Genomic DNA, 57,671 nt, shown 5'->3' with positions numbered 1-57,671 from the left:
ACCCGGTGGGTGGGGCGGTCGGGGTCGGCGAGCCGGTCGGCGACGAGACGCACGGCAGCGCGTCCGATCGAGCGTCGCGGCGGTCGGATCGCGGTCAGCGGCGGGCTGAAGAGACCGGCGACCTCGTCGTCGTACGCCACGATGGAGAGGTCGCCGGGAACGGACAGTTGCCGCTCCTCGCAGTGCTGCACCAGAGCGATCGCCTCGGCGTCGGCGTGCACCAGCAGCGCCGTCGTTCCGGTCGCCCGGCACCGGTCGAGCACGTCGTCGAGGACCGTGTCCCGCTCCGGTGACCGGGTATCGGGTGCCACGGCCACCACTGTCGCATTCGGATCGAGGCCGCACTCGGTCGTGGCGTCGAGCCAGCCACGCCGCACGTGCTGGCTGGTGGGACTGTTGGCGTCGAGCACCAGGCCGACCTTGCGGTGCCCGAGCGAGGTGAGGTGGCGTACGGCCATGGCCGCACCGAGCGCGTGGTCGGTGACCACCGACTCCATGACAGCGTGATGGCTGCCCACCGTGGCGGTGCGTTCCAGCAGGACGACCGGGACGCCGACCTGGTCGAGCCACTCGATGGTGCGTTCGGCGGTCGGCGCGTCCATGCTCGGCGCGATGATCAGCGCGTCCACGTCCATCCGCCCCACCAGGCGGGCCAGTTGTGGCTGGTCGTCCTCGGTGTCGTACGAGGAGCCGCGCAGCACCACGCGCATGTCCAGCTCGCGGGCGGCGCCCTCGACACCGCGCGCCACGTCCGGCCAGTAGTAGTCCAACGAGGGCACGAGCATGCCGACCGCGCGCCCGACGAGCGGGTTCAGGCCCGCGTCGGGCGGCTCCTCGGTTGCCGGGACGTCGTCCGGCAGGATCAGGGCGACTCCACCGTGGACCCGGCGAACCAACCCTTCGGCGGCGAGCTCCGCGATGTCGCGCCGGATGGTGACCGGCGCGGCGCCCAGCACGTGCGACAGGTCGGAGATGCGCATCGAGCCGTCGCGCTGCAGCGCTGCCAACAGTTGCTGGCGGCGGGCGACCTGAAGCGGCGCGCGGGAAGTCTCCGCCGTGGCGACGACAGGACTGTCCTTGGTCATTGGGGACCTCCGAGGAACGCTTCGTGCGGCGAAAGGTATCGCGCCGTGACGACGAGCTTGCCAACCGGGCTGAACGCGGCGGCGCGCGACGGCCATGGCCCTCGGCTGCCCGAGCGGCTGTGAGCGGTTCTGATCGTATCAGATCAGTTATGGCGTTGAAGACGCCGTTGAGTCGCTGTACGGCGGCGACCGCAAGCCGGCGGAACGATCGAAGACTGCAGGATTGAGGCATATGTGCGCGCTGGGGGCAGGGCATCGACAGCTCCGGCCGCAGTCGATCCGGGTGACAGCGTGTGTCCTTTTGATCGTATGTGTTCGTCTGGTTTGAGAACAGCATTGACTTGATCTGATGTGAGCGTTTTACTTCGGAAACCCTGCGGAAGCCGGAGCGTCACATTCCCGGCAACGCCCCGCTCGCCACCCTCCATGGAGACGGACCGATGCGACAGGATCTGCGATGACGTCCGGGACGGCCGGCCGGTCAACGCCGGGGACGGCCTCGGATGCCGCGACCTGGAGCCGGGACGACTGGCTGGCCCTCGCCGACCGGATGCTCGCCGCGGTCCGGCCGTTCGCGTCGCCCGGCCACGCTCTCGTCAACCTTCCCGGTGCCGAGGGCGGTTACGGGCGGGCCGTCGACGGCCTTGAGGGTTTCGCCCGCACCTTCCTGCTGGCCGGCTTCCGCCTCGCGGGGGCCAGGGGAGTGGGCCTGGACGAGCTGGCCGACCGGTACGCGGCCGGTATCGCCGCCGGCACCGACCCGACCTCCCCGGACCGCTGGGTGCGCTTGGACGAGCACCCCCAGGCGAAGGTGGAAGCCGCTTCCATCGCGCTGGTCCTGGACATGACCCGCCCGTGGATCTGGGACCGGATGCCGTCCGCGGTGCACGAGCGGGTAGTCGACTACCTGCGCCCGGCGGTCGGCGACGACACGTATCCACAGATCAACTGGGTCTGGTTCCGGCTGGTCGTACAGACGTTCCTGCGTTCGGTGGGTGGGCCGCACTCGCTCGACGAGATGGCCGCGGACCTGCGCACGCACGACAGCTTCGCCCGCGCGGACGGCTGGATGTCCGACGGGCCGCACCGGGCGTACGACCACTACGTGGGCTGGGCCCTGCACCTGTATCCGACGCTGTGGGCCCGAATGGCCGGCGCCGCGGACCTGGCCGAGCAGCGCCGCGATCGGGACCTGGCCAGCCTCGACCGCTTCCTGAGCGACGCGGTGGCGCTCGTGGGCACCGACGGGTCACCGCTGATCCAGGGACGAAGCCTGATCTACCGCTTCGCCGCGGCGGCGCCGTTCTGGGTCGGCGCGATCGCCGGCGTGCCCTCGGTCGGCCTCGGCCAGCTGCGCGGCGCGGCCACCCGCATCGTGCGCCACTTCGTCGCTAACGGGGCTCTGGACGAACGAGGTCTGCTCACCCTCGGCTGGCACCGGCCGTGGCCGCGACTGGCCCAGTCGTACTCCGGGCCGGGCTCGCCGTACTGGGCCAGCAAGGGCCTGCTCGGCATCGCGCTACCCACCGACCATCCGGTGTGGACCGCTTCTGAGGAGCCGCTGCCGGTCGAGGAGCGGAATACGGTGCGGGCGATACACGCGCCGGGCTGGCTCGTCTCCGGCACCCGCGCCGACGGCATCGTCCGCGTCGTCAACCACGGCACCGACCACGCCGTCGAGGGCGCCACCGTCGGAGATTCCCCGCTCTACGCGCGACTGGGCTACTCCACCGCCACCAGCCCCGTCCTCGACGACAGCGGCTGGGCCAGTCCGCTCGACCAGTCGGTCACTCTCGTCGACGACGCCGGCCGGGTCACCCACCGCGCCGGCATGCGTCAGCTGACCGTGCACGTCGACAGCGACGGCGTGGGGGTGGCCGGATCACGTGCCCTCGCCCACTGGGTCGACCCGGATCCAGGTCAGCGCGATCACGGCGGCGGCCATCTCGGCTCGTCCCGACCGGCCGGGCACCTCACGGTGTACTCCCTGGTCCGTGGCCCCTGGGAGCTACGTCTGACCCGCGTCGACGACCTCGCCGACGGTGTCGAGGCGGCCGCGCTGCGGCTGCGGATCGGCGGCTGGGCCATTGCCGGGGACGCGACGGCGACCGTCGGCGAGCGGGCGGTGACCGTGACCGGGGCCGGCCTGACCAGCCGGCTCGACAGCGTTCGCGGGGACGGAACGGCCGGCGCCAGCGCCGTTCCGCACGGCGGACCGCTGGCCGGCGGGCTGGTGGTGCCCTGGCTGGACCACCCCGTCCGGCCCGGCTGCTGGGTCGCCGCCTTCATCGAGCTGTCCGGGGTGTCGGCAGCCACTGTCGGGCAGGCGGGCCGGGTCGTGGCCGACGAGAACGCCGACGGCCTCCACCTGGCGGTCGACTGGCCCGACGGGATCAGCACGTCGACCCGTCTGGACACGGAGCATGCCGGGCCCGCCCGGGTGCCTGGTAGCAGTGCGGGCCCGTCCGGGCCCCTTAACCTAAGGAGAAAGGGATGAAGCGTGCGATACCGGCCGTCATCAGCGCCGCGGCGGCCCTGACGCTTGTTCTCGCCGGTTGCGGCGGCGGAGACGAGCCAGTCGACCCCAACGCCCCGGTGACGATCACCCTGGCCGGCTGGACCCTGTCGTCCACGCCCGAGTTCAAGACGCTCGCCGACGGCTTCAAGGCGACCCACCCGAACGTGACGGTGGAGCTCAAGGAGTACGCCCCGGGCAACGACTACGACACCCAGATGATCACGGATCTGGCCGCCGGCACCGCCCCGGACGTCTACGTCATGAAGAGCCTCAAGAACTTCTACACATACCAGAGCGGTGGTCAGCTGCTCGACGTCTCCGACGCCACCTCCGGTCTCGGCTCGAGCCCGGCGCTCGCGTCGTACCAGGTGGACGGCAAGGCGTACGCGATGCCGTACCGGCAGGACGCGTGGGTGCTGTTCTACAACAAGGACCTGTTCGCGAAGGCGAAGGTGGCGCCGCCGGACGGCAGTTGGACCTGGGACGACTACACCGACGCGGCGAAGCGGCTGCACACCGGGCTGAAGGGGGCCGGCTCGAACGCGACCGGCGCGTACCAGCACACCTTCCAGTCGACGGTGCAGGGATTCGCGCTCGCCCAGACCCCCAACGCGGACCTGCTCTCCGGGAACTTCGGCTACCTGAAGCCGTACTACGAGCGGTCACTGGACCTGCAGGCGGCCGGCGCGCAGCCGACCTTCGGCACCGCGAAGACCAACAAGCTCACCTACCAGGCGCAGTTCGGCAAGCAGCAGTCGGCGATGCTGCTGATGGGCACCTGGTACGTGGCCACGCTGCTCAACCAGCGCAAGAGCGGTGACGCCGACACGTTCCAGTGGGGGATCGCCCCGGCGCCGCAGTTCGACAAGTCCACCACCGGCACCTCCGCCACGCCGGTCACCTTCGGTGACCCGACCGGCCTGGGGATCAACCCGAAGATCAGCAAGTCCAAGACCGCCGCGGCCAAGGCCTTCCTCCAGTACGCGGCCGGTCCGGATGCCGCCAAGGCGCTGGCCGGGATCGGCATCACCCCGGCCCAGGTCACCGACGCGGTCACCGCGACGCTGTTCGGGCTGGACGGTGTACCGCAGGACGACCTGTCGAAGTTCGCCTACGCGAAGCACACGGTCAAGCCGGAGAACCCGGTGTCGAAGCACACCGCCGGCCTGCAGAACCTCCTCAACGAGACGCACTCGGCGATCCTCTCCGACGGCAAGGGCGTCGACGCGGAGCTGAGCAAGGCGCAGACCCGTGCCAAGAACGAGGTCCTCAACCAGTGAGCTGATGGCGGGCCCGGCGCGCCTGCGTCGTACGCCGGTCCCGCCACCATGCCGAACGCTTCCGGAGACTCCCTATGGCAACATTGCCGCGCACGAGACCCAGGAACCGGCGGCTGGTGTCGCGCAACACGGTCGCCGGCTGGTCGTTCATCCTGCCCAACTTCGTCGGCTTCGCCGTGCTCACCCTGCTACCCGTCGTCGTGCTGTTCTACGTGGCCTTCACCAGCTGGAACGTCTTCGGGGCGGCCGAGTGGACCGGCACCGCCAACTTCCGGCGAATGTGGGGCGACGCGAGCTTCTGGACCGCGCTGCGCAACACCGTCTACTACACCGTCTTCCACATCCCGCTGACCCTCGCGGCGGCACTCGGGCTGGCGCTGCTGCTCAACCGCAAACTGCGCGGCGTACGGTTCTTCCGCACCGTCGCCTTCTTCCCCTACATCACCTCGATCGTGGCGATCGCGATCGTCTGGAACCAGCTGTTCAGCCCGGAGTACGGCCCGATCAACGCGCTGCTCGGCGCCCTCGGGGTGGACAGTGCGCCGGGCTGGACCACGTCGTCGACCTGGTCGATGCCGGCGGTCATCATCGTCGGCACCTGGCGGTACATGGGTTACTACATGCTGCTGTTCCTGGCCGGCCTGCAGACCATCCCGGCCCAGCTCTACGAGGCGGCCGAGACCGACGGCGCCACACCGTGGCAGCGGTTCGTGCACGTGACCCTCCCCGGGTTACGACACACCACCTTCTTCGTCACCGTGCTGCTCACCATCGAAAGTTTCAAGGTCTTCGACCTCATCCTCGTGATGACCGGCGGCGGACCGGGCCAGTCGACACTGGTGCTCTCGCAGTACATCTACCAGAAGGGCTTCGAGGAGAACCAGTTCGGCTACGCCTCGGCGGTCTCCATCGTCCTGTTCGCCATCTGCTTCGGCATCACGGTCATCCAGTTCATGGTCAACAAGCGGAGGAACAGCTGATGACCGCGACCGACCTCTCCCTGCCCACCCCGGCCGTCGCCGCGCCCGGCAACCGCAGCGCGCCCGGCCGGCCGGTCCGGTCCCGGGGCTGGCGGCTCGTCGGGTACGCCGCCCTTGTGCTCGCGGCGGCCGCGCTGCTGCTTCCGTTCTACTGGATGGTGGTGGCGTCGTTGAAGACCAACAGCGACGTCTTCACCATCCCGATCACCTGGCTCCCCGATCCCGTGGTGTGGCGAAACTACCTGGACATCTGGCAGCGCTCGGACATGACGACCTGGTTGGGAAACACGCTGCTGCTGTCGGTGGTCGTCAGCCTCCTGCAGGTGGTGACCGGCAGCTTCGCCGCCTACGGCTTCGCCCGGGTCCGCTTTCCCGGCCGCAATGCGCTCTTTCTGGCGTACGTCGGGACGATCGCGGTGCCCTGGCAGTCGTACATGATTCCGCAGTTCATCCTCATGTCGAAGTTGCAGTTGTCGAACACGCTGTGGTCGATCGTCGCGTTACAGGCGTTCGGCGCGTTCGGCGTGTTCCTGATGAAGCAGTTCTACGAGACGATCCCCGAGGAGCTGAGCGAGTCGGCGCGGGTGGACGGGCTCGGCGAGTTCGGCATCTACCGACGGATCATGCTGCCGCTGTCCCGACCGGCGCTGGCCAGCCTGGCCCTGCTGACGTTCGTGACCACCTGGAACGACTACCTCGGCCCGCTGATCTACCTGCGCAGTCCGGAGCTGCGCACCATCCAGTTGGGTCTGAACACCTTCATCTCCCAGTACAACGCCGAGTACGCGCTGATCATGACGGGCTCGGTGCTGTCCGTGTTGCCCGTCGCGGTCATCTTCCTGCTCGGCCAGCGCTACTTCATCGAGGGCATCGCCACGACCGGACTGAAGGGTTGAGGCCCATGCGTTCGCGCCACCACACCCTCACCGCCGTCTTCGACGGGGTCTACGTCGCGCTCGTCAGCAACCTGCTGCTGGTGCTCGGTTGCCTGCCCCTGGTGACGCTCGCGTTCACCACCGAGGCGGCGCGCTCCTGGCCGCTGTACGCGCTGACCGCCCCGCTCTGCGCGCCCGGGCTTTGTGCGGTCTTCGCGGTCATGTCCGCCTATTCGGCTGGCGACACCGGCGGCGTGCTGCGCACCTACGGCCGCGCCTGGCGGGCCACCGCCCGGCCGGCGATGCTCTGGACGGCGGCAGCCATGGCGGCCCTGGTCGTGCTCGTCGTCGACGCCCGCGCCGCCTGGGGCCACCGGGTCGGGGCACTCGCCCTGCCGGTGCTGGCGACCCTGATCGTCCTCACCGTCGCCACCACGCTGCTGGGGTTGGTGACCGTCGCCGAGCGACCCACCGCGCGGTTGCGTGAGGTGGCCCGCGCCTGCGGGTATCTGGCGGTGCGCCGGTGGTACCTCACCGCCGTGTCTCTGCTCGTCCTCGTGCTGCTCGCACGGATCCTGGCCGCCCGCCCCGCGATCGCGCTCGGCCTCGCCGCCGCGCCACTGCTCTACGTCGTGTGGGCCAACAGCCGCTTCACCCTGCGCGCCGCCCTCGACCCGCCGGCGACCGCACCGCAGAGCACCTGAGCACCGCGTTCCGGCCACCGCGCCGGGACGCCGACAACCGCACCTGCCCGGCACCGGACCGTACCCACGAGGGAGAACAGCATCCATGACGGCGACCGACGTCCGTCCCAACTCCGACGCAGAAGCCACGGCGGCCGCGGTGGCCGCCGCGATCCGCACGGTCGACGCGAACATCGCCGCCTTCGGCGACCGGTACCCCGCCGACACCACCGCCGCCAACCGCTACCCGCTGCGGCCAGCGAGCGGAGGCCAGCCCGAGGGCGCCAACGTCGGCTGGACCACCAGCTTCTGGCCCGGGATGCTCTGGCTGGCACATGACCTGACCGGAGCGGAGCGCCACCAGCGGGCCGCGCTCTCCCACGTGGACAGTTTCGCGGCCCGGATCACCCGCGGCATCGACCTGGACACCCACGACCTCGGGTTCCTCTACACCCTCGCCTGCGTCACCCCGGCCCGCCGTACCGGTGACCCGCGGGCCCGAGGCGCGGCCCTCGCCGCCGCCGACCACCTGATGACGCGCGTCCTCGAACCCGCCGGAATCATCCAGGCCTGGGGCGACCTGAACGACCCCCGCCAACGTGGCCGCACGATCATCGACAGCCTCATGAACACGCCGCTGCTCTTCTGGGCCAGCCAGACCACCGGCGACGACCGCTACGCCGCAGCGGCCCGCCGGCACACCGCCCAGCTGCGCCAGCACATCCTGCGTCCGGACGGCACCACCTTCCACACCTTCTACTGGGACCCGGACAGCGGTGTGCCGCTCCGCGGGGAAACCGAACAGGGCCACTCCGACCACTCCTGCTGGGCGCGTGGGCAGGCATGGGGCATCTACGGGTTCAGCCTCAACCACCGGCACATCGGCGACCCGGCGCTGCTTGCCGCCGCGAGGACCTGCGCCGACCGCTTCCTCGCCCACCTGCCCGACGACCACGTCGCGTACTGGGATCTGGAGTTCGGCGACGGCAGCGGCCAGGAGCGGGACAGCTCGGCCGCGGCCATCGCCGCCTGCGGCCTGGTCGAACTCGCCGACGGCGTCACCGACACGGCCAGCGCCGACCGGTACCGGACCGCCGCCGCGGAGATCCTGCGCTCGCTCATCGCCCGCTACTCCACCGGCGGCCACCCGGTCTCGAACGCGCTGATCCTGCACGGCGTGTACGACAAACCCAAGGGCATCGGCGTCGACGAGGGAACCCTGTGGGGCGACTACTTCTACCTGGAAGCCCTCACCCGCGCCACGATCCCTGGCTGGACCAGCCCCTGGTGACCACCGCGATCGACCCGCACCGTCCGCATCCTTCGAAAGGTGACCATGGACTACCGCTACCACTGCGCCATCCCCGCCGTCGACGGCCGGAACACGCTGCCCTTCAATCCCTGCCGGCTGCTGGACTTCACCCTGCTGCGGCTGTCGGCCGGCGAGTCCTGGACCGGCGAGTCCGGTGACCGGGAGATCCTGGCCGTCATCCTCGGTGGCACGGCCAGCTTCACCGTCGCCGGCCGCCACTTCCCACAGGTCGGTGGGCGTCCGGACGTCTTCTCCGGCAAGCCGCACTCGGTCTACCTCCCGGCCGGCTCCTCGGTGACAGTCGAGGCGGTCACCGACGTGGAGATCGCCCTCCCCAGCGCCCCCAGCGAGCTGAGCACCGACCCCTATGTCATCGCGCCGGAACAGGTCGTCAGCGGACGCTGGGGAGCGGCCAACTTCGGCCGTACCTACCACCAGATCCTCACCGAGATCTCGCAGCCGGACCTGCCCGCCCGCCGGCTCATCGTCGGCGAAACCTACACGCCCTCGGGCAACTGGAGCACCTACCCGCCTCACCGGCACAGAATCGACGACCTGCCCGCCGAGGCCGCGCACGAGGAGATGTACTACTACCGCGTCAACCCGGCGGACGGGTTCGGTATCAGCCGGGTCTATACCGACGACGGGTACGAGGAGAACGTCACCATCCGCGAGCACGTGATGCAGATGATGCCCGAGGGGTACCACACCGTGGTCAGCGCGCCCGGCTACACCACCTATTTCCTGTGGTTCCTGGCCGGCACCCAGCGCACCCAGGGCGCCCGCGAAGACGCCGCGCTCGCCTGGGTGGGCCAGACCGTACCGACCCTGCGCAGCTTGGGCCTGTAGCGATGGAAAACGCCGATTCTCTTCCCACGTTGATTGGACACGTCATGAAGCGGAGCAGACTGTTCCACGGCCACGTATCGCGGAGCACCCGGTCGCCGCGCCGACTCCTGGTCGCGCTGGTGGCCGCGTTGACGGCGCTGGTGGGTGGGGTGGTGGTGGTGTCCGCGCCGGCCGCCGCCGCGACGAGTCAGTTTCGGGGGATGAACTGGGCGGTGTTGGGGGACAACTTCAGCACCGGTCCGTTGGTGGTGCAGGGTCTGAGTATGTCGGACAGCAACGCGACGGTGCGGGCCAAGGCCACCTCGTTGTATGACGACATGGCCGCCACGTTGGGGGTGAACACCGTTCGGTTGCCGGTCAACACGCACACCGTCGGCACCGCGTGGTGGGAGGCGTACCGGGGGGCGATCGACGCGGCGACCGCTCGGGGGTTCAAGGTGATCCTGGCGTATTGGGAGGACGGGGCGGCCTCGGGCGGGCGGATCACGAACCTGGGGGCGTGGAACGCGATGTGGTCCACGGTGATCACGGCGTACGCATCGAATCCGAACGTGTACTTCGAGCCGATGAACGAGCCGCACGGCTACTCCTCGGCCGAGTGGCGGACCGTGGCGGCGAACTGGCTCACCGCGCACTCGGCGGCCCCGCCCGGGCGGGTGCTGATCGGGGGTACCGGGTTCAGTCAGGATCTGCGGGATCTGTGTACCGACAGTCGGTTCAGCGGCACGCTGCTGTCGTTCCACTACTACGCGTTCTTCTACGGCGCGATGACGTACGACGCGTTCCGCAGCCACATCCAGACCCGCCTGGGCTCCTGCGCCTCCCGGGCGGTCGCGACCGAGTTCGGCGCGCCCATGAACGACGGCCGTAACTACGCCGACCCGAACAGCACCGACAACTTCGTGCGGTACATCCGGGCCATGGCCCAGGTCATGCGGGACAACCAGATGGGCGGCACCTACTGGCCCGCCCTGGGCGGCAAACCCGGCAGCATCGGCTACGACTGGTACTCGATGTACGCGCTCAGCGGCGGCGGCACCGACCTCAACCTCACCGTTCGCAACACCTCCGGCGCCGACCGGCTGCGCTACGCCTGGGGCGACACCGTCGGTGGCGATCCCACCACGCCACCACCGAGCACCGGCACCACCTACCGCCTCGACGCCCGACACAGCGGCAAGACGATGACCGTCCAAGCGCCGGCCGCCGACAACGGCACCCGCATCGCCCAATACCCCTACACGGGCAGCCCCGCGCAACAGTGGCAGTTCCAGGACGCCGGCAGCGGCTACTGGCGCATCGTCAGCAAAAACAGCGGTAAATGCCTCGACATCGTCGGCGCCTCCACCGCCGACAACGCCGACCTGATCCAGTACACCTGCGGCACCGGCACCAACCAACAATTCCAGATGATCACCAACGGCAGCTACTTCCAACTCCGCGCCCGCCACAGCGGCAAATGCCTCGACGTCCCCGCCGCCTCGACCACCGACGGCACCATCATCAAGCAATACACCTGCAACAACGGCACCAACCAACAGTGGACGCGGACGACCGTCTGACAACCCACCCGGCAGCACCCCCGGCTCCGAGCTGTCGACCGGAGCCGGGGGTGCGTGCCGTCGCGACGACCTGCGCCACGGTCGTCGGGCGCTATCATCGGACGGCCGATCGGCCGGTCCTCACCCGGGAGTGTGCACGTGTTCCTGACGTCGGTGTCCCGCCGGGCCCGGTACGCGCTGACGGCCGCGTTGGTGGCCGTCACGGCTGCCGGTTGTGGCGACGGCAATGAGACGCAGCGATACGCCGACCACATACGGGTCGAGGGATTCACGCTGGTCAAGACCACGTACTCGAACGGCGAGGGTCAGTCCTATCTCGGGCCGGCCGGCGACGAGGTTCCGGTGGTCACCGCGCCCGGCCTCACCCTGAGCCCGGGTGGTACGGACCTGTCGTACCTGTTCTACGACTACCTGGCCACCGGCGAGGGCAGCGACGCGGACACCGGTGCCTGTCGGGTGACGGTGTACGAGATCCGGGACCGGACCAAGGCGGTGGCCTACCTCGATGACGACCTGAACAGCAGCCAACAGCAGGCGGTGCGCGACGGCACGTCCAGGATCGTGCACATCGACGTGCTCTGCGACGCGCAGGCCGACGTCTGAGCCGGTGCGGGTCGGCGGTTCGCCCGGCGGTTGTCCAGCTCCTGTCAAGTGCTCCTCAACTGGCGTTGCCTACAACTCCAGGTGCAGCGTTTTTCGCACCGCACAAAGGAGCCCTCATGGCCGACGTCACCCCACCGTCGTTCAGCGGCGTGCACCACGTCGCTTTCACCGTCCGAAACCTCGAGGCCAGCGTGGCCTGGTACCAGAAGGTCTTCCAGGCCACGCCCGCGGACGGCAAGCTCCCGCACTACGGGCGGGAGTGGACCGGGTACGCCGAGCTGGTCATCGATCCGCGTACCGGCTTCTCCATCGGTCTGCACCACAACGAGGGCAACCGGGGCGAGGAGTTCAACGAGGTCCGTACCGGCCTCGACCATTTCTCCCTCAACGTCGAGACGCGCGAGGGGCTTGAGGCCTGGTCCGCCTGGCTCGACAGCCTGGGCGTCGCGCACTCCGGCATCCAGACCGCGAGGGAGCCGTTCCGCTACTCGACCGTCGTCTTCCGGGACATCGACAACATCCAGCTCGAAGTTGTCGCCTTCGGCGTCTGAGCCGCCGGACCGTGGGTATGACCGCCGACGCGACGGACGGGGCGGTGCCGGCCCGATGATTCAAGGAGTGGAACATGACCAAGGTTCTGATGGTGTTGACCTCGCACGACCAGCTCGGTGACACCGGCCGCAAGACCGGGTTCTGGCTGGAGGAGCTGGCCACGCCCTACTACCGCTTCCGGGACGCCGGCTGGGAGGTGACGCTCGCCTCGCCGCAGGGCGGACGGGCGCCGCTGGACCCGAAGAGCGACGAGCCGGACTTCCAGACCGACCAGACCCGCCGGTTCACCGCGGACGCCGAGGCGGAACGCCAGCTGGGGGCGACGGTACGGCTCGACTCGGTCGCCGTCGCGGACTACGACACCGTCTTCTACCCGGGCGGCCACGGACCCCTGTGGGACCTCGCCGAGGACGACACGTCGATCAGGCTGATCGAGCAGGTCGTCGCGGCGGGCAAGCCGATCGCGCTGGTGTGCCACGCCCCGGGGGTGTTGCGGCACTGCGTGACGCCCGACGGCGAGCCTCTGGTGGCCGGCCGGCGGGTCACCGGCTTCACCGACAGCGAGGAGGAGTACATGGGCCTGACGAAGGTCGTGCCCTTCCTCGTCGAGGACGAGCTGGTCGCGAAGGGCGCCGACTTCTCCGGGGCGGGCAACTTCGAGCCGTACGTGGTGAGCGACGGGTTGCTCGTCACGGGCCAGAACCCGGCGTCCTCAGGGCCGGCGGCGGATCAGTTGATGTCCCTGGTGGGCCGTAGCGACGGGTAGCAGCCGTGACCTCCGTCCGGCGGGTGCCACCGCCCGCCGGACGGCGTCGTCGGGTGGCAACGCCGCCGGCGAAGTCAGCGGGACCGCACGGTGTGCACCGCGGAGACCGCACCGGCCCCCTCCCCGACGGCGGTCGCCACCCGCTTGGTGGAGCCGGAGCGGATGTCGCCCACCGCGAAGACGCGCGCGGAGCTGGTCTGGAACGGCAGCGGCGCGTCGTGCGTGCCGGGAGGCAGTCGGCTGTCGGTCAGCACGAAACCGCTGTCGTCCGTCGCGATGCCCGTCATCCATCCGGACTCCGGTTCGGCGCCGATGAAGCAGAACAGCCCTCGACAGTCCAACCGCGTGGGATCACCCTCCTTCGCCACGACGATCGCCGTCAGGGTGTCCTCTCCGTGCAGCTCCCGCAGGGTGCTGCCGGTGTGGACGGTGATCCTGGGATCGGCCCGGATCCGGTCGGTCAGGTACGCCGACATCTTGGCTCCGAGGTCGGCCGCGCGCACCACCAGGTGTACGGAGCAGCCGCGCGCGGCCAGGGAGAGCGCGGCCTGCCCGGCCGAATTGGCGCCGCCCAGCACGGCGACCGGCTGGGACTCGTACCCACGCACGTCCAGTTCGGTAGCCGCGTACCGGACGCAGCCGCTCTGCTCGAACTCCGCCCACCGCTCGATGTCGAGGCGTCGGTACCGCGCTCCGGTGGCCGCGATGACCGCGGACGTCCCGATCCGGGTGCCGTCCGCCAATTCCACGACCGGACGCCTCTGGTCGGAGACGTCGAGGCCGACCACCGCGCACGGCGCGTAGATCTGAACGCCGAACTTCAGCGCCTGGAGCATCGCCAGCCGGGCCAACTGCTCGCCGCTGACCCCCTCGGGGAAGCCGAGGTAGTTCTCGATGCGCGCGCTCTTGGCCGCCTGGCCGCCCAGGCCGGTGCCGTCCAGCAGCACCGTGACGAGACCCTCGGAGGCGGCGTACACCGCCGCGGCCAGCCCGGCCGGCCCGGCGCCGACCACGACCAGGTCGGGGTCGCGCGCCGTGGCGACGTAGGTCAGACCGAGGGCCTCGGCGACCGTGCCGGGAGTGGCGCGACGCAGTACGCGGTTGCTGGTGACCGCGACCGGAAGGTCGTCCGCGCCGACGTCCTCCGCCCGCAGGAGCGCCCGCCCGGGCAGCGACGCCGCGTCGAGCCAGGTGTGCGGGAGGAGCATCTGGTTCACGTACGTCCGCAGCTCCAGCGACTCGGCCACGTGCGGCCGACCGACGATCTCCAGGGCGTTGCCGGCCACGCCGCGCATGAGCTCGCGCCGGGCCCGGAAGGTCTCGATCAGCACGTCGGCGATGTCGACCTGGTCGGCGAGCACTCGGCGCAGCTCGGGGGCGGTGATCCGGACAACCGTACCGGCCGTCACGACGCGGACCGTGAGGAACACCTGCTGCCCGGTCAGCAGGCTCAGTTCGCCGAGGAACTCGCCCGGTCCACGCCGGTAGATCAGCCGTTCGGGCTCCAGCGCCGTCGCGTTGCGGACCGCCTCGGCGGTCGCCGTACGCAGCAGGAAGAAGTCGTAGGTGCTGTCCCCGGCGGCGTACAGATGTTGGCCCTGACGCACCTCCTCCTCGGCGCCGTAGCTGGCGAGGCGGTCGAACTGCTCCGCGTCGAGGACAGGACCGTCGGCGTCTCGGATGCTCACAGTCGAACGGTAGGTGCCCCGTGTTGACGAGGAGTGGATCGGCACTGAGTTCGCCGCGTCGTGTCACTCACCTCGGGCCGTATTCATGGCCGGGGCGTCGCGGCCGCGACGGTTCGCCGGGGCCGACCGACGGTGGTGAGGTAGAGGACCAGGCCGGCGCTGGTGAGGACGAATCCCGCCCACACCGTGGAGAGGGTTCCCCAGCCGACGCCGAGGGCGACGGCGCCGCCGATCGCGCCGAGCGAGTTGGCGAGGTTGAGGGCGGCCAGGTTGAGCGCGCCCATCAGGGTCGGCGCGTCGGGTGCGAACTGGGTCAGCCGTACCTGGATGGCGGGAATGGCGAACATCATGGTCGCGCCGACGCCGAACAGCGCCGGCATGAGGATCAGAATCTCCCGGCCGGCGAGCCCGATGGCCACGAGCAGCACGAGGACGTAGCTGAACCCGTAGATCAGCGGTCGGCTGCCGTCGTGGTCGGCGGCGCGACCGCCGAAGTAGTTCCCGAACGCCATGCCGAGGCCGAAGACGGCCAGGGCGACCGGAATCAGCGACGTGCTCTCCCGTGCCGCGTCGGTGACGAACGGCCCGATGAAGGTGTAGACGGCGAAGATGCTGGAGATGCCGAGGGCCGCGACCGCGACCATGAGCCAGACCTCGCGTCGCCGGAGGGCGGCGAGTTCGTGCGCCACCGCGCCGCCGTGCAGGTCGTCGGTGCGCGGCAGCCACCCCAGGAGCGCCGCGCCGGCCAGCAGCCCCAGGCCGACCACGGTCCAGTAGGTCGCCCGCCACCCGGCCTGCTGGCCGACGAGGGTGCCGAGCGGCGACCCGAGGATGGTGGCCACCGTCAGGCCGCCCATCACGGTGGCGAAGGCCCGGCCACCCTTGCCGGGACCGTAGACGTACGCGGCGACGACCGCCCCCGCGCCGAAGAACGCGCCCTGCACGCTTCCCGTGATGAAGCGGAAGACGACGAGGGTCGCGATGTTCGGGGCCAGGCCGGACAGGACGTTGCCGACCAGGAACAACGTGATCAGACCCAGCAGGAGGGTACGGCGGTTGGCGCGCGCCGCGAGAAGCGTGATCGCCGGTGAGCCGATCATGACGCCGAAGGCGTAGGCGCTGATCGCGTACGTCGCGACCGGGATGGACGCGCCCAGGTCCGCGGCGAAGAGTTGCAGGATCCCGTTGCTGCCGAACTCGCCGGTGCCGATGGCGAAGGTGCCCAGCGCCAGCGCGAGGAGGGTCAGTGCCGGGCGGGGACCGGGCCGAGCGGCGGTAGCCCGCTGCGCTGGAGCGTTCTGCTGGGGTTCGTCCGGATCGCCGTGGACGTCGGGATGCGCCGGCTGGAGCCGGGTGCTGTTCTCTGACGTGGTCATGGAGCCTTGTCCTCGCGCAGGGATGTCGTGCGCGGACATCCTGACGTCAGCCAGTTGACAGTTTCTGACGTTTGTCGGACCGGGCGGATGTCCTCGCGTCCTGGGCGAGCAGCAGGAGCGCGGCCAGCGTCAGCAGTCCACCGACGAGCGCGAGCACGCGCGCTCCCGACGTGGGCAGGAGGGCGCCGCCGAGCAGCGATCCGCCGGCGATGCCGACGTTGAAGGCGGTGCTGACGCCGGCCGACGCGATGTCGGTGCTGCCGGGAGCCAGGTGCAGCATCCGGTTCTGCACGGCGGACGCGAACGCCGCGTAGGCGAGGCCGAGCCCGGCGAGGAACGCGACCGCGCCGGGTCGGAGCACGCCGAGTCCGTACATGCCGAACAGCGCGGCCGTACCGATGCCCAGCGGCGTCAGCAGCGAGGCGATCGGCCGGGCGTCCAGGGTCCGGGCCGAGAGCAGGGTGCCGACGACGGCCGCGACACCGGCGGTGAACAGCAGCGGCGTCAGGGCCGCGTCGGTGAAGCCGCTGACGTCCAGCAGGAACGGTGCGATGTAGGTCTGCAGGGTCAGGAAGCCGCCGACGCCGAGGGCGGTGGCGGTCAGTAGCACGGCGAAGCGCCGCCCGTCCGGTGCGGTGCCCCGGGCCGCGCCGCCAGCCTCCGGCGGGTACGTGGGCACCAGGACGAGCACCGCGGTGGCGATCACCAGACCGATCCCCGCCAGCGCCGCGAACGACGCGCGCCAACCTGCCTGCTGACCGATCCAGGTGCCGAGGGGTACGCCGAGCACCGGCGCGAGCGTCACTCCGGCCCCGAACAGCGCCACCACCCGGCCCCGCACCGCGAGGGGGAAGGGCCCGATCACCGTCGCCGTGGCGATGGACCAGAACAGCGCCTGGGCCACGGCGGTCACGAGCCGGGCGCCGGCCAGCATGGCGTACGTGTGCGCGAGCGCGGCGGTGCCGTTCGCGGCGGCGAACAGGAACATCGTCACGCCGAGCAGGTGTCGACGGGGGATTCGCCGGGTCAGCCGGGCCAGCGGGACGGACGCCAGCACGACCACGACGGCGTACCCGCTGACCAGCAGACCCACCCGCGAGTGGGACCGGTCGAGGTCGACCGCGATGTGGGTCAGCAGGCCGACCGGCAGCAGCTCGGTCGTGACGAACGCGAACGCGGCCAGGGAGAGCGTGACGAGGACGGCCCTGGCCCTGGACGGCGACACCTGGGGCGTCACCGTCGGGGCCACCGTCCGGTGGGCGCTTGACGGTGGAGACCGCGCCGATATAATTCATCGAACCGGGATGTCATCAGATGAGGAAACTCCTCCGTTCGGCACGTACATACCCGTCGAGTCGAGCCGGCCCGCCGTTCGAGCAGCGTGGAGGCCTTGTGTCCACTATAGATTCGCCGCTGGCGGCTGTCCGGCACGATCTGCCCGCGCACGGCACGGGCTGGGTCGACGACGTCCTGCTGGCCGGGCCGGGCAACGAGACCTGCCTCGTCCTCGGCATGCCGATCACGCGGGCGCAGCTGCGCGCCGAGGTGGCCTCCCGGCAGGCCCGGCTCACCGACGCCGGGCTGCGTCCGGGCGGCGCGATAGCGCTGCGACTGCCCTCCTCGCTGGCGTACGTGGCCAACCTGCTCGCCGCCTGGCGGATCGGGGCCCAGGTGACGCTGCTCGACCACCGGCTCTCGCGCGGCGAGGTCGAGCGGGCGCTCGAACGGGTCGGCGCGCAGTTCCTCGTCCAACCCGTCGACGCCGTGCTCCCGCCCCTGCGCGGCTTCGTGACCGTCGACGAGACGGTCATCGCACGCCCGGCCGGTCGGCCGGCGTCGACGCCGCACGCCCTCATCCAGCTGAGCTCCGGGTCCACCGGCCCGTCGAAGGTCATCGGCCGCACCGTCGACGACCTCGTCGCCGAGATCGAGCGCTACACGCTCACCGACGGCGTGCCCCGCCCCGGCGAGCGGCTCGTGCTGCTCGCGTCGATGGCGCACGTGCTCGGCCTGGTCGGCGGCCTGCTCTACGCCCTGCACGCCCGCGTCACGCTCACGCTGCCGGAGCGGATGACGGTGGGCGGCGTGCTGGGCGTCATCGCGGGGGACTCCACGCCGACCACGGTGATCGGCGTGCCCGTCCACCTCGAAATGCTGATGGCCGGCCGTCCCGCCGGGCCGTTGCCGCAGTTCGTACGGATGACCACGGCGGGCGAGCTGGTCCGGCCCGGCGTTCCCGAGCGCTTCGCGGAGTGCTACGACACCGTGTTGGGCAACATGTACGGGATGACCGAGGTCGGCGTCATCGCCACCGACCTGTTCGGCGCGCACCGGCCCGGCGTACGCCCGGCGCCCGGGATCGACGTACGGGTCGTCGACGGTGAGCTGCAGGTCCGTCGGCCGGTCACCCCGTACGTGGGGCTCGTCGACGAGAGTCGCTGGTCCGACGGCTGGCTACGCACCCGTGACGCCGCCACGCTCGACCCCGCCACGGGGCTGGTCACGATCCGCGGTCGCCTCGACTCGCAGGTGTCCATCGGGGGCCTCAAGGTCGACCTCACCGAAGTCGAACAGGCCATCCTCGACCTGCCCGGCGTCACCGAGGTGGTCGTGACGTTCGACGGCGGCGCCATCGAGGCGTACACGGCCGTCGACCAGCCGTTGACCGGCCGTGAGCTGGACGCCGCGTTGGAGGACGTCCTGGCCCCGTACAAGCGACCGCTGCGGTGGCAGATCCTGGAACGGCTGCCGCGTACGTCCAGCGGCAAGCTGGTCCGCGACGTCGCCGTGTTGCGTCGGGCGTCGGCCGAGCCGACGTCGTCATGATGCCCCGGGACGGGACGTGGGTGGCGCGGCGGCCGACCGGCCGTCATGACGCGGGCGCCTCCGGTGGGTCGACGAGCAGTCGGATGCCACCGGTGTCGCCCTGGTCCGGTCGGTCCTGTCCGGCGACGGCCAGCACCAGGCCCTCGGGGAGGGTGCCGCAGGCCACCCCGGCCCGGCTACCGGGCACGGGGCGCAGCGGCAGCGACCCCGGCGGATCCGGCCAGACTGGCGGCAGCACCAGCGGCTGCCGCAGGCCGCCGCCGCGCAGGCCGGTGCCGCGCGCCTTGCCGATGGCCTCCTTCTGGGTCCACAGCCAGAGGAACGCGCTGGTGTGCAGCGCCTCCGGCTGGTCGGTCAGCCAGTCGGCGTCGGCCGGCGCCATCCAGCGTCGAGCCAACGCCGCGCCGGGCAGCGCGCGTTCGCGCTCGACGTCCACGCCGACCGGAGTCACCGCGGAGACGGCCACCGCCACCACGCCGCGCCCGTGGCTGATGCTCGCGTGCAGCCCGCGTGCCGCGCCGGTGAGCCTCGGCCGGCCGGTCTGGTCCCGTGCCACGCCAACGTTGGCGGCCGGCACGCCGAGCAGGTCGGCAGCGGTGCTGACCAGATGCTCCGACGCCCGGCCCCTGGGGTCGCCGGTGATCGTCGCAATCCGCACCACGACCCATTCCATGGGAGGAGTCAAGCAATGTCAGATGAGGTTCGCCAGTCCATCGTCGATGCGCTGGCCCAGATGAACTACGACGTCGACGACGTCACCGGCGACACGGTGCTCGGCCCCGCCGGGCTGGACCTGGAGTCGCTGGCCGTCGCCGAACTCGCGGTCCGCGTCGAGGACACCTTCGGCGTCAAGTTCACCGACGAGGAGTTGGAGAAGCTGGCCGACTACACGCTCGACCGGTTCGCCGCCGAGGTGGCCGGGCGCGCGGAGCCAGCGCGGAGCGCCCCCGTCGCACCGGCCACCTCGGCGGAGTGAGGGTGGGCGACAGCGATCGCCGCGACGAGATCCTGTCGATCCTCGCCGACGTGGGCTACCGGAGTGTCGACGCCTCGCGTGAGCGCATCGACTCGCTGGAGCTCGCCCGGCTGGTCTACGAGATAGAGCGGCGCTACGGCCTCGACCTCGACCTCGACGACGACGAGCTGGCGGCGATGTCCACGGTGACCGGTGCGGCGGAGATCCTCAGTCGTCTTACCCTGACGGCGGCGGAGTCGGAGTGACCCGCTCGACTGTCGTGGTCACCGGACTGGGCCTCCTGACGGCCCACGGCCGCGGCCCCGCGCCGCTGCTGGCGGCGGTGCTGGCCGGGAAGCCCGCGTTCGGCGAGGTCCGTCGCTTCGACCCGGGCCGTAGCCGGGTACGAGCGGCGGCCACCCTCGCCGACACCGAAGACCTGGCCGCCGAGGTGGTCGCCGTCGTGGCGGACGCCTGCGACGACGCCGGGTTGGCACACCGGCGCGGCGAGTGCGCGCTGTACTTCGCTACCGGCACGGGCACCAGCGTGGTCCGCGCCGGAGGATCGGGCAACGGGCCGGCCGTGTTGGCCGCCACCGTGGCCCGGCGAACCGGCCTCGGCGGCGTCGCGCGGGTCTACACGTCGGCGTGTGTGGCGGGCAGCACCGCGCTGGCCGAGGCCGCCTCGATGATCGCCCGGGGTCGGTGCGAGCGGGCCGTGGTCGCCGGGGGCTTCCTCGTCGACGCCGACCACCAGGCCCTCTTCGACGCCGGCCGGGCCCTGGCCGACGACGGCGCCGTCCGCCCGTTCAGCAACGGCCGGCGCGGCATGCTGCTGGGCGACGCGGTCGTCGCCGTGGTGCTGGAGTCGGCGGCCGCCGCCCAGGGACGGGGCGGTCGGGTGCGGTCCCGGCTGGCCGGCTGGGCCCGGGCCGGCGACGCCTACCACGTCTGCCAGCCCGATCCGGGTGGCGCCGGGATGGGCTCGGCCATCCGCGCCGGCCTGGCCCGGGCCGGCGTGACGCCGCAGGAGTTGGCGTACGTTAACGCCAACGGCACCGGCACGACACGTGCCGACGCGGCCGAGAGCAGCGCGTTGCGCGTCGGCCTCGGCACGGCGGTCGAGTCGGTGGCGGTGAGCTCGACCAAGTCCGTGCACGGGCATGCCCTGGAGGCGTCCGGCCTGCTGGAGTTCGCGGTCACCGCGCTGGCCCTCGACGCCGGCCGGTTGCCGGTCAATGCCGGCTTTATCGAGGCGGACCCGCAGTGCCCGGTACGGGTGGTGCGCGAGCCCGGCCCGATGGTCGGCCGGTACGCCCTGAGCTGCAACTTCGCGTTCGGTGGCGCCAACACCGCTCTGGTGCTGGGGGCGGTGTGACCGGCCTCGACACCGCTTCAGGCGCGGTCCGTGAGCTGGCCCGCGCGGCGTGGCCCGAGCCCGGCGACGCCGGCCGGCCACCCGCGGTCCGCGGGTTCGTCGCCTCGCCGTTCCCCCCGCTCGTCGTGGCCGTCGCCAGCCGCTGCCTGCGACGGCGCGCCGGCGCGGGTGCCCACGGGCCGACCGCCGTCGTCCTGGTCAGCGCGTACGCCGACCAGGCCACCGCGGCGGCCATCGCCGGGGAGGTGGACGGTGGCCGGCGGGTGTCGCCGATGTACTTCTTCCAATCCGTGCCGAACTCGGTCCTCGGCCACGTCGCCACCGAGTGGGCCCTGACCGGACCGGTCGTGTCGCTCAGCCCGAGCGGCGATCCGTTCGGCGAGGGCCGGGCGGTGGCGGAGGGCCTGTTCGCCGACGGGGACGCGGCGGAGGCGCTGGTGATCGTCGTCGAGCACGACACCGACCCGGCCCAGCCCACCGGCGCGACCGCCCTGCTGCTCACGCCGGACCACGAGATGACCAGGCCGCCGACCGGCGGCGGACAAGGCGGTTGACATGACCGGATCGACCCGACCCTCGGCCACCATCACCGGTATGGGGCTGGTGACGCCCGTCGGGCGGGGGGTAACGGACTTCTTCGCGGCGATCTGCAACGGGCGCTCCGGGCTGGTGCGCCCGCCCGAGGGGCACGGCGCGGCCGCCGCCACGGAGGTGGTCGGGATCGCCCCGGACATCGACCCCACCACCGTGTTGCCGCCCAACGAGGTGCTGGCCGCCGACCGGTTCCTGATCATGGGTCTGGCCGCCGCCGACGACGCGATGCGTGACGCCGGCCTGGAGGTCGGCCGCGACGTCGACCCACTGCGGGTCGCCGTGGTCGTCTCCAGTGGCGCGGGTGGCCTCACCACCTACGAGGCGCAGGCCAAGGCCCGCGAGGAGCGCGGCCGCACCGCCGTGAGCGCGTACCTCTATCCGGGTTTCCTCCCCAACATGGCCGCCGCGCGCATTGCCATCAGGTACGGCATCCAGGGCTACAGCTCGTGCATCGCGACCGCCTGCGCGGCCAGCGCGCACGCCGTGGCGGAGGCGCTGCGACTCATCCGGTCCGGCGACGCGGACGTGGTCGTGTGCGGTGGGGCGGAGTCACCGCTCGGGCCGACCGGCACCGCCGGTTTCGCCAACGCGCGGGCGCTCGCCACCGGCTGGTCCGACCCGACGCAGGCGAGCCGCCCGTTCGACCGGCGACGCAACGGCTTCGTGCTCGGCGAGGGCGCCGGGATCCTGGTCGTCGAGCGCGCCGAGCACGCGGACGCGCGCGGGGTTGCCGGCTACGCCGACATCATCGGGTGGGGCGCCACCACCGACGCCTTCCACCCCACGTCGCCGCGGGCGGACGGCGCCGGCGCCGCGCAGAGCATGCGCCGGGCGGTCGCCGACGCCGGCGTCGCGCCCACCGACGTCGACTACATCAACGCCCACGGCACGAGCACCAAACGGGGCGACCTGGCCGAGACCCGCGCCGTCCACAGCGCATTCGGTACGCACGCCCCGGCGGTCAGCTCCACCAAGGGCGTGACCGGGCACCTGCTGGGCAGCGCCGGAGCCGTCGAGGCGGCGGCGACGGCCCTGGCGGTCACCTACGGGATGCTGCCGCCGACCAACAACCTGGACGATCCGGACCCGGCCTGCGACCTCGACCACGTGCGGGGTCAGGCGCGTCCGGTCCGGCCCCGCGCGGTCCTGTCCAACTCCTTCGCGTTCGGCGGACACAACGTCAGCCTGATGTTCGGTCCGCCCTCCACGGCGCGGGTCCGGGAGGCGGACCCGGCGGCGGCGGTCACCACCACGGATCAACGATGAGAGGAGCGCGATGACAACGACGGAATTCACGCTGACCGACGAGGAGCGGGCCGCGCTGCCCACCGACGAGGACGTCCGGTCGTACGCCGAGCGGGGCTGGTACCTCAGCCAGAAGCTGCTCACCGACGACGAGGTGGACACGCTCGTCGAGGCCACCGAGCGGTTCTACGCGGGTCACCGCGACCGGCGGTTGCCCCGGCGGCCGGCGAAGCTGGCCTACTGGGAGCCGGAACACGGCGACGTGCAGCGACACAACGACTACGTGCACTACGAGAGCGACGAGGTCGCCGCGATCCTGCGCAAGCCGATCATCGGCGCGGTCGCGGCGCGGCTGGCGGAGGCGGCCGAGATCCGGGTGTTCCAGAGCACCTTGATCCTCAAGCCGCCGAGCCCCGGCGAGCCGACCAACATCGTGCCCTGGCACTTCGACCGTCACTACTGGCAGACCTGCACCTCCGAGCGGATGCTGACCGCCTTCATCCCGATGCACGAGTGCACCGAGGAGATGGGCACGATCACGATGGTCGACGGCAGCCACACCTGGAAGGAGGTCGGGGGCGACGACAAGACCACGCGGCACTTCGCCGAGCGCGACCGTTCCGAGCTGGAGGATCTGCTCGTCAACAACGCCGAGTACAACGGCGCGCAGGTCAACAAGATCCCGATGCACATCCCCAAGGGCCACATGAGCTTCCACCACTGCCGTACGTACCACGGCAGTGGGGCCAACCGGAGTCCGCGCGCCCGGCGCGCCATCTCTCTGCACCTGCAGGACGGCGACAACCGCTACCGGCGGTTCCACCGCTCCGACGGCGACCTCGTCGTCTACAACCACGATTCCCTGGTACGCCGTGACGAGGCGGGTCTGCCCGACTACAGCGACCCGCAGTTCTGCCCGGTTCTCTGGCGCTCCTCGAACCCGCAGAGCGAGACGGCATGACCGTTGGCACGCCCCGGCCCGTGGCAGTCGCACGGGACCGGGGCGACAGCCGGCGCGATCCGCTGCTGTGGCCGGAGGAGTGCCTCTTCGCGGTGGCCCTCACCCTCGTCGCCGCGCTCGCCCTCGTCACCGGCGCGGTCTCCTGGGCGATGATCGCCGCGTCGACCGTGCTGGTCGGCGCGCTGATCGCCGGGTTCGCGCTGTCCCGGCGCCGCCGCGCCGCCGCGTCGGGGCCGGCGGTGCTCGACGCGCGGGTGGGCGGCCCGGCGAGGGTGGCCAGGTTCGTCGGCGGGGTCGCCCGGACGGCGGTGCCGTTCCTGTCCTGCCTGGTGATCTACTCAAGTCTGCGCGACATCACCCCGGAGCTGGACTTTCCGCTCGTCGATCCCGCGTTGATCGAGTTCGACCGCGCGGTCTTCGGCGGCGACGTCAGCCGTTGGCTCAACGACACCCTCGGCTCACCCGCGTTGACGCTGTTCATGGCGATCTGCTACCTGAGCTACGGCCTCTCCCAGGGGGCGTACGCCATCTTTTCGTACGTGCGGGGCCATGTGCGCGAGTACCACGACTTCGCGCTCGCGATCTCCATCACCGCGGTGGTCGGCTACTCCGGCTACGTGCTGGTGCCGGGGGTGGGTCCGCACATCTACCAGACCGACGTCTACGCCGACCCGCTCCCCGGTCACGAGGGATCGATCGGCGGCGCGCTGGACGCCATCACCGCCGTCCAGGGTCCGGCGCGGGATCTCTTTCCCAGCCTGCACACCGCCATGACGGTGGTGCTGATGGTGTATCTGTGGCGCGACGCCCGTCGCCTGTTCTGGTGGTACCTGCCGATCGGCCTGGGGCTGCTGCTGTCCACGTTGTACCTACGCAAGCACTACGCCGTCGACCTGCTGGCCGGGACAGTTCTCGCGGTGCTGGCCGTGCTGGTGGCCGGGCGGGTCAACCGCTGGTGGTACCGGCCCCGGATCGACCCACCCGCCGAAGCAGCTCGGTCATCCGCGCCGTAACGGCGTCGACGACCTGCGGGTGGTCGAGGATGAAGTGCCCGCCGTCCACGACGGTCAGGTCGAAGCGTTCCGCCGTCTCCTGCTGCCAGGCCAGCGCGCCCGCCGCGTCGGCCATCCGATCGTGGCGGCCCACCAGGGCGGCGATCGGACACCCCAACGCCGTCCGGGGTGGGCGGGCGTAGGTCTCCGCCAGCCGCAGGTCGGTCCGCAGCACCGGCAGGGCGAGCCGTATCAGCGCCGGTTCGGCGAGGACCTCGGCCGGGGTGCCGCCGAGACGTCCCAGCGACTCGATCAGCCGGTCGTCGTCCAACGCGTGCAGAGGGCGGTGGGCGAGACCGGCGGCGGGCCCGTTGCGTCCCGCGACGATCACCAGCTCGGGGCCCGGGCCGGTGTGCGCCAGCGTCGCCGCCACCTCGTACGCCAGCAGCGCGCCGAAGCTCTGCCCGGCCAGGGCGTACGGACCCGACAGGCGGTCGCGCACCGCGTCGCACGCGGCGGTCACCAGCCGGGGCCAGTCGTCGATCGCCGGTTCCTGTCGGCGGGTGCCGTGGCCCGGCAGCTCCACCGGCTCGACGACCACTCCGGCCGGCAGCCACCGCCTCCACCTGGTGAAATGCGACGCTGAACCACCGGCGGCCGGGAAGCCGAACACCGTCAACGACGGTGGACCTGAACGCCCGTTATCCCGTGCTTCTTCGGCAACCAGGACGTGATCTATCAGCATTGACATCTCGCTTCTCGTCCGATGTACTTCAACGTACAGGGAAATCATCAGGCGGGGAATGGCCGCTACAGTTCACCGAACGGATGCGCGTGGGGGGTGCCGTGGGGATGCGCCGCGACCGTCGCTCAGCCGCCAGGGCAGGTGCCACTGACATCGCGGTGGTAGGCGTCGGTTGCCGGTTCCCCGGCGGAGTGGACGACCTCGACTCGCTGTGGCGCGTCCTGGACGAGGGGCGTGACGTCACCGGCCCCGTCCCGGCCGGGCGACCCGGCGCCGCCTCGCTCGACACGGTCGGCACCGGCGGGTTCCTGCCCGACATCGACCTGTTCGACGCCGAGTTCTTCGGCGTCTCACCCCACGAGGCGCGCGAGATGGACCCGCAGCAGCGGCTCCTGCTGACGCTCGCCTGGCGTGCCATGGAGCACAGCGGTGTGCCGCTGTCAGCCTGGGCGGGCAGCGACACCGGGGTCTACTTCGGCATCCTGGCGATGGACTACGCCGTCCTGCACGCCCGCACCCTCGGCGTCGACCACGTGGGGGCGCACTACGCCAGCGGCAAGGAATTCAGCTTCGGGTCAGGCCGGGTCGCGTACACGTTCGGTCTGAACGGGCCGTGCATGACCCTGACCGCCGCCTGCGCGTCGTCGCTGCTGGCGGTGCACCTCGCCGCGCGTGCCCTGGCGGCGGGCGACTGCGACACCGCGCTGGCCGGTGGGGTCAACCTGATGGTCGGTCCGGAGCTGACCCTCTACATGCGACGTATCCAGGCGCTGTCACCGCAGGGGCTCTGCCGCCCGTTCGACGCGGACGCCGACGGCGTGGTGCGCGGCGAGGGCGGCGCGGTCGTCGTCCTCAAGAGGTACGCGGACGCCGTCGCCGACGGCGACCAGATCTGGGGCGTGATCAAGGGAAGCGCGACGAACCACGACGGCCGCAGCGCCGGCCTGACCGCGCCCAACGCCCTGGCCCAGGAGCAGTTGCTGCGCAACGCGCTCCGCGACGCCGACGTGTCGCCCGCCGACATCGAGTACGTCGAGGCGCACAGCACCGGCACGCCGCTGGGTGACCCGATCGAGCTCAGCGCGTTGGCAGCGGTCTTCGGTCCCGAACGTGCGCCGGAGCGCCCGCTGCTCGTCGGCTCGCACAAGGCCAACTTCGGCCACCTCGACTCCGCCGCCGGCATCCTCGGCCTGCTCAAGGGCCTGCTGGTCGCGCGTAGCGGGGTGGTGCCGCCGCAGATCAAGCTGGCGCAGCCGACGCCACGGTTCGGCTGGTCCGGTTCCGGGTTGGCGGTCCCCACCACCCGCACGGTGTTGCCCCACGCACCCCATCGCCTCACCGGCGTCAGCGCGTTCGGTCTGTCCGGCAGCAACGTGCACGTCGTGCTCGCCGCGCCCCCAAAGGAGCGCGCCGCGCAGCCGCCGGCGCCCGTGTCGTGGCCGGTGCTGGTGCTGTCCGGCCCCTCCGGGTCGGCGCTGGCCGACCAGGTCACCCGGCACGCGGCACTGCTCGACGACCCCGCGACGGCGGAGCCCGACCAGCTCGGCGACCTGTTGTTCAGCACCGGTGCCCGGCGTAGCCACCACACGCACCGGCTCGCTCTGACCGGCGCGAGCGCCGCCGACCTGCGCGGCGCGTTGGCCGGTCACCAGGCCGGCGAGAGGTCCGCCAACGCGGTCAGCGGCGAACTGCTGCACGACGGTCCGGCGTACGTGGTGCAGGTGTTCTCCGGCCAGGGCTCGCAGTACCCCGGCATGGGTCTCGACCTCTACCGCGCCGACCCGACGATGCGCGCCACGCTCGACGAATGCGACGCGTTGACCCGGCGGATCGCCGGATGGTCGCTGCTGGAGGAGCTGGGTCGCCGCACCGGCAGCCGGTTGTCCGAGACCCGGTTCGCCCAACCGGCGATCTTCGCGATCCAGATCGGGCTCTCCCGGCTCTGGGCCCGGTGGGGTGTTCCGCCGGACTCGGTCGTCGGCCACAGCATGGGGGAGGTCGCCGCGGCCTGCGCGGCCGGCGCGCTGCCGCTGGAAGACGCGCTGCGGGTCATCGTGCTGCGGGGAGAGCTGTTGCAGCCGGCGTCCGGCAGCGGACGGATGGCCGCCATCGCGCTCTCCGCCGACGAGGTCACCGCCACCATCGGCCGGTACGCCGAGGTGGTGATCGCCGCGGTCAACGGGCCTCGCTCGGTCGTGGTCGCCGGCCCGACGGTCGCCGTGGACCGGCTGCTGGCCGACCTGACCGCCGCCGGGGTGCGGTGCGTGCCGCTGGCCGGCGACTACGCGTTCCACAGTCCGGCGGTCGCGGCGTACGGCGACGAGTTGGAGCGCCGGCTCGACGGCCTGACACCGGCCGAGCCGCGTGTGCCGATGCTGTCCAGCGTCGACCCGAGCGGCGTCGTACCGGAGTTCGGGCCGGCCTACTGGGGCCGCAACGTGCGCGAGCCCGTGCTGTTCTGGCCGGCGATCGACCGGCTGCTGTCCCGGCGGCCGGCGGTCTTCGTGGAGCTGGGTCCGCATCCGGTCCTGACCGGGCCGCTGGCGGCGTCACTCGTGGCCCGCTCCCGTCGTGGCGCGGCGATCGGCAGCCTGGCGCGGGGCCGACCGCCGGTGGAGACCCTGACCCGAGCCCTCGCCGAGGCGTACACCGCCGGTGTCGCGGTGGACTGGGCAGCGGTGTACGGCGAGGGTCGGCGGTACCGGCCGCTGCCGCCGGTCCGGCTCTCCGAGGAGCGGTACTGGCTGCCGACCCCCGAGTCCGTCGCCCTGCCCGCACCGCAGGCGGTGGGGACGGATCCCGTCGGCTCCGCGCACGGCGTCGCCGGCGTGGCGCTGGGCGAGCTGCGGGCCGAGGTGCGCCTCATCGCGCCGGACGGCACCGTCGTGCAGACGTTGGCCGGTGTCGGTGTGCCGACGACCGCCGCGCCCAACGGTGCCGGTGGCCGGGGTGGCGAGGGTGTCGGCGAGCGACGCGGCACCGGTGCGGCCGCCAACGGCGCCGGTGTCGGCGGTACGACCGTCAACGGTGTCGCCGGCGGGGGCGGTGTCGGCGGCGCGACGGCCAACGGCGCGACTGCCAACGGCGCGACTGCCAACGGCGCGACTGCCGGCGGTACGGATGCCGCGGGCGCGGGTGTCGGCGGTGGCGGGAGCGGCATCGGCGGCCGTGACGGCACCAACGGGGCCGGCGCCCGCGCTCGCACCCCGGTGGAGCGGGAGCGGATCGCCGCCCTGGTCAACGATGCCGTCGCCGAGGCCCTCGGCTACGAGCCCGGCCGCCGTCTGGCGCGCGGGCGCGGCTTCTTTGAGCTGGGCATGGACTCGCTAGCCCTGGTCGCGCTCGTCAGCCGGCTCGAACGCGAGCTGGGCGCTGTCCTCGGGGCTGCCGTCGGCATCGAGCACCCGACCATCGACGCTCTCACCGACCACCTTGTCGCCGAGGCACTCCCGGCCGGGCCGCCGCCTCCCGCCGAGTCAACAGAGCCGGCGCGCCCGGTTGAGCCGCCCCGCCAGGCTGCGTCACCGCCGATCGCCGCGGCGGCGGCTGTTCCGGTCGCGTCGGTCGTACGCGGGCCGGCCGAGCCGGTGGCCATCGTGGGCATCGGTTGCCGGCTGCCGCGGGCCGACGGTCCCGAGCAGTTCTGGCGGCTGCTGTCCGACGGGGTCGACGCCACCGGCGACGTGCCGGCGGACCGGTGGGACGCCGAGGCGCTGCTCGGCGCCGGTCCCGGCGCCCCCGGCACCGTGGTCACCCGCCGTGGTGGTTTCCTGGACCGGGTCGACCTGTTCGACAACGCGTTCTTCCGGATCTCGGCCCGGGAGGCCCGGGCCATGGACCCGCAGCAGCGCCTCTTCCTGGAGGTGGCCTGGGAAGCGCTCGAGGACGCCGGGGTCACGCGGGAGCACCGGCGATCCGCCCGGGTCGGCGTCTTCGTCGGCATGAACACCACCGACTACCAGCAACTGCTCACCCGGCGGGCCCGGGACGTCGACCTCTACTACGGCACGGGCAACTCCTTCAGCGGCACGGCCGGCCGGTTGTCGTACTTCCTGGACGTTCGCGGCCCCAGTCTGGCGATCGACACGGCCTGCTCGTCGTCGCTGGTCGCGGTGCACCTGGCCGTGCAGAGCCTGCGCGCCGGGGAGGCCGACGTCGCGCTCGCCGGCGGGGTGAACGTGATGGTGAGGCCCACCGTGCACCTGGCGATGTCGGCTGCGGGCGCGCTGTCGCCCGACGGTCGCTGCAAGACCTTCGACGCCAGCGCCGATGGCTACGGGCGCGGTGAGGGTGCCGGGGTGGTGGTGCTCAAGACACTCGCGCAGGCCGAGCGCGACGGCGACCGGGTCTACGCCGTGATCCGTGGCAGCGCGGTCAACCACAACGGCGCGAGCGGCGGCCTGACCGTGCCCGGCGGCGAGGCGCAGGAGGAGCTGATCCGCACGGCGCTCGCCGCCGGTGGTGTCGCCGCGTCGGACGTGGACTACCTGGAGGCGCACGGCACCGGCACGGTACTCGGGGACGCCGTGGAACTGCGGGCCATCGCGCGTGCGCTCGGCGGCGGGCGGCAGCCGGACCGGCCGCTGCTGGTCGGGTCCGTCAAGACCAACATCGGCCACCTGGAGGCGGCCGCTGGTATCGCCGGGCTGATCAAGACCGCGCTGGCGCTGCGACACGGCGAGCTGCCCGCGCACCTGCACGTCACCCGTCCCACCTCCCAGGTGGACTGGGCGCGGCTGCCGGTCCGGATCACCACGTCCACGACGGCGTGGCCGGCCACCGGCGGGCGACCCCGGGTCGCCGGGGTGAGCGCGTTCGGATTCACCGGGACCAACGCCCACGTGGTGCTCAGCGGGCCGGCCACCCCGGCGTCGCCGAACGGGCACCGGACACCGGGCGTCGCCGCGTCCGCCAGGGCCGGCGCGATCATTTCCGGCCGGGCTCACCTCCTGGTTCTGTCGGCCGCCGGGGACGGCGCCCTGGCCGCCGCCCGGGAGAGCTTCGCGGACGTGCTGTCCGCGCAGGGCGGCGCGGACATCGCCGACATCTGCCACGCAGCGGCGACCCGGCGCGCTCACCTGGAGCACCGGCTGGCGGTGGTCGGTCGCGGGATCGCCGACCTCGCCGCCGGGCTGTCCGGTGGCGACGGCGCGCACCAGGGCGCGGTGTCCGACGAGTCCGAGCGCCTGGTCCTCGTGTACGGGGACCGCGCGCCGGTCGACTGGCGTGCCCTCGATCGCGACGAGCCCGCATTCCGGGCCACGTTGGACGCGCTCGACGACAGCGGCGCGCTGCGTACGGCGCTTACCGCCGGCGACGCGGATCGGGGCGAGCCGGCCGCCGTGCTGGCCGTCCAACTCGCTCTCACCGCCGTCTGGGAGGCATACGGGGTACGGCCCGACGCGGTCGTCGGACGTGGCGTCGGTGAGTTGGCAGCGGCGTGCGCGGCGGGTGCGCTCGACCGGGCGCGGGCGATCGGCGCGGCGCTCGACGGCACGACCGTCACCGTGGCGGCACCCACCGACACCTCCTCGACGCCCGTGCTGTGGCTGGCCTCGGCGGGCGGTCCGGTGTCCGGTCCGCACCCGGTGCCCGCCCGGTCACCGGCGTCGGGCTGGGACGCGCTGGCCGCGTCGCTCGCGGCGGCGGGGGAGCGGGTGTGGCTCGCGGTCGACGGCGGGTCGGACGCCGCGGCTGTCGCCGCGGGTGGGGAGGCGAGCCTCCTGGCGGTCGGTGCGGACCTGGGCCGTCCGGAGGGATTCCTCGACGTCATCGCCCAGCTCCACGTGGTCGGTGTCGGCATCCACTGGGAGAGGCTGTTCGGCCGCCGCCCGTACCGGGCGGTGCTGCCGCGCTACCCGTGGCAGCGACGCCGGCACTGGGCGGATACGTCGGACCCGGCGACCGGTTCGGCGGCCGTCGCCCAGCGGTCGGCCTCCGTGACCACGACGCCGGCTGTCCCGACCACTCCGGCGCCCTCCGGCACCACCCTGCCCGACGATGTCCGGGACCGCTGCGCCGCGCGTACGTTCACCGTCCGGTGGCGTCGCGTCCTGCCCCCCGCCCCGGAGGCGGCGGCCGGGCGGTGGCTCGTCGTCCCGCTCACGGGCGCGTCCGTCGAGGCGGGTCAGCGGGTGGTCGATGGTCTGCGGCTCGCCGGCGTCGAGGTGACCTGGCGGCCACCGTCCGCCGGCGCGGGCCCCGACGACGACCGGGGCGGTAGGCCGACCGCCGGCGTGGGGGAGGGCGACCTGCCGCCGTGGGCCGATGTTCCGCCGGACCACGGGATCGTGCTGGTCGCGGCGGCCGCACCCGGCAGTGTGCCGGTCGAGGTCCTGGTAGCGGGTGTCGTGCGGGCAGCCCGTCAGCTTCGCGCCGGACTCGACGTGCCGTCCGGGCGGTTGCGCGTCGTCACCGCCGGGGCGTACCAGCCGACCGGTGCCGGCGAGGCGGACCCGGCGCAGGCGGCGGTGTGGGCGGCCGGGCGGGTGCTCGCCATGGAGGCCGCGCCCGGGTGGGGCGGTCTGGTCGACGTCGACCCGCGCCTGCTCGGCACCGCGCCGCGTCAGGTCGGCGGCGAGCCGGGCCAGCAGGACCCCGGCTGGACTCCCGGCGACGCTGCCGGGCTCGCCGGTGCGCTGACGGCGCCGCGCGGGCCCGCGACCGAGCCGGTCGAGGACGAGTTGCTCCTGCGCGAAGGAGCCTGGTACGCCGGACGGTTGTCCACGGCGGACCCGCTGCCGACCGCGCTGCCCGAGTTCGACTGTGATCCGGACGCCTGGTATCTGGTGACCGACGCGCTGCACCCGGCCAGCCGACCGTTCGTGGACGTGCTCGTACGCCGTGGCCTGCGTCGGCTGATCGTCGGTGAAGCCACCCCGCTCGACGCCACCCCGTCCGACGTCACGCCGTCCGACGGTGCGTCCCCGGGGCACGTACGGCTCGCCGAGCTGACAGCGGCCGGCGTGGAGGTGCGACGGATCGACCTCACGAGGGCGGACCGTGGGGCGGACGAACGATCGGCGGCAGACCGCGCGGCGGATCTCGCGGCCGACCTGACGCCGGACGCGTTGGGCGCCCCGCTCGGTGGCGTGCTGCTGGTCGGGAAGCCCGCGCCGGCCGCCCCGCTCGACACCCTCGACGAGGGCGCGGTGTCGTCGGCCGTGCGCTGGGCTGAGGTCGTACACCGGCTGGACCTGGCGACCCGGGACCTCGCGCCGCCGCTGTTCTGCGTGACCGGCGCGGCGGCCGCGGTCTGGGGGGCCACCGGGATGGCCGCGCGGGCCGCCGCCGAGGGCGCGGTCGACGCGGTGACCACGGCGCGAGAGCAGGCCGGTCTACCCGTCCAGGTGGTGCGGTTCATGCCCGTCGACGACCCGGCCGAGCTGTCCCGCCGGGACCGGATGGTGATGGTCGACAGCGGCCTGCGGCCGCTGGCCGGCGCGGAGCTGGGCGAGGCCTTCGAGGTGGCGCTCCGGGCGGGCCTGACCCAGGTCACGGTGGCGGACGTGGACGCGCCCCGGTACGCGCGGGTGTGCCGGGAGCGGGCCGACCGCGCGTTCCTGGCCGAGGTGGGCGTCGAATCCGTGGCGGGCGACGGCCGATCGCAGGAGGACGGGCCGCCGGTCGCGCCGCTGGCCGCCGTCGTGCTGGCGCTGCCGGCCGAGCAACGGGCCGAGCGCCTGTTGGAGGCGGTGCTCGACGCGGTGGCCGAGGTGCTGGGCGAGGCGTCCGGGGTGGACGTGCTGGCCCACCAGGGCTTCTTCGACCTCGGCATGGACTCGGTGATGTCGCTGAGCCTGCGCGGCTGGTTGGAGCGCGCGCTGGGGGTGGACCTGCCGGCGACGCTCACGTTCGAGTTTCCCAACGCGGCGGCCCTCACCGACCACCTGCTGACGCTGCTCGATCCGGCCGCCGCTGTGGACCGGTCGAGCGCGCCGGCCACCACGCCGGCCACCACGGCGACCGGCGGGCCCGACGACGCCGACGACGACCTGGCGGCGATGTCCGAGGACGAGCTGATCGCGCGGCTGTCGGCCGCGCTCGCGGAGGGGGGCTGAGATGTCGACGACCGCTTCCCGTACACCGGACAGCCGCCGGCTCATGGCCGACGCGCTGCGCACCATCGAGGACCTGCGCCGCCGCCTTGCCGACAGTCGGGACGGTTGGTTGGACGAACCGATCGCCATCGTCGGGATGGCCTGCCGGTTCCCCGGCGGCGCGCACTCGCCGGAGGAGTTCTGGACGCTGCTGCGCAACGGGGTGGACACGACCTCGGAGTTCCCGGCGGAGCGCGCCGACGCCGGCGCGTACCACGACCCGGACCCGGAGGCGCCGGGCAAGGCGTACACGATCCGGGGCGCCTTCCTCGACCAGGTCGACCGGTTCGAGCCGGAGGCGTTCGGGATCTCCCCGCGCGAGGCGCTGGGCATGGACCCGCAGCACCGCATCGCGCTGGAGATCTGCTGGGAAGGGCTGGAGCGCGCCGGCTACGCGCCCGACCGGCTCGACGGCTCGCGCACCGGCGTCTACTTCGGTCTGAGCACGACCGACTACGTACGCGCCCGGCAGAGCGTCGGCGACATCGACGACGTCGACTTCTACCAGCTCACCGGCGAGCCCAGCTTCCTGGCCGGCCGCATCTCGTACCTGCTCGGACTGCGGGGGCCGAGCAAGGTCGTCGACACCTCCTGCTCGTCGTCGCTGGTCGCGCTGCACGAGGCGTGCCAGGCGCTGCGGCTGCGGGAGTGCGACCTGGCGTTGGCCGGCGGGGTGAACCTGCTGCTGTCCCCGTACGGCTTCGTGATGATGAGCAAGTTCCGCGGGCTCTCCGCCGACGGGCGGTGCAAGACCTTCGACGCGTCGGCGGACGGCTACGCCCGCGGGGAGGGCGCCGGTGTCGTGGTGCTCAAGCGGCTGTCCGCCGCGCTGGCCGACAACGACCCGATCGTCGCGGTCGTCCGTGGCTCGGCGGTCAACCACGACGGTCGCTCCAGCGGCCTCACCGTGCCGAATCCGCTCGCGCAGCAGGACGTGGTCGGCGCGGCCATGAGCCAGGCCGGCGTCGGGCCGGACGGCGTGGACTACGTCGAGGCGCACGGGACGGGCACCTCGCTGGGCGATCCCATCGAGCTGCGTTCGCTGGAAGCCGTCATCGGTCGGCACCGCCGACCCGACGACCCGCTGCTGGTGGGCTCGGTGAAGACGAACATCGGGCACCTGGAGCCGGCCGCCGGCATGGCCGGCCTGTTCAAGGTCGTGCTCGCCATGTCGAACGGCGAGATCCCACCGCACCTGCACCTGAACGAGCCCAACCCGAACCTGGACTGGTCCGCCTTGCACGTGCGGGTGCCCGTGACCTGTACGCCGTGGCCGGATCGGGGCCACCCGCGCACCGGCGGGGTGAGCAGCTTCGGGGCGAGCGGGACGAACGCGCACGTGGTGCTGGCGGCGCCGCCGGCCGGTGCCGCTCGGGCTGGTGCCCAACCGCCGTACGGGTTGTTCCTGGCCTCCGCGCGTACCGAGGAGGCGCTGCGTGAGCTGGCCGACCGGCACGCCCGGTGGCTACGCGGTCCGCACGCGGTGTCCCTCGGCGACGCCTGCTACACGACGCACGTCGGCCGCGCGGTCCAGACGCACGGCCTCGCGGTCACCGCCGCCGACACCGACGAGCTGGCGGACGTCCTGTCGGCGTACGCGCAGGGCCGCCACCCGCGCGGGCTGACGGTCGCCGCGCTGCCCCGCCGCCGCGATCGCAAGGTCGCCTGGCTGTTCACCGGCCAGGGCGCCCAGTACCCGGGCATGGCCCGCGGGCTGCTGGGGAACGCCGCCTTCCGCGCCGCGTTCGAGGAGGCCGCGGCGCTCTTCGACAGCGAGCTGCCCCGCCGGTTGGCGGACGTGCTGTGGGCCGACGGTCCGACGCCGCTCGACGACACCCGGTACACGCAGCCGGCGCTGTTCGCGGTCGAGTACGCCCTGGCCCAGATGTGGCTCTCCTGGGGCCTGCGACCGTCCGCGGTGGCCGGCCACAGCGTCGGCGAGCTGGTCGCCGCCTGCGTCGCCGGTGTGCTGGACCTGCCCGCCGCCGCGACGCTGGTGGCCGCGCGGGCGCGGTTGATGGCGGAGCTGCCGGCGGGCGGCGCGATGGCCGCCGCAGGCTGCGCGGAGGAGGTCGCCGTCGCGGCGATCGACGGGTACGCGGGCACGGTCGCGGTCGCCGCGGTCAACGGGCCGGGCGACGTCACGATCTCGGGTCACGCCGCGCATCTGGCCACCGTCCTGGAGCGGCTGGCGACCGACGGCGTCCGCACCCGGCGGCTGGCCGTGTCGCACGCGTTCCACTCGCCGCTGATCCGACCCATGCTGGAGCCGTTCCGGTCGGTGCTGGCCGGGCTGTCGTTCCGCCCGCCGCGCATTCCGTTGGCGTCCAACGTCACCGGTCGGCTGTTCGGCGACGACGACCTGGGCCCGGACTACTGGCTGCGGCACGCGGCCGGCGCGGTCCGCTTCCGCGACGGGGTGCGCGCGTTGCACGACGCGGGCATGCGCACCTTCGTGGAGCTCGGGCCCGCGCCCGTGCTGACGGCCCTCGCGGCCCGCTCCCTCGCCGGCGAGCCGGAGTGCGCGTTCGTGCCCACCCTGCGGCGGGGCGGCGAGGACCTGCGTGAGGTGCTCGGCGCGGTCGGCAGCGTGAGCCTGCGGGGCGCACGTCCGGACTGGCGGGCCTTCCACGCGGGCGAGGACGTACGCGCGGTACCGCTGCCGACGACACCGTGGCGCGGCGCCCACTACTGGTTCCGCGAGGTCGGGCCGGTCGCCGCGCCGGTCGCGGCCGCCGCCGAGGAGACCGGGGCCGCCGCCGTGGCCGGCGACATCCCGGGCGTCGGCCGCCGCCTGCCCGGACCCGTGCCGGCGTACGAGGTGACGCCCGAGGCGCTGGCCGGTGAGTCGCCGGGTCTCGGCGCGGTGCTGGACGTGGCGGTCCGGGCCGCCACGGACTGCCTCGGTGGCGGGTGGCGGTGCGCCGAGGATCTGAGCGTCCACACGTCGGTCCCGACCGGCGAGCGGGGTCACCTGCGGCTCACGGTCACGGCGCGGGACGACGGCTCGGCCGACTGGGAGCTGGTCGGGGCCACCGCGGCCCGGGAGGCGCTGGCCGCGCCGTGGATCCGCCACGCCAGCGGGGTGCTGCGGCGCCGGTGGCCGGCCGACCGCCCGTACCCCGACGGGGACAACGACGTCGAGACCGCGCCGGAGATCCCGGTGCCGGCCGGCGCGGGCTGGCACGAGCTGCTCGACGCCGCGCGGGTCGCGGTCACGGTGGCGGGCGGGGCGGAGTCGGAGAACGGCTCGACGCTGGCCGGCTGCGGCGCGCTCGGTGGCACGGCCGCGACGTCGAGTGACGTCCTGCCCCCGGGCGGCGTACGGGCGGTGCGGGTCCGCGTCGGGTCCGTGCGCGCGGTCGGCGACGTGCTGACCGGGGCCGTCGACCTGCTCGACGCCGGGGGCGTCCCGATCGGGTACGCGCAGGACGTGACCGTCGCGCCGGTGCCCGCGCCGGCCCGTTGGGAGGTCCCGGCCGACCTGCTCTACGAGCAGACCTGGGTGCCCCTGCCCGGGCCGTCCCCGCAGCCGCCGGCCGACCTGGCCGGACAGAGCTACCTGCTGGTGGCCGACCCGACGGGTCCGGATGCCGCGTTGGTGACCGGGCTGGCCGCGCTGCTGCGGGAGCGCGACGCCGCCGTGACGGTGGCGGCGCCGCCGGTGGTGGGCCAGGGGTCGGACTGCCGGCCTGACCCGGACGCCGTCCGGGAGCTGGTCGCCACCTGGTCCGCCGGCCCGGGTCGTCCCCGGCTCGCGGTGGTCCTGACCGGGCTCGACGCGCCGGGGTCCAAGGACTGCGACGCCGCGAGCCTTCAGGAGTACGCCGGGCGCGCGGACCTGACGACCCTCGCCCTCCTGCGCGCGATGCTCGACGACCCGGCGAGCGCCGACGCCCGGCTCAGCCTCGTCACCCGCGCCGCTCTGCGGGTGAGCACGGAGACCGCCGTCCCGGACGCGGCCGCCCCGGTCGCCGGCACGTTGTGGGGCCTGGGCCGGGTGCTGGCGCTGGAGCACCCGGACCGGTGGGGCGGGGCGATCGACCTGGACCCGCGGCGCCGACCCGGCGAGGACCTTCTGCTGCTGGCCGCGCTGACCACGGGTGGGTTGGTCCCCGGCGACCCGTCCGGCGTCGGCCCGGCCGACGCACAGGACGGCTACGACGACCAGCAGGCGCTGCGCGCGGACCGTCGGTACGCGCTGCGCCTGACCCCCGCGCCCCCACTGCCAGCCGAGGCGCTGCGCCGTCGGCCGCCGGTCCACGGCGAGGCCACGTACCTGATCACCGGGGCGTTCGGCGGGATCGGCCTGACCGTCGCGGAATGGCTGGCCCGCGCCGGCGCCGGCCGCCTGGTGCTGCTCGCCCGCACCGCGTTGCCCGAGCGGGACGGTTGGGCCGACGCGACCGGGGAGGCCGCGCGGCGGATCGACGCGGTGCGGCGGCTGGAGCGGCTGGGGACCACCGTCGACGTGGTCGCCGCCGACGTGGTCGACGAGGCGGCGATGACCGCCGTGTTCGCCGCGCTGGAGAACGGCGCCCAGCCGCTGCGCGGTGTCGTCCACGCGGCCGGCGTGTCGGAGCCCGAGTTCGCCCGTACTGCCACCGACGCCGCGTACCGGCGGGTGTGGCGACCGAAGGTGATCGGCGGCTGGCTGCTGCACCAGCTCACGCGCGGCGCGGAGCTGGATTTCTTCATCGGCTTCTCGTCGATCGCCGCGACCTGGGGCTCGCAGCACCTGGCCAGCTACGCGGCCGGCAACGCGTTCCTCGACGCGCTGGCGGGGCACCGCGAGGCCGCCGGCCTGCCGGCCCTGTCCGTCGCGTGGGGCCCGTGGGACCTGCCGTCCGCTCTCTTCGGCGACGAGGTGATGGCGTTCCTGAAGGCCACCGGCTTGCGGCCGTTGCCGGCCGAGCAGAGCATCCGGATCCTGACGGCGCTCGCGGCCGGCGACGCCACGCAGCGGGTGGTGTGCGCGGTGGACTGGTCGGTGTTCAAGCCGGTCATGCAGGCCCGCACGGAGCGGCCGATGCTGCGCGGCATCACCGCCGACGAACCGGCCGCGGACGATGTCGCGGAGGCGCCGCTGCTGGCCGGCCTGCGCGCCGAGGGCGACCCGCGCCGGGTGCGGGCCACGCTCGGCGCGTACGCGGTCGAGTTGGCGACGGACGTCCTGGGCGCCGGTTCGGGGGCGCTCGACGAGGAGAGCGACGTGCTGGCCAGCGGCATGGACTCGCTCATGGTCATGGACGCCGTCCGGCGTTGCCGGCGGGATCTCGGCCTCACCGTGCGCGCCGGTGATCTGCTCACCCTCGCCACCCCGGCACAGTGGGCCGACCTGTTCGCCGGGCTGCTGGCCGACCGGTCCGGCGACGGGTCCGCTGACGACGCCGTGCCGCCCGCCGGTGACCAGGGCGGCGGAGACCTGGCGGATGACCCGGCCAGTGACCCGGCGTGGATCGCCGGCGAGGTGACCCTCGCGCCGGACATCCGGGTGGTCGGTGATCCGCCGGCCCGGGTGCGCGATCCCCGGCACGTTCTGCTGACCGGCGCGACCGGCTTCGTGGGCGGCTACCTGCTGCACACCCTGCTCGAATCGACCACGGCCCGGGTGTGGTGCCTGGTGCGGTGCGCCGACGAGGGGGCCGGCCTGCGGCGGCTGCTGGACAACATGGAGCGCTACCTCCCCCTGCCGGCCACCGCCGTCGATCGGATCACGGTGCTGCCCGGTGACCTGGCCCGACCCGGGTTGGGCCTGTCCGCCGAGCGGTTCGACGAACTCGCCGACCTGCTGGACGGCATCTACCACTGCGGCGCCCGGGTGCATTTCGGCTACAACTACCAGCAGCTCCGACCGGACAACATCACGGGCACCGAGGAGGTGCTGCGGTTGGCCGCGCGTGGGCGGCCGACCGCGGTCCACCACGTCTCGACGTACGGCATCTGGGGCCTACCGGCCCCCGGCCGCGACGTCGTCGGCGAGGACGACGACATCGCCTCGGCCGGTCGACTGGTGACCGGATACGTGCAGACCAAGTGGGCCGCGGAGCGGCTGGTCGAGCTGGCCCGCGCGCGCGGCGTGCCGGCCGACATCTACCGGCCGGGTCGGGTGCTGGGCGACTCCCGCACCGGCGCGAGCCTGACCACCCACTTCACCACCCGGGTCATGAAGGGCTGCGTGCAGCTCGGGTTGGCGCCGGACATCGACATCAAGGTGGAGATGACGCCCGTCGACTACGTGGCGAGCGCGCTGGTGCACATCTCCCGGTACGGCCCGGCCCTGGGTGGCACGTACCACCTGGTGAGCCCGTACAAGGCACTCTTCGCGGACGTGGTGCGCGCGCTGCGTCGGCACGGCTTCGCGGTCGAGGTCGTACCCGTCGAGGAGTGGTGGCAGGCGCTCAAGGCGACCTACGCCGTGGGCACGAACGAACTGCACCCGGTCATGCCGGTGGTCCAGGAGTTCGTGGTCGGCGGCGAGGAGGCCGTCCACTACGGCGTCGACAACACCGAGGAACAACTGCGGGGCACCGACGTCCGGTGCCCGCCGTTGGACGACGACCTACTCGACATCTACCTGCGCTGGATGGTGCGGACCGGCTACCTGCCCGCTCCCACAGCGGCTGATGAAGGAGCTTGAACGACATGACTGATCATCCGCGCAGCACGCCGGAGTACGACGTCGCGATCATCGGGTCCGGCCTGTCCGGCACCATGCTGGCCGCCTGCCTGGCCCGCAACGGCGCGAAAGTGCTGATCGTCGACGGCACGACCCATCCGCGGTTCGCCATCGGCGAGTCGACCATTCCGGCGACGTCGATGATGATGCGGCTGGTCAGCGAGCGGTACGGGGTTCCCGAGATCAAGTGGCTGTCCACCTTCGAGGGCGTCCAGTCCAAGATCAACACGACGTCCGGGGTCAAGCGCAACTTCGGGTTCGTCTACCACCGGCCGGGCGAGCGCCAGGACCCGCGCGAGACCCACATGTTCCCGATTCCCAAGGTCACCCACACCGAGAGCCACTTCTACCGCCAGGACATCGACAACTGGATGCTCACGGTCGCCGCCAAGTACGGCACCACCGTGCGCCAGCAGGTGCGGATCACCGGCGTGGAGATCGACGACGACGGTGCGACGCTGAAGCACACCGGCGGTCACTTCCGGGCCAAGTTCGTGGTCGACGCCAGCGGCTTCCGCTCGGTGCTGGCCGAGCAGTTCGGCCTGCGCGAGGAGCCGACCCGGTTCCGACACCAGTCGCGGTCGCTCTTCACCCACATGGTCGGCATCCGGCCGTACGACGAGCTGGCCCCCAAGTCCCGGTACGGGCATCCCAGCCCCTGGCACGACGGCACGCTGCACCACCTGTTCCGTGGCGGCTGGATGTGGGTGATCCCGTTCGACAACCACCTGCGGGGCACCAACGACCTGTGCAGCGTCGGCCTCCAGCTCGACCCGCGGATCCACCCGGTGCCGGACTGCTCCCCGGAGGAGGAGTTCCGCCGGTTCATCGCGCAGTACCCGGACATCGAGCCGCAGTTCGCCGAAGCCCGCTCGGTGCGGGACTGGACCCGCACCGGCCGGCTGCAGTACTCGTCGCGGCAGACGGTCGGCTACCGCTGGTGCCTCACCTCGCACGCGGCCGGCTTCCTGGACCCGCTGTTCTCCCGGGGGCTGTCGAACTCGCTGGAGACGATGCACGCGCTGGTGCACCGGCTGCTCTCCGCGATCGAGGACGACGACTTCTCGGTCGAGCGGTTCGAGTACATGCAGGAGTTCGAGCAGGGTCTGCTCGACTTCAACGACGACCTGGTCGCCAACGCGTACACGTCGTTCGGCGACTGGCGGCTGTGGGACGCCTGGTTCCGCATCTGGTCACTCGGACAGTTCATCGCCACCTTCGAGGTGAACCGGGCGTACGCCCGCTTCCTGGACACCCGCGACCCGGCGGTGCTGGCACCGCTGGAGCGGCCGTGGTGGCGGGGACGGGTCATCCCGCAGGACGCGCCGTACGGCGCGGTCATGGTCCTGTTGCAGCAGGTCAACGACATGACCCGGGCCGTGCAGGAGGGGCGGGCGGACTCCGGGGAGACGGCCGCCGAGCTGCTGCGGCTGCTGCGTGAGGCGGACTTCGTGCCGCCCGCGTGGGGCCTGGCCGACCCGGACAACCAGTGGACCGACGCCAACTTCTTCGAGATCGGCAAGACCCTGCGCTGGGCCCGCAAGAAGGCGCCGAAGGCCGTCGGCGACCTCACGTACGAGGGCCTGACGCTCTTCATGAAGAAGCGCTTCTCGCCCGGCGAGTTCGCCGTTGGCGAGGAACTCAAGCACCTCATCGCCCGCTGGCCGGTGGTCGGCAAGCGACTCCGCGTCCCGACGCCGAAGTGAATCCAATGGATAAGGAGTCCATGATGGAAGGTGCGGCCGCGCACAACGGGATGTTCGACGTGGTGGTGATCGGCTCCGGGCTGGCGGGCTCCACCCTGGCGGCGTGCCTGGCCGCCAACGGCGCGTACACGCTGGTGATCGACGCCGGCACGCACCCCCGCTTCGCCGTCGGCGAGTCGACGATCCCGTACACGTCGATGGCGATGCGGCTGATCAGCGAGCGGTACGGCGTGCCGGAGATCAAGTACCTGAGCACCTTTGAGTCGGTGTACGCGCACATCAACACCACCGGCGGGGTGAAGAGGAACTTCGGCTTCGTCTACCAGCGCCCGGGCGAGCAGCAGCGGCCCGAAGAAGCGAACATGTTCCAGATCCCGAAGATCCTGAACACCGAGAACCACTTCTTCCGGCAGGACATCGACAACTTCATGCTCACGGTCGCGGCGAAGTACGGCGCCGTGATCCGGCAGCAGACGCGCATCGCGGGTGTGCAGGTCGACGAGGACGGCGTGACGCTCGACGTCGGCCCCGGCGCGCCCGTGCGGGCCCGCTACCTGGTGGACGCCAGCGGCTTCCGTTCGGCGCTGGCCGAGCAGTTCGACCTGCGGGAGGAGCCGACCCGGCTCGAACACCACTCCCGCTCGCTGTTCACGCACATGGTCGGTGTGCGGCCGTACGACGACTTCGCGCCGCGCGAGACGTACGGCAACCCGACCCGCTGGCACGAGGGAACGCTGCACCACATCTTCGAGGGCGGCTGGATGTGGGTGATCCCGTTCGACAACCACCCCCGGTCCACCAATGACCTGTGCAGCGTCGGCGTGCAGTTCGACCCGCGCCGGTACCCGGTGCCGGACTGCTCGCCGGAGGAGGAGTTCCGCCAGTTCCTCGACCGGTACCCGGGCATCGCGCAGCAGTTCACCAACGCCACCCCGGTGCGCGAGTGGGTGCGCACGGGCCGCCTGCAGTACTCGCCGAAGAAGACGGTGGGCTATCGCTGGTGCCTCATGTCGCACGCGGCGGGCTTCGTCGACGCGCTGTTCTCGCGTGGCCTGTCGAACACCATGGAGATCATCAACGCGCTGACCCAGCGGCTGCTGGACGCGCTCAAGGACGACGACTTCGCCGTCGAGCGGTTCGAGTACGTGCAGGAGCTCGAGCAGGGTCAGCTCGACTTCAACGACGATCTGGTCAACAACGCGTACATCGCGTTCCGGGACTGGGACCTGTGGGATGCCTGGTTCCGGGTGTGGGCGCTGACCCAGATCCTCTCCACCTTCGAGATCAACCGGGGCTACGCGCTCTATTCCAAGACCCGCGACCCCGCCGTGCTGCGGCGGATGGAACGGCCGTGGTGGCGGGTGGAGCTGCGCGAGTTCGACCGGTCCAAGGTCGACGACCCGGACCACGCCGAGGTGCTCGAGTTCCTGGCTGGTGTCAGCCGGATGATGCGCGCCGTCGACGCGGGGGAGGCGGAGCCGAAGGACGTCGCCAAGCAGATCCGCGACCAGCTCGCCAGCGCGCGCTTCGTGCCGCCGGCGTTCGGCCTGGCCGACCCGGCGATTCGGATCACCGGCGCGTCCGCGGCCAAGGTGCTCGGCACCCTGCGCTGGGCGAAGCGGGACGCGCCGCCGGCGATCGGTGAGCTCACCTACGAGGGTCTGACCCTCTTCATGCGCAAGCGCTTCGCCCGGGGCGAGTTCGAGCCGGTCGAGGAGATCAAACAGAAACTCGCTGGCTGGCCGGTGCTCGGCTCCCGGCTGCGCGTCCCCGAGCCGAAGTAACCCGAGGAATTGGAGTGCACGGTGAGTGAATTGATCGAGGCCGAGAAGGCCACATATGACGTCGCCATTCTCGGCGCGGGTTTCGCCGGCTCGATGCTCGGCGCGATCCTGGCCCGCAACGGCGCGAAGGTGCTGCTGGTCGATGCCAAGGCGCACCCGAAGTTCGCCATCGGTGAGTCGACCATCCCCAACATGCTGGTGTCGCTGCGCACCATGTCCGAGCGGTACAAGGTGCCGGAGTTGATGACCCTGGCGACGCTGACCGCCTGCCAGAAGATCATCTCTCCCTGGCACGGCAAGAAGGACCACTTCGCCTTCCTCAACCACCAGGAGGGCAAGCCGCAGGACCCGAAGCAGGTCACGATGTTCAACTTCCCGAGCCTGCTGCACGAGACGCCGCACATGTACCGGCAGGACACCGACGCGTACCTGTTCCACGCGGCGATCAAGTACGGCTGCACGGCGCGGGTGAACTTCACGATCGCCGACGTCGACTTCGACGACTCCGGCGTCACGGTCAGTTCGACCCGGGGCGAGCAGTTCCGCAGCCGGTACGTGGTGGACGCCAGCGGCTACCGCTCGCCGCTGGCCGAGAAGTTCGGGCTGCGCGAGGACCCCTGCCGGTACAAGCACCACTCGCGGGCCGTGTGGAACCACATGATCGACCTCAAGACCACCGACGAGGTGTTCCAGCGCACCGGCGCGGACAAGCCGCCGGTGCCGTTCTACGAGGGCACCGTCCACCACCTGTTCCCGCGCGGCTGGTCGTGGGTGATCGCGTTCAACAACCACAAGGACTCGAAGAACCCGCTGTGCAGCGTGGGCCTCACGATGGACCCGCGGATGTACCCGAAGACTCCCGGCATGTCGCCGGAGGAGGACTTCTGGAAGCACATGCAGCGGTTCCCGGGCATGGCGGCGCAGTTCGAGGGCGCCCGGCCGATGCGGGAGTGGGTGGGCACGGACCGGGTGCAGTACTCGTCCAAGACCACCGTCGGCGACCGCTGGGTGCTGCTGGCCCACGCCGCGGCGTTCATCGACCCGCTGTTCTCCCGTGGTCTGTCCAACACCTGCGAGGCGGTCAACGTGCTGGCCTGGCGGATCCTGCGGGCGGTGGGTGACGACGACTTCTCGGCCGACCGGTTCGAGGGGGTGAACACCCGCCAGCAGGCGCTGTTCGACGGCAACGACAAGCTGGTCAACGCCGCGTACGCCTCGTTCGAGCACTACTCGCTGTGGACGGCCGTGTTCCGGATCTGGGCGTGGGGCTCGAACGCCGGCACGTTCCGGGCCCACGAGGCGTACCGCCGGTGGCGCTCCACCGGCGACGAGCGGCATCTGAACGAGCTGGAAGAGGTGAAGAACCCGGGTCTGCACTGGTCCGACCACGAGGGCTACGGCGAGCTGTTCGAGGACATGGTCAAGCAGTGCGGTGACTTCGAGGCCGGCAAGATCACCGGCGACGAGGCGGCGGATGCCCTCTACGACCACCTCAACCGGGCGCCCTTCGTGCCGGACCACTGGGGCTGGAAGGACCGCCACCTGCGGTTCATCAACCCGACCCCGCTCAAGATCGGCCGGACGATGCTCTGGGCGGCGACCAAGGCGCCGCCGGACGTGCGGCGGCTGATGCTCGGCTTCCTGCGCGAGGCCGGCAAGGAGCAGCTCATGGGCCGGAAGATCTTCTAGGAGACCGGATGACCACCATCGAACCCGACGCCCCGGTGTCGTACGACGTCGTGATCCTGGGCAGCCATCTGGCGACCGGCCTGCTCGCCACGGTACTGGCCAAGCAGGACCTGCGGGTCCTGCTCGTCGGCTCGCCCGACGACACGGTGCTGCCGTCCGGCGACAGCACCGTGCCGTACACGACCGCTGTGCTGCACCTGCTGGCCGAGCGGTTCGACGTGCCGGAGATCGCCTCCTTCGCGCACTTCGAGGACCTGCCGGACGCGGTGCGCCGGACCAGCGGGATCAAGAAGAGCCTCGCCTTCCTGCACCACACGGCGGGCCGCCGGCACGACCCGGCGCACGCCGTGCAGTTTCACGTGCCGGGCGAGCACAGCGAGTGGCACCTCTACCGGCCGGTCGTCGACGGGTACGCCCGGGAACTGGCCGTGCGGTACGGCGCGTCGGTGCTGCCGGAACGGGCGTCCACCACCGAGGTCCGGCTGGCGCCGGAGGCCGTACACCTGACCTTCGGCTCCGGACAGACGGTGACCGCGCGGTTCGTGGTGGACGCCCGCGACCAGGAGTCGCCCCTGCGGGCGGCGACCGCCGAGGGTGATCCGAGACCGCTGTTGCTGCGGTCGAAGATGATGCACGCCCACCTGCGCGGCGTCCGGCCGTTCGAGGAGTGCAGCCGGCTCGCCGACTACCACCGGGCGACGACCTGGTCGCGGGGGACCGTGCACCACCTCTTCGACGGCGGCTGGATCCAGGTGGTGGACTTCCGCAACCACGACGACGCGGCCAGCGACCTGTGCAGCGTGACGGTGGGGCTGGACCACGACCGGTTCGACGACCTGCCGGCGGATCCGGACGCCGCGTTCCGGGCACTGGTCGCGCCCTTCCCGAGCCTGGCGGAGCAGTTCGCGTCCGCCACGGCAGAGGGCGGCTGGACCACCTCGCCCCACTGGCAGCGCCGGTCGGCGGTGACCCACGGGCCACGGTGGTTCGCCATGGAGCGGTCGGCCTGCCGTACCGACGAGTTCCTGTCCCGGGACGTGACGATGACGGCGGAGATGGTCCACGCGCTCGGGGCCGCGCTGCCGCGAGCGCTGCGCGACGAGCCGGCGACGGGCGTCGTGCTGGCCGAGGCGGCGGCCTTCCAGGACGCCCTGATCGAGTTCAACGACCAGATCCTGGCCGCTGCCCGCACGGCCGCCGGCAGCTTCGCGTTGTGGAACGCGTACAGCCGGGTCTGGCTGCTCTGGCAGATCCTGGGCCACCTGTCGTTGAAGCGGGCCACCAACGATGCCCTGGCCGCCGGGACGTGGGATCCGGTCGAGCGGTTCGCCGACGGCGGGCTGTGGTTCCGCACCCCGGACGGTCTGCGCCAGATGTTGGACTGGTTCTTCGAGGTGTTCGCCCGGGTCCGGGCCGGTGGGCTGCGGCAGTCCGAGGCGGCGGACATGATCTTCCGCGAGCTGCGCCGGGCGCGGTTCGTGCCGCCGCTGTACCGGTTCGGCGACCCGAACGCGCGGTACTACCACTTCACGATGCCCCGTCGGCTCCTCATGGTGGCCTGGGTCATGACGGTGGCGCCCGCGGACTTCAAGCGGCTGCTCACCAAGGACAACGTGACCGGCCGGCGGGATGACGCGCCGTCGCCGACCCGGGGGCGGGCGTCGGTCGACGACGGGCGGGCGGCGGCCCACGACGTCGAACGCGCGGACGGCTCGGCCGCCGACGCGCCCGGCGTCACTCAGCCAGGTCGGCGGTGAGGTAGTGCTGGATTGTGCGACCCATCATCCGGGCCAGATCGTCGCGGTCGTGCCGGGACAGCTCGGTGCCGTCGATCAGGTAGCGGCACAGGGCCAGGCCGATCACCTGGGACGCGGCGAGCGCCGCCCGCAGCTCGTGTCGGTCGGGGCTGACGCCCTCGGCCAACGTGCCGAAGAACGCCCGTACGAACTCGTCGCGCATCAGCTCGGCGATCTCCTCACTGGTCAGCGAGGCGGACAGCCGGGCCCGGTAGGAGATCGTCGTACGAGGGCTGTCCCAGTGGGTGAGCAGGGCCGTCGCGGTGGCCCGACCCAGCCGGCGACGGCTGCCGGCCAGCAGCTGTTCGGCCAGCTCAACGGGGTTGCCGTCGACCTGCACCGCGTGCCGCAGGAGCTGCTCCTTGGAGCCGTAGTAGTGCCGCACGAGCCGCGGGTCGACACCTACGCGCCGGGCGACGCTGCGGATGCTCACCCCGGTCAGGCCGCACTCGGAGATCTCCCGCCGGGTGACGTCGAGGATCGCCTGCCGGATGCCGCTGCCACCGTCGAATCCCTGCTGCGTCGTCAAGGCAACCTCTTACGAGTTCCCGTACGCCCGAGCGCACGGCCCGATCAAATGCCTGAGTCTAGACCTTTGAGGATATGTCAGTCCGGTCCGGGTTGCTCCTGCAAGCCGGTCATTCCGTCGCGCCGGTTCACCGCGCGGCCGAGGGGGCACCGTGGACTTCGCCTGGACGCCTGAACAGCGGGACGCTTACGACGAGGTGCGCGCGAGCGCCGAGCGGGCTTTCCCGCCCACCGCCGACGCCAGCCGGCTGCACGACCGCGAGGCCTGGCGGCGTCTCGGTCGGTTGGGGCTGCTCGGCCTCTGCATTCCCGCCGAGTACGGCGGCGGCGGGCTGGGCGCCCTGGACACCGCGTTGCGTGTCGAGGCGTTCGGTCGGGGGTGCGCGGACACCGGTCTGGTGTTCGCGGCCAGCGCGCACCAGTTCGCGTGCGCGGTGCCGATCGCCGGGTTCGGCACACCGGAGGTGAAGAAGGGCCTCCTACCGCGGATCTGCTCGGGCGAGGTGGTGGCCGGCAACGCGATGACCGAGGCGGGCGCGGGCTCCGACGTCTCGCGGCTCGCCGTCACCGCGACGGAGACGGCGGACGGCTACCTGCTCAACGGCGAGAAGACGTTCGTGACCAACGGACCGGTGGCCGACGTGCTGGTGACCTACGCGACCACCGATCCGGCGGCCGCCCATCTCGGTGTCACCGCGTTCGTGCTGGACCGGGACACCCCCGGCCTGACGGTCAGCGAGCCGTTCGACAAGATGGGCCTCGTGTCGGCGCCGGCCGGCCGGGTGTCCTTTCAGGACTGCCCCGTGCCGGCGCAGCGGGTGCTCGGCGAGCCGGGCCAGGGCGCCGCGATCTTCCAGCACTCGATGCGCTGGGAGCGGGCCTGCCTGTTCGCCGGATACGTCGGCCTGCTGGACCGCCTGGTGGAGCGCTGCGTCGAGCACGTGACCTCGCGCCGCCAGTTCGGCCGGCGCATCAGCGACTTCCAGGCGGTCGCGAACCGGATCGTCGAGATGAAGCTGCGGACGGAGTCGGCGCGGCTGCTGCTCTATCGCTGCTGCTGGGAGATGGACAACGGCGGCGGCTCGGAACTCAACGTGGCGTTGTCGAAGCTGGCCGTCTCGGAGGCGGCGGTCGCCGGGGCGCTCGACGCGGTGCGCCTGTTCGGTGGACTCGGATACCTGCGCGACACCGGGATCGAGACCATGCTGCGCGACGCCGTCCCCAGCACGATCTTCTCCGGCACGTCGGACGTCCAGCGTCTGCTCATCGCCCGCGAACTGGGCCTGTGAGGGCCGCGGCTTGACCAGGGAGGTGTCGACCGTGCGGGACGTGGACCAGTCCGACACGCCGGGTGGCGCGGGAATCCACGGCTACGTGGCCGAGTGGGCCCGGCGTACACCGGACGCGCCGGCGGTGATCGCGGACGACGGCCAGCTCACGTACGCGGAGCTGGCGACGGCCGCGCGGCGCCTGGCGGCGGGGCTGGCGCGCGCGGGGGTGTCCCCGGGCGACCGGGTGGTGCTGTGGTCCGACAAACGGGCTGACGCGGTGGCCGTCATGCAGGCGGCGCTGTCGTTGGGGGCGCCGTACGTTCCGGTGTCCGCGGCGAACCCGCCCGCCCGGGTGTGGCGCATCGCGGCCGACTGCGCGGCGACCGTCGTCGTGGCGGACGGTCCGGCCGCCGACCGGGTCGCCCGCGAAGGCGGTGTTCCGGACGGGCCACCGCTGGTGTCGCTGGACGAGTTGCAGCGGTTGGGGGCCGAGAGTGACCTGCCGCCGGTGCACCGACCGGCCCCGGACGAGCCCGCGTACATCCTCTACACCTCCGGGTCGACGGGCGCCCCGAAGGGCGTCAGCCTGAGCCACCGCAACGCGGCGGCGTTCGTCGAGTGGGCCGGTGACCTGCTCGCCGTGTCGCCACGGGACCGGCTGGCCAACCACGCCCCGTTCAACTTCGACCTGTCGGTCTTCGACCTCTACGCGGCGTTCCGCGCGGGCGCGTCGGTGCACCTGGTCCCGGCCGAGCTGGCCTACGCGCCGGTGCAGTTGGCGCGGTTCGTGCGCGACGAGGGCGTCACCATCTGGTATTCCGTGCCGTCCGCGCTGACCCTGATGATCCGGGACGGCGGGTTGCTGGACGGCCCGCCGCCGCCGGCCCTGCGGGCCTGCGTCTTCGCCGGTGAGGTGATGCCGATCCGGTACGTGCACGAACTCCGTGCCGCCTGGCCGGGCGTGCGGCTGCTCAACTGGTACGGGCCCACCGAGACCAACGTCTGCGCGTCGTACGAGGTGACCGACGCCGACGAGGGGCGCGACCGCCCGCTGCCGATCGGCCGACCGGCCAGCGGCGCGGTGTTGACCCTGGTCCCGCCGAGCCTCGACGGCGCAGGTGCCGCTGGTGGCGGCGACTGCCCGGAGGGCGAGATCGTGGCGGACGGGCCCACGGTGATGCTCGGCTACTGGGGGCGGGAGCCGCAGCGTGGACCGTACCGAACGGGTGATCTCGGGCGGATGTCGTCCGACGGCACGCTGGAATACCTGGGCCGCCGCGACGACATGGCCAAGGTGCGCGGCAACCGGGTGGAGCCCGGCGAGATCGAGGCCGTCCTCGCCGCGCATCCGGACGTCGCGGCGGCCGCGGTGGTCGTCGCCGGCGCCGGGCTCGCCGCGCGGCTGCACGCGGTCGTGGTGCCGGCGGGCGACCGCCGGCCCGGCCTGCTGGAGATCAAGCGCTGGTGCGCCGGACAGCTGCCGACCTACATGATCGTCGACTCCGTCCAGGCGGCCACGAGCCTACCGCTCACCCCGAACGGAAAGACCGATCGAGCCGCGCTGCTGGCGGCGATCGAAGGAGGTGGACCATTACTGGCACCGAACTAGTCAACGTGGAGCCGAGTGCGTTCCTGGCGATCATGGGCTCGCTGGCCAGCGGCGTCAGCGTGGTGACCGCGATCGACGCGTCCGGTCGGCCGCACGGCCTGACCTCGTCGTCGGTCTGCAGCGTCTCCAAGGACCCGCCACTGCTGCTGTTCTGCGTGCGGCAGGTGAGTTCGACCCTGGACGCCATCCGGGAGACCGGCGGATTCGCCGTCAACTTCCTCGACGCCGACGGCCACGAGGTCTCCGAACTGTTCGCCAGCTACAGCAGCGACAAGTTCGCCAATGTGGCCTGGCGTCCCGGCGACGTGGCCGGCATGCCACGGCTGGAACCGACCGTCGCCTTCACCGAGTGCGCGCTGCATGACGTGATCACCGCTGGTGATCACGCCATCGTGCTCGGCCGTCTCGTCGGTGGGGCGACGGCGCCGGACCGATTCCCGCTGGGGTATTGGCGCGGGACATATGTCCGGGTCTCTCGCCCCCATTACCGACGAGAGGAGCGCAACGGGCAGCGTCCCAGCGATCCTTCCCAGTCAATCCATCTCGAGTAGGGAAACAGAGTGGACAAGAACCAACCAGCGACCCACAGCGCCGCATGGACATGGGTCGCGGCCCTGGTCGCGGTGTTCATGGTCGCAATCGACACCCTCGTCGTCACGACGACGCTACCGGTCATCCGTACCGAGCTCGGCGCGAGCCTTGAAGATCTTGAATGGATCGTCAACGCGTACACGCTCACCTTCGCCGTCTTTCTGTTGACCGGCGCGGCGCTCGGTGACCGCTTCGGCCGGCGCAAGGTCTTCACCATCGCGCTGCTGGTCTTCACCATTGCGTCCGGGCTGGCGGGCCTCGCCGACAACATCGAGTTCCTGATCGCCGCACGCGCGGTGCAGGGCCTGGGCGCGGCGGTCGTTCTCCCGCTGACCCTCACGCTGTTGGCCAGTGTGGTGCCGGCACGTCAGCGCGGCCACGCGTTCGGGTTGTGGGGCGCGATGGTGGGTCTCGGTATCGCCCTCGGGCCGGTCATCGGCGGCGCGGTGACCGAAGCCTGGTCCTGGCAGTGGATCTTCTGGGTCAACGTGCCCATCGGTCTGCTGCTGCTGCCGGTGATGACGCGGGTTCGCGAGAGCCGTGGCGGCTACGGTCGCCTGGACCCGGTGGGCGTCGTCCTGGTCACCGCCGGCATGCTCGGCATCGTGTCCAGCCTCGTGCGGGGCAACAGCGCCGGCTGGGACAGCCCCTCCATCCTGGCGGGGTTCATCGTCGGCGGTCTCCTCGTGCTCGTGTTCATCTTCTGGCAGTCGCGGGCAAGCACGCCGATGGTGCCGCTGTCGTTGTTCCGCAGCCGCGGCTTCAGTCTCACCATGGTGGCGACCATCATCATGCCGTTCGGCGTCTTCGGCGCCGTCTTCCTCGGCACCCAGTACCTGCAGAGCGTCCTCGGCTACTCGCCACTGGAGGCTGGCGTTCGCACGCTGCCGTGGACGGCCATGCCGATGATCGCGGCACCGATCTCGGGCATCCTGACCGACAAGATCGGCGGTAAGCCGCTGGTGATCCTGGGCCTGACGATGCAGGCCATCGGCGTGGGCTGGATCGGCTCGGTCGTCGGCGACCTGACGTACTCGAAGCTGGTGGTGCCGTTCGTCATCACCGGGCTCGGCCTGGGCATCTTCCTCGCGCCGATCGGCCGCCTGGCCTTCGGGTTCGCGCCCGCCGAGCTGGAGGGCGTGGCGTCCGGTGTGTCCAACGCGATCCGCCAGACCGGCACCGTGATGGGCGTGTCGGTGGGTGGCGCGATCCTCGGCGCGAACGGCGGCTACGAGTCCGTGACCACGTTCGTCAACGGCCTGGAGGAGGCCCACCTGGTGGCCGCCTGTGCGCTTGCCGCGGGCGCGGTCATCGCGCTGTTCATTCCGCACCTGCGCACCCAGGGTCACGGCCACGCGGTCGAGGAGGACGAGGAGGAGGTCCTCGCGGCGGGCGCCCCGACCTGAGCGGTCCACGGGAATCGAGGCCCCGGCCCTGCGGTCGGGGCCTCGATCGCGCCAGGGGGGCTTGGCGCGATCGAATCCATCGATGGTGAGGTGGCTGACCACCGGTAGCTCGTGTCGCAATGTCGGCAGGCGCGATGGTGGGAGCTGGTTGCGTCGCGGAGGCGGCGGGCGCCGGCTCGACGTGCCCGGTCCGGGACGTCACGGCGCGGACCGCAGGGTCGTGGCGGGCTACATCGGCATTGGCGCACGTCAACCGGGTTGGCCGGTGGCGGGCGATTGCCGTGCTCGCATTCGTGTGCGACATCTCTGCCCGGCGCCTGATGCCCGATGAGACCTATTCGGGCCGTAACGGTCTGCAACCCGACCGGTGCCGCGTGATCGCCCACCCATTTAGGGGGGGACAGCGCGGCCGTCGGCAGGATAACATCCATCGATGAACTGGCGGTACGCTAATGGGGGATGGGGCCACCAGGGATATGAAGTCATCAGCACTGGCGGTTACGGATGTCCAGGTACTCTTCTACGAGCCAGAAGGGCTTTTATTGACAGCGGGACTATTGCCGGCGGACGTAGGCGGGCACGAGTTCCGCGTAATGTTTCAATTAAGTTACCTGGGCACTGGTGAGATTACGGCGCACGTCGGCTTCCAACAGTGCGACGGCACCGACAAGACGGCTCCCGAGTTCGTCACGGTGGAATTGCTGGGAGCGGCACGACACCGTATGCCCATTATCTGGACGGCCTCGGCATCGGTGCGCGCGGAGCAGGTGAACTGCCGGCTCGTCATCTGGGGGGAACCCGCCGGCGAGGACCTGTTGCGGGGGGAGTTGATCGCCGAGGTCTCCGGGCGGCTGCCGGTGTTGACGGCCAGTTGCCAGGCATCGGTGACGCAGGCGGAACTGCCCACCCGGCAGCGGGTCGCCTAGCGGGCTGGCTGCCCTCCGTCGTGGGCGGAGGGCAGCCAGCCCTCGGGGGTAGGCGACATGGCAGTCCCTTCGCGGGTCAGCGGCTCGTCAGATCGGCCGCACGGCTGGTGAGGCGGGCTATCGGATCACGCCTGCGGTGAGCTGGCCCCCTGCTGCCACGGCCGTAGGCGGGGAATCCACGCCGGGACCGCGGCGCGGTACGTGTCGTACGCGGCGCCGTATCGTCGGCGCAGACCGGGTTCCTCGTAGAACCGCACGAACGCGGCCTGGATGAGGGCGATGGCCAACCCGTACCACAGGAGCGAGGCCTGGCCGAAGATCAGTGCCTGGCCGAGGATGGCCGTCACCACCGCGACGTACATCGGGTTGCGGACGTACCGGTAGGGGCCGCCGATCACCAGGTGTTCGGTCGGCGCCACCGGGGCCGGAGTGCCCAGACCCTCCACGACGAAGCGCACGAACGACTGTAGGAGAAACGCCACCGCGGCGACCAGCATCAGCGCGCCGAGGACTCGAACCGGCTGGTAGTAGGCGAACGGTGTTTCCACCTCCCAGTCGGAAATCCACCATGGACCGAAGCCGGCGACCACACCCGGCGCGGCGCAAAAGAAGACAAGACTTCCGACGACGGCCCGTGTTCGTAGCACTGCGCCATGCTACGGCGCGTGCGGGGCACCATGTCAAGGCATCGTTACGTACTGTTGTCGTTGCCTGTCCGCAGAACCTCCGTATTTCCGCACGTAGGAAGGCGATACTATGGCGTTTGCCCCCATACGATGAATAGGGCATGCGATGAACTGGGAAAGGTGAACTTGTGGGCGCGGAGGTGTCCCCGAACGGTGCTCCACGACGGCGGACGGGGCGACGTGTCGGGCCGACGGTGAGCCATCAGCTCATCCTCGAGATCGCTCGTGGCCAGTTCGCGGAGCGGGGCTACGAGGGCACCACGGTCCGCACCATCGCCCAGGAGGCGGGCGTCGACAGCGCGCTGGTGCACCACTTCTTCCTCACCAAGGAAGGCCTGTTCGAGGCGGCGGTGCGTGGCGCCCTGCAGCCGCCGGATCTGGTGGAGCGGGCGATGAAGGGCCCTCGTGGCCAGGTCGGCCGACGTGCTGTCGAGCTGTTCTTCAGTCACTGGGACGAGCCCGACACGGCGGCGCGACTCGGCGGCATCCTCCGGTCGATGACGGCCAACGACATGGCGGCGGACGCCGTCCGTAACTTCCTCGGCGACCAGGTGATCCTCCCGCTGGCCCGGGCCCTGGGCCACTCCCAGCCGGAGCTGCGCGCCGCCATGGTCGGCTCGCACCTGATCGGTCTCGCCACCACCCGGTACGTCTTCCGCGTCCCGGCGATCGCCGAGCTCAGCGCCGCCGCTCTGGCCGCGGGCACGGGCAAGGCCATCCAGACCTACCTCACGGGCGTCCTGGCCTGATCGGTCCGCCCTCGGTGGGCGGGCTCCACCGTCGTCGCTCCAGTGGCCGACGTCGATCCCTGCGCGGCATCCCCCTTGACGAACCCGCGTGGGCTTCTAGAATTCATCGAACAGGGATGTCATCAGAGGGGGAAGCGCCGGTGGGTTTCCCGGCCTCCCGGGTGACGCCCCACGGGGGAGACCACGTCCGGCGACCTGGGAGGGGTTTGTGCCGACAGACCAACGCGACGAGATACTCGGCCAACTGATGGTGTACGTGCGCCACGAGCTGATTGGCGACCAGGACGAGGCGGTCACCGGGGTTGACCTGCGCCCCGACTCGCCACTGCTGGAGTGGGGCGTTCTGAACTCACTGAACACAGCTCGGCTCATCGCGTTCGTCCGGGCGGAGCTCGACGTCGACGTGCCGCCTTCGCACATCACGGGACGGCACTTCCGGAGTCTCGACACCATCACCGATCTGATCCTGTCGTTGCCCCGCGCCTGACAGGCCTGCCGAGGAGGCGCCATGAACACCAAGCCAGCAGAGTGGGACATCGGCATCATCGGAGGCGGACCCGCCGGGTCCACGGCCGCCGCCTACCTGGCCAAGGCGGGGCTGTCCGTCGTGGTCTTCGAGAGCGCCCACTTCCCCCGCGAGCACGTGGGCGAGTCGTTGGTCCCGGCCACCACGCCGGTGCTGTTGGAGACCGGGGCGATGGCAGCCGTCGAGGCGGCCGGCTTCCCGCGCAAGTTCGGCGCGGCGTGGACGTCGGCCGAGTCGCGGCCGGTGAGCCACATGGGCTTCTCCAACCTCACCCACGACTTCCGGCTCGCCGAGGTCATGTTCAACGAGCGGGATCAGGCCGGCGTCGACCGCGATTACACGTTCCACGTCGACCGGGGCAAGTTCGACCAGATCCTGCTGGAGAACGCGGCGAGTCTCGGCGCGGAGGTCCACCACGGCGTGCGGGTCAACCGCGTCGACTTCGAGGGCGAACACCCCGTGCTGCACACCCGGTCCGCGGACGGGCAACGCGAGGTGCCGGTGCGCATGGTGATCGACGCCAGTGGCCGGAACACCACGTTGGGCAGCCAGCTCAAGGTGAAGGTGGCCGACTCGGTCTTCAACCAGTACGCGATCCACACCTGGTTCGACGGCTTCGATCGACAGGCGCTCTCGGCCGAGCAGGCGAAGTCGGACTTCATCTTCATCCACTTCCTGCCGCTGACCGACAGCTGGGTGTGGCAGATCCCCATCACCGAGACGGTCACGTCGATCGGCGTCGTCACCCAGAAGAGCCGGTTCGCCGAGGCGGCCCGGGAGGATCTCGAAGGGTTCTTCTGGGAGTGCGTGGGCAGCCGGCCCGAGCTGGAGGCGGCCCTGCGCAGCTCGAAGCAGGTGCGGCCGTTCAAGGCCGAGGGCGACTACAGCTACGCGATGAAGCAGATCTGCGGCGACAACTTCGTCATGATCGGGGACGCCGCCCGCTTCGTGGATCCCATCTTCTCCACCGGCGTCAGCATCGCGCTCAACAGCGCTCGGCTGGCCTGTAACGACATCATCGCCGCCGCCGAGGCGGGCGACTTCAAGCGCGAGCGGTTCGCCACCTACGAGATGCTGCTGCGGCGCGGCGTCCGCAACTGGTACGAGTTCATCTCGGCCTACTACCGGCTCAACATCCTGTTCACCGCGTTCGTCCAGGACCCGCGGTATCGCCTCGACGTGCTGAAGATGTTGCAGGGCAACATGTACGACGAGGCCGAGCCCAAGGCGCTCGTCGAGATGCGGAACGTCATCCGGGCCGTTGAGCAGGACCCCGAACACCTCTGGCATCCGTATCTCGGTGAGCTGTCCGCTCCGACGGCGGCTCCCATCTTCTGACCACAAGGGGGCCGTGCGGCCCCGGTAGGGGGGACATCAGTGAGCGTGGGCAGCAGTGTGTTCAGCGACCTGGCTGTGCACCACGTCGAATTCCATGTGACCGACGCGGTCTGGGCCGCACGCGAGCTCGCCGCACAGTACGGCTTCGCCGTCGTCGGTTCGCGCCGCGACGAGGACCACGTGTCGGTGGCACTGCGGCAGGGTTCGACGGTTCTCGTGGTCACCGAGGGGCTCACCGACGCGCACCCGGCCAGCCTGTACGTGCAGCAGCACGGCGACGGCGTGGCCGACCTGGCGATGCGTACCGCGGACGCGGCGGCGGCGTTCGAGGTCGCGGTGTCCCGCGGCGCGGGGGGGGGGGGGGGGGGGCGGCCCGCCCCGGGGGGGGGGGGGGGGGGCCCGGGGGGGGGGGCGGGGGGGGGGGGCCCCCACACACAGAACAACCCCCGGCGGCGGGCGGAGG

The 57,671-nt window shown here is 71.8% G+C and carries 41 protein-coding genes and 1 pseudogene (1 of these 42 running past the window's edge); 34 read left to right on the top strand and 8 right to left on the bottom strand.

Annotated features, from left to right (window positions below; genetic code table 11):
* Positions 1-1,085: the 5' portion of a substrate-binding domain-containing protein gene (locus AB0J36_RS13040; RefSeq protein WP_357125143.1), read on the bottom strand. Its footprint begins 55 nt before the window's first position; the window shows 1,085 of its 1,140 coding nt (coding positions 1-1,085); it begins with the start codon at positions 1,083-1,085; its stop codon lies off the left edge, out of view.
* 457 nt (positions 1,086-1,542) lie between these two features.
* Here AB0J36_RS13040 and AB0J36_RS13035 point away from each other — a divergent pair, with 457 nt between their 5' ends.
* From AB0J36_RS13035 to AB0J36_RS12985, 11 genes are all read left to right on the top strand, one after another.
* Positions 1,543-3,582: a DUF2264 domain-containing protein gene (locus tag AB0J36_RS13035; RefSeq protein WP_363660520.1), complete on the top strand. Its 2,040-nt coding sequence runs from the start codon at positions 1,543-1,545 to the stop codon at positions 3,580-3,582.
* Positions 3,579-4,883, top strand: coding sequence for an extracellular solute-binding protein (locus AB0J36_RS13030; protein ID WP_357125149.1), 1,305 nt, complete (start codon positions 3,579-3,581; stop codon positions 4,881-4,883). Before AB0J36_RS13035 ends, AB0J36_RS13030 begins: the two co-directional genes overlap by 4 nt.
* A gap of 116 nt (positions 4,884-4,999) precedes the next feature.
* Complete coding sequence (locus tag AB0J36_RS13025) at positions 5,000-5,863, top strand: sugar ABC transporter permease (protein ID WP_357125152.1); 864 nt, start codon at positions 5,000-5,002, stop codon at positions 5,861-5,863.
* Positions 5,863-6,759, top strand: a complete 897-nt coding sequence (locus tag AB0J36_RS13020; protein WP_357125155.1) for a carbohydrate ABC transporter permease — start codon at positions 5,863-5,865, stop codon at positions 6,757-6,759. The genes AB0J36_RS13025 and AB0J36_RS13020 overlap by 1 nt, the downstream gene beginning before the upstream one ends.
* Before the next feature lie 5 nt (positions 6,760-6,764).
* Positions 6,765-7,442 carry a hypothetical protein gene (locus AB0J36_RS13015; RefSeq protein ID WP_357169033.1) on the top strand — a complete coding sequence of 226 codons (678 nt, stop codon included), beginning with the start codon at positions 6,765-6,767 and terminating at the stop codon, positions 7,440-7,442.
* An 85-nt stretch (positions 7,443-7,527) separates the two neighbouring features.
* Positions 7,528-8,712, top strand: coding sequence for a glycoside hydrolase family 88 protein (locus tag AB0J36_RS13010; RefSeq protein ID WP_357169036.1), 1,185 nt, complete (start codon positions 7,528-7,530; stop codon positions 8,710-8,712).
* Between the two features lie 45 nt (positions 8,713-8,757).
* On the top strand, positions 8,758-9,582 hold the full coding sequence (iolB, locus tag AB0J36_RS13005; protein WP_357125703.1) for a 5-deoxy-glucuronate isomerase: 825 nt from the start codon (positions 8,758-8,760) through the stop codon (positions 9,580-9,582).
* A gap of 44 nt (positions 9,583-9,626) precedes the next feature.
* Positions 9,627-11,144, top strand: coding sequence for an RICIN domain-containing protein (locus tag AB0J36_RS13000; protein WP_357392599.1), 1,518 nt, complete (start codon positions 9,627-9,629; stop codon positions 11,142-11,144).
* Between the two features lie 138 nt (positions 11,145-11,282).
* Positions 11,283-11,747, top strand: coding sequence for a hypothetical protein (locus AB0J36_RS12995; protein ID WP_357125167.1), 465 nt, complete (start codon positions 11,283-11,285; stop codon positions 11,745-11,747).
* A gap of 116 nt (positions 11,748-11,863) precedes the next feature.
* Complete coding sequence (locus tag AB0J36_RS12990) at positions 11,864-12,298, top strand: VOC family protein (RefSeq protein ID WP_357125170.1); 435 nt, start codon at positions 11,864-11,866, stop codon at positions 12,296-12,298.
* Between the two features lie 74 nt (positions 12,299-12,372).
* Positions 12,373-13,065 carry a type 1 glutamine amidotransferase domain-containing protein gene (locus AB0J36_RS12985; protein WP_357125173.1) on the top strand — a complete coding sequence of 231 codons (693 nt, stop codon included), beginning with the start codon at positions 12,373-12,375 and terminating at the stop codon, positions 13,063-13,065.
* 74 nt (positions 13,066-13,139) lie between these two features.
* Here AB0J36_RS12985 and AB0J36_RS12980 read toward each other — a convergent pair whose 3' ends face one another.
* The 3 genes from AB0J36_RS12980 to AB0J36_RS12970 form a co-directional block, all read right to left on the bottom strand.
* Positions 13,140-14,753: an FAD-dependent oxidoreductase gene (locus tag AB0J36_RS12980; RefSeq protein WP_357392598.1), complete on the bottom strand. Its 1,614-nt coding sequence runs from the start codon at positions 14,751-14,753 to the stop codon at positions 13,140-13,142.
* An 83-nt stretch (positions 14,754-14,836) separates the two neighbouring features.
* Positions 14,837-16,129 (bottom strand): MFS transporter, encoded by a 1,293-nt coding sequence (locus AB0J36_RS12975; RefSeq protein ID WP_357169045.1) that lies wholly within the window; start codon positions 16,127-16,129, stop codon positions 14,837-14,839.
* A 46-nt stretch (positions 16,130-16,175) separates the two neighbouring features.
* Positions 16,176-17,366: an MFS transporter gene (locus AB0J36_RS12970; protein WP_357392597.1), complete on the bottom strand. Its 1,191-nt coding sequence runs from the start codon at positions 17,364-17,366 to the stop codon at positions 16,176-16,178.
* Positions 17,367-17,530: 164 nt separating this feature from the next.
* Here AB0J36_RS12970 and AB0J36_RS12965 point away from each other — a divergent pair, with 164 nt between their 5' ends.
* A complete protein-coding gene (locus tag AB0J36_RS12965; protein WP_357125706.1) occupies positions 17,531-18,955 on the top strand; it encodes a class I adenylate-forming enzyme family protein in 1,425 nt (474 codons plus the stop codon).
* Between the two features lie 43 nt (positions 18,956-18,998).
* On the opposite strand, the gene AB0J36_RS12960 is transcribed toward AB0J36_RS12965, so the two are convergent.
* The gene (locus AB0J36_RS12960; protein ID WP_357392596.1) at positions 18,999-19,628 is read right to left on the bottom strand and encodes a 4'-phosphopantetheinyl transferase superfamily protein; all 630 of its coding nucleotides are present in this window, start codon (positions 19,626-19,628) and stop codon (positions 18,999-19,001) included.
* A 15-nt stretch (positions 19,629-19,643) separates the two neighbouring features.
* Between AB0J36_RS12960 and AB0J36_RS12955 the strand changes: the two genes are divergently transcribed.
* The 7 genes from AB0J36_RS12955 to AB0J36_RS12925 are packed head-to-tail and all read left to right on the top strand — an operon-like array spanning position 19,644 to position 25,101.
* Positions 19,644-19,931: an acyl carrier protein gene (locus tag AB0J36_RS12955; protein WP_357125188.1), complete on the top strand. Its 288-nt coding sequence runs from the start codon at positions 19,644-19,646 to the stop codon at positions 19,929-19,931.
* A 2-nt stretch (positions 19,932-19,933) separates the two neighbouring features.
* Positions 19,934-20,176, top strand: coding sequence for a hypothetical protein (locus tag AB0J36_RS12950; protein WP_357125192.1), 243 nt, complete (start codon positions 19,934-19,936; stop codon positions 20,174-20,176).
* A complete protein-coding gene (locus AB0J36_RS12945) occupies positions 20,173-21,288 on the top strand; it encodes a beta-ketoacyl synthase N-terminal-like domain-containing protein (RefSeq protein ID WP_357125195.1) in 1,116 nt (371 codons plus the stop codon). Before AB0J36_RS12950 ends, AB0J36_RS12945 begins: the two co-directional genes overlap by 4 nt.
* A complete protein-coding gene (locus AB0J36_RS12940; protein WP_357125198.1) occupies positions 21,285-21,842 on the top strand; it encodes a beta-ketoacyl synthase chain length factor in 558 nt (185 codons plus the stop codon). The genes AB0J36_RS12945 and AB0J36_RS12940 overlap by 4 nt, the downstream gene beginning before the upstream one ends.
* A gap of 1 nt (position 21,843) precedes the next feature.
* Positions 21,844-23,148, top strand: coding sequence for a beta-ketoacyl-[acyl-carrier-protein] synthase family protein (locus tag AB0J36_RS12935; RefSeq protein ID WP_357392595.1), 1,305 nt, complete (start codon positions 21,844-21,846; stop codon positions 23,146-23,148).
* A 10-nt stretch (positions 23,149-23,158) separates the two neighbouring features.
* The gene (locus tag AB0J36_RS12930) at positions 23,159-24,088 is read left to right on the top strand and encodes a phytanoyl-CoA dioxygenase family protein (protein ID WP_357125204.1); all 930 of its coding nucleotides are present in this window, start codon (positions 23,159-23,161) and stop codon (positions 24,086-24,088) included.
* Positions 24,089-24,108: 20 nt separating this feature from the next.
* Positions 24,109-25,101 (top strand): phosphatase PAP2 family protein, encoded by a 993-nt coding sequence (locus AB0J36_RS12925; RefSeq protein WP_363660519.1) that lies wholly within the window; start codon positions 24,109-24,111, stop codon positions 25,099-25,101.
* Here AB0J36_RS12925 and AB0J36_RS12920 read toward each other — a convergent pair.
* Positions 25,034-25,753 carry an alpha/beta fold hydrolase gene (locus tag AB0J36_RS12920; protein WP_357125212.1) on the bottom strand — a complete coding sequence of 240 codons (720 nt, stop codon included), beginning with the start codon at positions 25,751-25,753 and terminating at the stop codon, positions 25,034-25,036. The two genes, AB0J36_RS12925 and AB0J36_RS12920, sit on opposite strands and share 68 nt — an antisense overlap.
* A 155-nt stretch (positions 25,754-25,908) precedes the next feature.
* On the opposite strand from AB0J36_RS12920, the gene AB0J36_RS12915 reads away from it, so the two are divergent.
* The 6 genes from AB0J36_RS12915 to AB0J36_RS12890 are packed head-to-tail and all read left to right on the top strand — an operon-like array spanning position 25,909 to position 47,539.
* The gene (locus AB0J36_RS12915) at positions 25,909-33,885 is read left to right on the top strand and encodes a beta-ketoacyl synthase N-terminal-like domain-containing protein (protein ID WP_363660518.1); all 7,977 of its coding nucleotides are present in this window, start codon (positions 25,909-25,911) and stop codon (positions 33,883-33,885) included.
* 1 nt (position 33,886) lies between these two features.
* Positions 33,887-40,564, top strand: a complete 6,678-nt coding sequence (locus tag AB0J36_RS12910; protein ID WP_363660517.1) for a thioester reductase domain-containing protein — start codon at positions 33,887-33,889, stop codon at positions 40,562-40,564.
* A gap of 5 nt (positions 40,565-40,569) precedes the next feature.
* Positions 40,570-42,309: an NAD(P)/FAD-dependent oxidoreductase gene (locus AB0J36_RS12905; RefSeq protein WP_357125221.1), complete on the top strand. Its 1,740-nt coding sequence runs from the start codon at positions 40,570-40,572 to the stop codon at positions 42,307-42,309.
* A 23-nt stretch (positions 42,310-42,332) separates the two neighbouring features.
* The gene (locus tag AB0J36_RS12900) at positions 42,333-44,093 is read left to right on the top strand and encodes a tryptophan 7-halogenase (protein ID WP_357125224.1); all 1,761 of its coding nucleotides are present in this window, start codon (positions 42,333-42,335) and stop codon (positions 44,091-44,093) included.
* A 21-nt stretch (positions 44,094-44,114) separates the two neighbouring features.
* On the top strand, positions 44,115-45,782 hold the full coding sequence (locus tag AB0J36_RS12895) for an NAD(P)/FAD-dependent oxidoreductase (protein ID WP_355047928.1): 1,668 nt from the start codon (positions 44,115-44,117) through the stop codon (positions 45,780-45,782).
* A gap of 8 nt (positions 45,783-45,790) precedes the next feature.
* Positions 45,791-47,539, top strand: coding sequence for a hypothetical protein (locus tag AB0J36_RS12890; RefSeq protein ID WP_357125228.1), 1,749 nt, complete (start codon positions 45,791-45,793; stop codon positions 47,537-47,539).
* Here AB0J36_RS12890 and AB0J36_RS12885 read toward each other — a convergent pair.
* The gene (locus tag AB0J36_RS12885; protein ID WP_357125231.1) at positions 47,517-48,107 is read right to left on the bottom strand and encodes a TetR family transcriptional regulator; all 591 of its coding nucleotides are present in this window, start codon (positions 48,105-48,107) and stop codon (positions 47,517-47,519) included. The genes AB0J36_RS12890 and AB0J36_RS12885 overlap by 23 nt on opposite strands.
* 151 nt (positions 48,108-48,258) lie before the next feature.
* Here AB0J36_RS12885 and AB0J36_RS12880 point away from each other — a divergent pair, with 151 nt between their 5' ends.
* The 5 genes from AB0J36_RS12880 (at position 48,259) to AB0J36_RS12860 (ending at position 53,909) form a co-directional block, all read left to right on the top strand.
* Complete coding sequence (locus tag AB0J36_RS12880) at positions 48,259-49,395, top strand: acyl-CoA dehydrogenase family protein (protein WP_357392590.1); 1,137 nt, start codon at positions 48,259-48,261, stop codon at positions 49,393-49,395.
* Between the two features lie 31 nt (positions 49,396-49,426).
* Positions 49,427-50,986, top strand: a complete 1,560-nt coding sequence (locus AB0J36_RS12875) for an amino acid adenylation domain-containing protein (RefSeq protein ID WP_357125238.1) — start codon at positions 49,427-49,429, stop codon at positions 50,984-50,986.
* Between the two features lie 5 nt (positions 50,987-50,991).
* A complete protein-coding gene (locus AB0J36_RS12870; protein ID WP_357125241.1) occupies positions 50,992-51,537 on the top strand; it encodes a flavin reductase family protein in 546 nt (181 codons plus the stop codon).
* A 9-nt stretch (positions 51,538-51,546) separates the two neighbouring features.
* Positions 51,547-52,983: an MFS transporter gene (locus tag AB0J36_RS12865; protein WP_357392589.1), complete on the top strand. Its 1,437-nt coding sequence runs from the start codon at positions 51,547-51,549 to the stop codon at positions 52,981-52,983.
* A 722-nt stretch (positions 52,984-53,705) separates the two neighbouring features.
* Entirely contained in the window at positions 53,706-53,909 is a 204-nt protein-coding gene (locus AB0J36_RS12860; RefSeq protein WP_357125247.1) for a hypothetical protein, read from the top strand.
* A gap of 125 nt (positions 53,910-54,034) precedes the next feature.
* On the opposite strand, the gene AB0J36_RS12855 is transcribed toward AB0J36_RS12860, so the two are convergent.
* Positions 54,035-54,556, bottom strand: a complete 522-nt coding sequence (locus AB0J36_RS12855; RefSeq protein WP_357392588.1) for an isoprenylcysteine carboxylmethyltransferase family protein — start codon at positions 54,554-54,556, stop codon at positions 54,035-54,037.
* Positions 54,557-54,789: 233 nt separating this feature from the next.
* Between AB0J36_RS12855 and AB0J36_RS12850 the strand changes: the two genes are divergently transcribed.
* The 4 genes and pseudogenes from AB0J36_RS12850 to AB0J36_RS12835 form a co-directional block, all read left to right on the top strand.
* Positions 54,790-55,344 carry a TetR family transcriptional regulator gene (locus AB0J36_RS12850; RefSeq protein ID WP_363660516.1) on the top strand — a complete coding sequence of 185 codons (555 nt, stop codon included), beginning with the start codon at positions 54,790-54,792 and terminating at the stop codon, positions 55,342-55,344.
* Between the two features lie 208 nt (positions 55,345-55,552).
* Positions 55,553-55,831 (top strand): phosphopantetheine-binding protein, encoded by a 279-nt coding sequence (locus AB0J36_RS12845; protein WP_355047938.1) that lies wholly within the window; start codon positions 55,553-55,555, stop codon positions 55,829-55,831.
* 21 nt (positions 55,832-55,852) lie between these two features.
* Positions 55,853-57,208 (top strand): NAD(P)/FAD-dependent oxidoreductase, encoded by a 1,356-nt coding sequence (locus tag AB0J36_RS12840; RefSeq protein ID WP_357125257.1) that lies wholly within the window; start codon positions 55,853-55,855, stop codon positions 57,206-57,208.
* Positions 57,209-57,247: 39 nt separating this feature from the next.
* Positions 57,248-57,671 (top strand): annotated as a pseudogene (locus AB0J36_RS12835) (hypothetical protein); the annotation flags it as partial.

The sequence above is a fragment of the Micromonospora sp. NPDC049662 genome, assembly GCF_040675055.1.
In the GTDB taxonomy this organism is placed as follows: Bacteria; Actinomycetota; Actinomycetes; order Mycobacteriales; family Micromonosporaceae; genus Micromonospora.
Note: the sequence above shows the minus strand (reverse complement) of the source record. Positions and strands in the feature narration are given on the sequence as shown.

Excerpts from the sequence above, each read along its gene's own strand:
- AB0J36_RS13035 (WP_363660520.1), top strand. The coding sequence starts at position 1,543 with ATGACGTCCGGGACGGCCGGCCGGTCAACGCCGGGGACGGCCTCGGAT.
- AB0J36_RS13030 (WP_357125149.1), top strand. The coding sequence starts at position 3,579 with ATGAAGCGTGCGATACCGGCCGTCATCAGCGCCGCGGCGGCCCTGACG.
- AB0J36_RS13020 (WP_357125155.1), top strand. The coding sequence starts at position 5,863 with ATGACCGCGACCGACCTCTCCCTGCCCACCCCGGCCGTCGCCGCGCCC.
- AB0J36_RS13015 (WP_357169033.1), top strand. The coding sequence starts at position 6,765 with ATGCGTTCGCGCCACCACACCCTCACCGCCGTCTTCGACGGGGTCTAC.
- AB0J36_RS13010 (WP_357169036.1), top strand. The coding sequence starts at position 7,528 with ATGACGGCGACCGACGTCCGTCCCAACTCCGACGCAGAAGCCACGGCG.
- iolB (WP_357125703.1), top strand. The coding sequence starts at position 8,758 with ATGGACTACCGCTACCACTGCGCCATCCCCGCCGTCGACGGCCGGAAC.
- AB0J36_RS13000 (WP_357392599.1), top strand. The coding sequence starts at position 9,627 with ATGAAGCGGAGCAGACTGTTCCACGGCCACGTATCGCGGAGCACCCGG.
- AB0J36_RS12990 (WP_357125170.1), top strand. The coding sequence starts at position 11,864 with ATGGCCGACGTCACCCCACCGTCGTTCAGCGGCGTGCACCACGTCGCT.
- AB0J36_RS12985 (WP_357125173.1), top strand. The coding sequence starts at position 12,373 with ATGACCAAGGTTCTGATGGTGTTGACCTCGCACGACCAGCTCGGTGAC.
- AB0J36_RS12975 (WP_357169045.1), bottom strand. The coding sequence starts at position 16,129 with ATGACCACGTCAGAGAACAGCACCCGGCTCCAGCCGGCGCATCCCGAC.
- AB0J36_RS12960 (WP_357392596.1), bottom strand. The coding sequence starts at position 19,628 with ATGGAATGGGTCGTGGTGCGGATTGCGACGATCACCGGCGACCCCAGG.
- AB0J36_RS12955 (WP_357125188.1), top strand. The coding sequence starts at position 19,644 with ATGTCAGATGAGGTTCGCCAGTCCATCGTCGATGCGCTGGCCCAGATG.
- AB0J36_RS12935 (WP_357392595.1), top strand. The coding sequence starts at position 21,844 with ATGACCGGATCGACCCGACCCTCGGCCACCATCACCGGTATGGGGCTG.
- AB0J36_RS12930 (WP_357125204.1), top strand. The coding sequence starts at position 23,159 with ATGACAACGACGGAATTCACGCTGACCGACGAGGAGCGGGCCGCGCTG.
- AB0J36_RS12915 (WP_363660518.1), top strand. The coding sequence starts at position 25,909 with ATGCGCGTGGGGGGTGCCGTGGGGATGCGCCGCGACCGTCGCTCAGCC.
- AB0J36_RS12910 (WP_363660517.1), top strand. The coding sequence starts at position 33,887 with ATGTCGACGACCGCTTCCCGTACACCGGACAGCCGCCGGCTCATGGCC.
- AB0J36_RS12905 (WP_357125221.1), top strand. The coding sequence starts at position 40,570 with ATGACTGATCATCCGCGCAGCACGCCGGAGTACGACGTCGCGATCATC.
- AB0J36_RS12900 (WP_357125224.1), top strand. The coding sequence starts at position 42,333 with ATGGAAGGTGCGGCCGCGCACAACGGGATGTTCGACGTGGTGGTGATC.
- AB0J36_RS12890 (WP_357125228.1), top strand. The coding sequence starts at position 45,791 with ATGACCACCATCGAACCCGACGCCCCGGTGTCGTACGACGTCGTGATC.
- AB0J36_RS12860 (WP_357125247.1), top strand. The coding sequence starts at position 53,706 with ATGCCCATTATCTGGACGGCCTCGGCATCGGTGCGCGCGGAGCAGGTG.
- AB0J36_RS12840 (WP_357125257.1), top strand. The coding sequence starts at position 55,853 with ATGAACACCAAGCCAGCAGAGTGGGACATCGGCATCATCGGAGGCGGA.